Source organism: Bradyrhizobium iriomotense (assembly GCF_030160715.1).
Classification (GTDB): Bacteria; Pseudomonadota; Alphaproteobacteria; order Rhizobiales; family Xanthobacteraceae; genus Bradyrhizobium; species Bradyrhizobium iriomotense.
This window is the reverse complement of record NZ_BSOW01000012.1, coordinates 1-56,645: the sequence shown is the minus strand read 5'-3', so window position 1 is coordinate 56,645 and position 56,645 is coordinate 1. Positions and strand designations below refer to the sequence as shown.

The following is a 56,645-nucleotide window of genomic DNA, read 5'->3' as shown; positions in this document are numbered from 1 at the left end:
GCGACGCGAGATATTCGATGCGCTCGTCCGCTTTGTTCTTCTCGTCGGCACGATCGAAATTCTCCATGGCAAAAGCGACATTGTCGGCGAGCCGTTGCAGCAATTCGACGAATTCGGGAGTGAACGTATCCTTCTCCGCCGACATGTAGATCATGACACCGACAGCCTGGTCATGGGCGACAAGCGGAAGGACGGCGCCCGACCTCGCCTCGTAATTGCCTATATAGCGATGAAAGACCGCGACCCGGTTGTCGTTGAGATAGTCGTTGCTGATGCTGGGCTGCCGGGTGCGGAAGGCGGTCCCGCTCATGCCGCGGCCTTCGGGGCGTGCCGGGTCGACGGAGAGCCGGACCTGACGCGTGGTCTCCGCCGCAGGCCCCGCGGCAGCCACGATCTCGAGCTGGTCGCTGTGGGAGCTGGCGAGCGCGATGCTCGTCGCGGTGAACCTGCCACCATTCGACGCCGCCTGGCAGGCCAGATCGAACAATTCGGCGCGCGACCTCGCCCGCATGATCGCCTCGTTGGTTGCGCTCAGCGCCGCGAACATGCGCGTCAGACGTTCCTTCTGCACCTCGGTGCGGGCCTTCTCTTCGGCTCGATCGAAATTGTCGAGTGCGAAAGAGACGTTCTCTGCGAGGCGTTCGAGCAGCTCGACCAAATCGGGTGTGAACGTGTCTTCTTCGGGAGCCAGGAACAGCAGGACGCCGATCGGTGCCCGACCGGCTTGCAGAAGCGGGAAGCTGGCAGCCGCACGAGTGCCGTCGTCGACCGCCTTGCTGCGCCAATGCTCAGAACGCGGATCGTTCAGATAGTCGTTCATCACACAGGGCTTGCGATTCCGTACGGACGTGCCGATCAGACCGCGGCCTTCGGGATGATCGGCGGAGACGACGCAGGTTCGGCCGAGCATCCGCTCGTGCTTGCGTCCCTTGGCCGCAACGACGCGGACGAATTCGCCGTTCGGATCCATCATCGCGATGGTGGTCGACGCGAACATGCCGCCGAGAACGGCGGCCTGGCAGGCCACCTCGAACAGCTCCTCGCGCGTCTTGACGCGCATGATGGCTTCATTCGTCGCGCACAGCGCCTCGAACATGCCGTTCAGCCTGTCGCGCTGCTTGTCGGCCCTCGCCTTCTCTTCCGCGCGGTCGAAGTTTTCCAGCGCAAAGGCCACGTTCGCCTGCAACCGCTGGAGTAGCTCGACGAACTCGGGAGTGAATGTGTCGCGCTGCACGGCATTGAAAAGGAAGACCCCTTCGACCCGGCTGCCGTTGAACAACGGCAAGGCAGCAGAAGAATGTATGCCGGCGCGACGTGCACTTTCGTGCCATGGCTTGACGCGCTCGTCCGCCAGCAGGTCGTTGCTGATATGGGTCTGGCGGGTTCGGAAGGCCGTTCCGGTCAGCCCCCGCCCCTCCGGCACCTTGTCGGAGGTGGCGAAGGTATAGCGGCGCAAGTCATTTGCATGCGGCCCACAGCTCGACGCGACACGGAGCAGGTCGGCCTCATGATCGGCCACGAAGATCGTGGTCGAGGCGAATTTGGCGCCATGCACGGTCGCCTCGCAAACCAGATCGAACAGCTCGGCGCGCGAGCGCGCGCGCAGGATCGCCTCATTGGTCGCGCTGAGCGCAGCGTACATCCGCGCCAGGCGATCCTCCTCTTCGGAGATCCGTGCTTTCTCAGCCGCGCGGTCGAAGTTCTCGATCGCAAAGGACACGTTCTCCGCCATGCGCAGCAGCAGAGAGACGATCTCCTCGTCCTTCGCCCAGGACCGGCTGATGAAGAACAGCAGCACGCCGACACTCTCGCCGTGCTTGATCAGAGGCGCAGCCACGCAAGCCGCGACGCCGGTGTTGACGTTGACCTGCTCCCAGGGCGTTCCCTTGGTGCGGCGGGCAAGGTCGTCCTCGACGACCGGTTTCTGCGTCCGGAACACCTGGCCGGAAATGCCGCGGCCGAACGGATTGTCCGGATCGATCGAGTAGCGCGCCTGGGCCATCAATTCCAGGTTCTGCCCGGTGGACGCGACCGGTTTCAACCAGTGCGACGTCGGCTCGCGGAGCAGGACGATGGTCGCAATCGACTTGGCGCTGTGCACGGAGGCGTCGCAGACGAGCTGGTACAGCTCGAGCTCGGTCTTGGCGCGCAGGATGGCTTCGTTGGTCGCGCTGATGGCGCTAAACATGCGGTTCAGCCGCCGCATCGCCTTTTCGCTGCCGACGCGCGCCGTTTCGCGCTCGAGATTCTCGAGCGCATAGGAGATGTTGGACGACATACGCGTAAACAGCGAGACCATCTGCTCGTCGAGCGATCCGGGCTCGGTGCGCGTAACGAACAGCACGCCGACGCTCTTGCCGTTGCAGATCAGCGGCAGCGCGGCGGCCGCACCGACGCCGGCCTTGATGACGCCTTCGCGCCAGGCCAGCGAACGCGGATCGTTCAGGAAATCGTTGCTGATGCACAGCCGCTGCGTGCGGAACGCCTCGCCGCCGACGCCGGATCCTTCCGGCGTGCCTTCCTCGACGGTGATGTTGATCGACCGCAGCCGGACGACGTCCTCGCCGCAGCCGGCCGCAAAGCGAAGCCGCAGGCCATCCGACTCGACCAGGAACACCGAGACCGCCAAAAAGTCCCCGCTCGAAAACCCGGCGTCGCAGACCTTCTGGTACAGCTCGTCCGGCGATTTCGCATACAGGATCGCTTCGTTGATGGCGCTCAACGCTGCAAATGTGCGCGCGAGGGTCGTCTGCAAGGTCTCAACTCCCGGGCATTGCTGCCGTTTTTTCCCGGAACTTTATCGGCGACGACCGCCTAAGTGGTCGTTATTACCGCTTGCAAACCCGCAATCAAAGTGAACGAGCTGCGAACGAGGGGCGCAAAACTATTCGCAAAACTACGGTGGACGCGGCCTTTCGCGCCAGGCGGAGGCATCCGCGCACGGCTCCTTTACGAATTTGCAGCCCTGACTTGGTTTACGGGAGATTGATATCGCGCCTTCGCTTTGAGACGATGGCTCTCAACAAGCAACGCCCGCCAAGGGCGGCGATCGAGGGAACGCCATGACACGGCAGATGGTCCTGGTCGGCTTTCTTCAGGCACAGAACTGCACCAATTTGCCGAGCTCGTGGCGGCATCCGGACTCGCGCGACGATTCCATGTCGGCGGACTATTACCAGGAGATCGCGCGGATTCTCGAAGCCGGCAAGCTCCACATGGCCTTCTTCGACGACCGCCTGGCGATGCCGGACCGCTACGGCAACGATCACGCCCACACTGTCGAATACGGCATTCGCTGTGTGAAGATGGATCCGCTGATCGTGCTGACGACCATGGGCATGGTCACCGACCGGCTCGGACTGGGCGCGACCTGCTCGACCACCTATTACGAGCCGTTCGACGTCGCGCGCCGCTTTGCGACGCTCGACCTGATGTCGGGTGGGCGCGCGGGCTGGAACGTCGTCACCTCGCTCAATGACGGCGAGGCGCTCAACATGGGCAGGGACTCCCACCCCGAGCACGACTCCCGCTATGACCGCGCCGACGAATTCATGGAGGTCGTGCTGGGCCATTGGGACAGCTGGGAGGACGGCGCGCTGATCATGGACAAGGCGAGCGGCCGCTTTGCCGATCCCGCCAAGGTGAAGCGGCTCGATCACAAGGGGCCGTTCTTCAATTCGCGCGGACCGTTCACCGTGCCGCGCTCGGACCAGGGCCATCCCGTGATCATCCAGGCCGGCGCCTCCGGCCGCGGGCAGCGTTTCGCCGGACGATGGGGCGAGGTGATCTTCACTGCCGGGCGCAATCTTGCTGGCGCGAAGGAAGGCTACGCCGCCGTACGCAACGAGGCCGCCAAGGCCGGACGCGATCCCGAGGCGATGTTCCTCTGCAACCTGACCACGCCGGTCTGCGCCGCGACCAAGGCGGAAGCCGAAGACAAGATGGCGCTGATCAACAAGCTGCCGCTCCAGATCGACGCGCTGTCGCTGCTCGCGGAAGCCCTCAACTACGATTTCGCCTCGAAGGGGCTCGATGAGCCGCTCACGACCGACGAGCTGAAAAGCATGCAGGGCATCCTCGGCATTCGCGACGGCGTGCTAAAACTGTCCGGCAAGAGTAATCCGACCGCGCGCGATTTCGTCACCTTCTCCGGCCGCGGCGGGGTCCAGGATGCGATGGTCGGCGGTCCGAAGGAGATCGCCGACAGGTTCGAGGAGATGTTCGTCGAGCGCGGCTGTGACGGCTTTGTCATCGCCGCGACTTACGTCCCGGGCTCCTATGCCGACTTCGTCCGTCACGTCGTGCCGGAGCTGCAGCGGCGCGGGCTGTTCCAGAAGGACTATCGCGGCAAGACGCTGCGGGACAACCTCGGGCTGAAGCGGCCGGAAGTCGGCGCGTGGAAGACGCAGCCGCGCGTTGCCGCGGAGTAGGAACGGGGACGCGATATGCGCCGGCTCAAGTTCGCGGCCTCTGGCCAGACGTCATGGGGCGACAGCTATCGGACCCTCATCCTGAGGAGCGCGCATCGCGCGCGTCTCGAAGGATGAAGGCCCGGCTCTCGGCCTCGCCCTTCGAGACGGCCGCTGCGCGGCCTCCTCAGGTGAGGGGATAGATTGAACGTGTCACCGATTCAAAACGGCAGCGCCACGCCGGTCTTGATCTCCTTCAGGATCACGTTGCTGCGGACGTAGCGGATGCCGGGAATCCGGAACATGAACTCGTCGAGGAATTTGTTGTAGGCGGCCATGTCCTGCACCACGACGCGCAGGTGATAGTCGGCATCGCCCGTGGTCGCAAAGCACTCCAGCACCTCGCGGCGCTTCGTCACCCGCGAGACGAACTCGTCGACGAATTTTGCATCGTGCCGCTCCAGCGACACATGCAGCACCGCGGACATTGCAAACCCCGCGCGCTCGCGCGCGACCAGCGCCGCGTAGCCCAGGATGATGCCGGCCTCCTCCAGCGCGCGCACCCGACGCCAGCACGCCGAGGTCGACATGCCGACCTCATCGGCAAGCTGCTGGTTGGTGGCGCGGCCATCCTTCTGGAGATGGGCGAGAATCCGCGAGTCCTGCTCTTCGATCATGGCGACACCTCAATTCGGGTTATTTTACCAAATTCACGTGTCTTTTGCAAAAATCTACCGAAATCGACGCCTACGCGGGATGAATAGGTAGGACCTACCAGCCATCAGGGATTAACCTTCGTTTATCCGGCAGGGACGCCGCGCGAGGTCCGCCATGGACGCCATTTCTTCACTCGATCCTTACGAACTCTCCGACCGCTACGACCGCGAGGACGGCCGCGTATTTCTCACGGGCACGCAGGCAATCGTCCGCATCGCGCTCGATCAGGCCCGGCGCGATCGCACCGCGGGGCTCAACACCGCGGGCTTCATCTCCGGCTATCGCGGCTCGCCGCTCGGCGGCGTCGACCTCGAGCTGTGGCGCATCAAGGATCGCCTGAAGAGAGATCGCATCGAGTTTCTGCCCGCGGTGAACGAAGATCTCGCCGCGACCGCCGTGCTCGGCTCGCAGCAGGTCGAGACGCAAGGCGACCGCGAGGTGCAGGGCGTGTTCGGACTCTGGTACGGCAAGGGCCCCGGCGTCGATCGTTCCGGCGACGCGCTGAAGCACGGCAACGCCTATGGCTCCTCGCCGCATGGCGGCGTGCTGGTGGTCGCCGGCGACGACCATGGCTGCGTCTCCTCCTCGATGCCGCACCAGTCCGACGTCGCCTTCATGAGCTGGTTCATGCCGACGCTGCATCCTGCAAGCGTCAGCGAATATCTGGAGTTCGGCGAATATGGCTACGCGCTGAGCCGCTTCTCCGGCATGTGGGTCGGCTTCAAGGCGATCTCCGAGATCGTGGAATCCGGCGCCTCCGTCGCGCTGCGTCCGCCGCGCGACTTCCGCACGCCCGACTTCACACCACCGCCGGGCGGCCTCCACTATCGCTGGCCGGATCTGCCGGGACCGCAGATCGAGGAGCGGCTGGAGGCGAAGAAGCACGCGGTCTATGCCTTCGCCAAGGCCAACCCGATCGACCGGCACATCTACGACATCCCGCACGCGACCTACGGCATCGTCACGACAGGCAAGGCGCATCTCGATCTGATGGAGGCGCTGCGGCTGATGGGGCTCGATGAAGCCGCCTGCCGCAGCATCGGGATCGACATCTACAAGGTCGGCATGGTCTGGCCGCTGGCGCTGCACGACGCGATGGAATTCGTGAAGGGCAAGCGCGAGATCCTGGTCGTCGAGGAAAAGCGCGGCATCATCGAAAGCCAGTTCAAGGAATATTTTTACGACTATCCCGGCGCAAAGCCGGAGCGCATGGTCGGCAAGCATGACGAGCGAGGGGCGCGGCTGATCTCCTGGATCGGCGAATTGTCGCCGCGCGCACTTGCTGGCGTGCTGGCACGGCGTCTCGATCCGATGTTTCCCGGTCTCAACCTCGCCGCGCGTGCGGCCGCGTTGTTGCCGGAGGCACAGCGCATGATCACCGTCAGCGGCGCGACGCGCACGCCCTATTTCTGCTCGGGATGCCCGCACAACACGTCCACGACAGTCCCCGAAGGCTCCAAGGCGCTGGCCGGCATCGGCTGCCATTTCATGGCGAGCTGGATGGACCGCGAGACCTCCTCGCTGATCCAGATGGGCGGCGAAGGCGTGAACTGGGCGGCGTCGTCAAGATTCACCGGCCACAAGCACGTGTTCCAGAATCTCGGCGAAGGCACCTACTACCACTCCGGCTCGATGGCGATCCGGCAGGCGATCGCCGCGAAAGCCAACATCACCTACAAGATCCTGTTCAACGACGCCGTGGCTATGACCGGCGGCCAGCCGGTCGACGGCCCCGTCAGCGTGCACGCGATCGCGCACAGCGTCCGCGCCGAAGGCGTCTCCCGCATCGCGCTGGTGTCGGACCATCCCGCGCAGTTTTCGCCCGCGGATTTGCCCGGCGGCGTGACCATCCATCCGCGCGAGGAGATGGACGCCGTGCAGCGCGAGCTGCGCGAGGTCCTTGGGGTCTCCGTGCTGATCTATCAGCAGACCTGCGCCACCGAAAAACGCCGTCGGCGCAAGCGCGGCCAGATGACCGATCCGAAGCGCTTTGCCTACATCAATGACCTCGTCTGCGAAGGTTGCGGCGATTGCTCGGTCGAGTCCAACTGCCTCAGCGTCGAGCCGAAGGAGACGCCGTTCGGCCGCAAGCGCCAGATCAATCTGTCCGCCTGCAACAAGGACTTTTCTTGCCTCAACGGCTTCTGCCCGAGTTTCGTGACCGTCGAAGGCGCCACGCGGCGCGCGAAAACCGCAAGCAGCATTGACGCGACAGGCCGCGCGGCCACCCTTCCCCTGCCCGCGCCCGTAACACTCGACCGCCCCTACGACCTGCTCGTTACCGGCGTCGGCGGTACCGGCGTGATCACCGTCGGCGCGCTGATCGGCATGGCCGCGCATCTCGAACGCCGCGGCGTCTCGGTGCTGGATTTCACCGGCTTTGCACAGAAATTCGGCCCCGTGCTGAGCTACATCCGTCTCGCCGCAAGCCCCGAGGCCTTGCATCAGGTGCGCGTCGACCAGGGCGCCGCCGATGCGCTGATCGGCTGCGACCTCGTCGTCAGCTCCTCGCCAAAAGCCTCCGGCACCTATCAAAGGGGCACGCGCGCTGCGGTCAATACGGCGGAGATGCCGACCGGCGACGTCGTGCGCTTCCGCGACGCCGATCTCGCCTCGCCCGCCCGCCTGCGCGCGATCCGCCAGGTGATCGGTGAGGGCAACCTCGACACCATCAACGCAAACGCGCTGGCCGAACGCCTGTTCGGCGACGCCGTCTACGCCAACATCATCATGCTCGGCTTTGCCTGGCAGCAGGGCCTGGTGCCGGTCTCGCTACAGGCACTGCTCCGCGCGATCGAGCTCAACGGTGTCTCGGTCGAGCGCAACAAGCAGGCTTTTGCCTGGGGCCGGATCGCCGCGGCCGATCCGGATTTTCTCCCCAAGCCGGAGGGCTCTCCCGTCGCCGAGACGCTCGATCAGGTGATCGACCGTCGTGCCGAATTCCTGACTGGGTATCAGGACGCGGCCTATGCAGCCCGCTATCGGTCGATGATTGCGAAGGTGCGCGCGCCTGAGTCCAGCCGTCGCAGCGCGGCGCTGACCGATGCGGTCGCGCGCTCCCTGTTCAAGCTGATGGCCTACAAGGACGAATACGAGGTGGCGCGCCTGCATATGCAGACCGATTTCCTCGACACGTTGAAGCGCGAGTTCGACGGCGATTTCACGGTCAATTATCATCTGGCGCCACCCTTCCTTCCTTCAAGGCGCGACGCGCGCGGCCGTCCGCGCAAGCGCGCCTTCGGGCAGTGGATCCAGATGCCGCTTTCACTCCTCGCGCGCTTGAAAAGGTTGCGCGGCACGCCGTTCGATCCGTTCGGCTACACGGCCGAGCGGCGCGCGGAGCGCGAGTTGATCACCTGGTACGAAGGATTGATCGAGACGTTGCTCGTACGGCTCGATGCCGACACCTGCTCCGACATCGTCGCCATCGCCAAGGCCCCGATGGACATCCGCGGTTACGGCCCGGTGAAGGATGCCGCGATTGCAAAGGTCAAGGCAGAGGTGGAGACTCTGCTCGCAAACCTGTACGACTCGCCGTCGCAAAAAGTGCGGAGCTACGGTTGACGCGGCGGCACCGAGGCCTCATGGCCCCGCGGGGGCGATCGCCGGCTGCTGGCGATCGGCATAGCGCTGGACAAGATGTTCGGACCGCTTCCGGCACCGGCGCGCTAGAGGCAGCACATATCTAGCTCCTCACCCTGAGGAGCTTGCGAAGCAAGCGTCTCGAACGGCGAGGCCAGCAGCGTGGCTTTCATCCTTCGAGACGCGCGTTCCGCGCTCCTCAGGATGAGGGATTGAGAGCGGGGCTACGCTCTCTCCTCGTCATTCCACATTGCGCAAGTGCGCAATGTGGGCGCGCGTCAGCGCGAGCCCCGGCATGACGAGAAAACCTCACAAGCTGTCAGGATGAGGAATCCGCGAGGTCTCATGAATAAGGATTGATCAGTTTCTGCTGCTCCGCGCTGTGCTGCACGAGCATGTCGATGAAGGTTCTGACCTTCGCCGACAGATGATGGCGATGCGGGTAGACCACGTTCATCGACATCTCGACCGGGCGATATTCCGGCAGCAAGCGCACCAGCCGGCCGGCTTCGAGATCGTCCTGGACCAGGAATCCAGCCATCAGGCAGATGCCTGCGCCCTCCAACGCCATGTTCCGCAGCGCTTCTCCGCTGTTGGTGACGAGCCTGCCGGAAGTGCGCACCGACGCCGGCGTCCCCTTGCGATCGAGGAAGCGCCACTCGTCCCCATAGGGATAGTTCAGGTGGCGGCCGCAATTGTGCCCGGTCAGTTCGGCGAGCTGCTGCACACGGCCGTGCTTTTCAAGATAGTCGTGCGAGCAGCACAACACATGCCGCCACGTGGCAAGGCTGCGGACAATCAAGCTCGAATCCGGCGGCGCGATCATGCGCAAGGCGATGTCGTATCCCTCCTCGATCAGATCGACATCGGCTTCGCCCATGCGCAGGTCGACCTTGATCTCGGGATAGGTGGACAGGAACTTGGCCACGACGGCGGCGACCATGGGCACCATGTGGGTGGCGGCGTGGATCCGCAATGTGCCCCGGGGTATCGACTGCAGCTCGCCCGCGATGTCGTCGGCCTGTTCGAGGTCGGCGAGGATCTGCGTCGAGCGGTCGTAATAGGCCTGGCCGATTTCGGTGAGGCTGACCTTGCGCGTCGTGCGGTTGAGCAGGCGCACGCCGAGCCGGTCCTCCAGCGCCTGGACGTGATTGCTCACCATGGTCGTCGACATGTTGAGGCGGCGGGCGGCGGCGGAGAATCCGCCATTTTCGACCACCCGGACGAAGGCCGTGAGGCTGGTGAAGCGGTCCATGATCGAGGCTCCGATTATCCGCTGCGGCTGGATAATGCTTCCAGTTATTCGGGGATTATCACAATAGGCGGGACAGCGCATCTTATCGTCACAAGACGCGTCCTGTCGCAGGGGACGCCTGGAAATCTCGTGAGGGTGCCATGTCGAACGCCGCTTATGTCACTGAACCCAAGGCTAAAACTGGCCTTCGCCCGTCGCGCCAGGCGATCAAGCGAGTGGCCCTCGGACTGGCCCTGGCGCTCGGCGTCGCCGCCGCGGGCGATTTTGGCTACGACTACCTGACGACCGGGCGCTATCTCGAGTCCACAGATGACGCGTATGTGAAGGCAGACTCCACGATCATCGCGCCAAAGGTCTCCGGCTACATCGCCCAGGTGCTGGTCGGCGATAATGAGAAGGTCAAAGCGGGTCAGGTCCTGGCGCGGATCGACGACCGCGACTTCAGGGCGGCGTTCGACCAGGCCCGCGCCGACGTTGCGGCTGGTGAGGCCTCGGTGCGCAATCTCGATGCGCAACTCGCGCTGCAGCAGCCGATCATCGAACAGAGCACGGCCGACGTCGCCGCGGCGGAGGCCAATCTGAAATTCGCGCAGGAGGAACGCGCGCGTTACGACGACCTCATGAAGACGGGGTCCGGCACGATCCAGCGCGCACAGCAGACCGACGCCGCGCTCCGCGCCAGCGACGCGCAAGTGCAGCACGCGAAATCCGGCCTGATGGCCGCGCAGCGCAAGGTCGACGTGCTCACCACCGAACGCGCCAAGGCCGTGGCACAGCTGGAGCGCGCCCGCGCCGTCGCCGAGCAGGCCTCGCTCAATCTCTCCTACACCCAGATCACCGCGCCGGTGGACGGCACGGTCGGCGCCCGCTCGCTGCGCGTCGGCCAGCTCGTGCAGGCCGGTACGCAATTGATGGCAGTGGTGCCGCTCGATGCGGTCTACGTCGTCGCCAACTTCAAGGAGACGCAGCTCACCCATGTGCGCGCCGGCCAGCCGGTGGAACTGCGTATCGACAGTTTCCGCGACAAGACGCTCCGTGGGCACGTGGATAGCCTGTCGCCAGCGAGCGGGCTCGAATTCGCGCTGCTGCCGCCGGACAACGCCACCGGCAACTTCACCAAGATCGTGCAGCGCGTGCCGGTGAAGATCGTGCTCGACGATCACAGCCTGAGCGGCCTGTTACGCCCGGGCATGTCGGCGGTTCCAACCGTCAACACCAAGCAGGCCGTGCTGGCCGAGCGTGGTACAGGCAAGCGCGTCGCCGACAACGCGGCGCGCGCGAACGGCGGCTAGGCCGCTGCTTCACTCGATTATCAAGCTCTGCCGGACGATCCTTCCAGGGCTTCGTCGATTATCGAAACCATCCGCCTAATGCATCCTGTCTCCGTAAACGAGACGAGGCTTCCATGAGCACGCTCCAACCCGCCCTCACCGCCACGTCCACCCCATCCAGTCCGGCTCCGGCTGTATCAGCCACCCCGGCGGTTTCCGCCAAAACCTGGATCGCCGTGATCGGCGCGACGCTCGGCGCCTTCATGGCGGTGCTGAACATCCAGATCGTCAACGCTTCGCTGGCCGACATCCAGGGCGCGATCGGCGCCGGCATCGACGACGGCGGCTGGATCTCGACCTCCTATCTGATCGCTGAGATCGTCGTGATCCCGCTCTCGGGATGGCTTGCGCAGGTATTCTCGATCCGCATCTACCTGCTGACCAACGCAGTGCTGTTCCTGGTTCTCTCGGCGGCCTGCGCGCTGGCGCAGGATTTGCCGCAGATGATCGTGCTGCGCGCAGTTCAGGGCTTCACCGGCGGCGTGCTGATCCCGATGGCGTTCACGCTCATCATCACGCTGCTACCGCGCGGAAAACAGCCGGTGGGCCTTGCGCTGTTCGCGCTGTCGGCGACTTTTGCCCCCGCAATCGGCCCGACCATCGGCGGCTATCTCACCGAGAATCTTGGCTGGCAGTACATCTTCTACGTCAATCTGGTGCCGGGCGCGATCATGGTCGGCATGCTCTGGTACGCGCTGGAAGCGAAGCCGATGAAGCTCGCGTTGCTGCGCGACGGCGACTGGGCCGGCATCATCACCATGGCGATCGGTCTTTCCGCGCTTCAGACCGTGCTCGAGGAAGGCAACAAGGACGACTGGTTCGGCTCGCCCTTCATCGTCAAGCTCTCCGTCATCGCCGCCGTTGCGCTGACCGCGTTCCTCATCATCGAGCTCACCGTCGAGAAGCCGCTAATGAACCTGCGTCTGCTGGTTCGCCGCAATTTCGGCTTCGGCATGCTTGCGAACTTCCTGCTCGGCGTCGCGCTCTACGGTTCCGTGTTCATCCTGCCGCAATATTTGGCCCGCATTCAGGGCTACAATGCCGAGCAGATCGGCATGGTGCTGGCCTGGACCGGGCTGCCGCAGCTCTTGCTGATTCCGCTGGTGCCGCGCCTGATGCAGCGTTTCGATGCGCGGATCATCATCGGCGTCGGCTTCGTGCTGTTCGCTGGCTCGAACTTCATGAACATCTATATGACCAGCGACTATGCTGCTGATCAGCTCCTGTGGCCGAACGTCGTCCGCGCAATCGGCCAGGCTCTGGTGATGGCGCCGCTGTCGGCGGTCGCCACTGCCGGCATCGAGCCGGAAAACGCGGGCTCGGCCTCCGGCCTGTTCAACATGATGCGCAATCTCGGCGGCGCCGTCGGCATCGCGCTGTTGCAGACCGTGCTCACCAAGCGGGAGCAATATCACTCCAACGTGCTGATGCAGTCGGTCTCGATGTTCGAGCAGGCGACCCGCACGCGGCTGGAGCAGCTGACCCAGTATTTCGTCAATCACGGCGTCGTGGACCGCACCGATGCGGCGCACCGCGCCTATGTCGCGATCGGCCATGTCGTGCAGAAGCAGGCCTTCATCCTCGCCTTCAGCGACACCTTCTATCTGCTCGGTGCGGCCCTGATCGTCGCCCTGATCGCGTCCCTCTTCCTGAAGAAGCCCGGCCATGTTGCGGCGGGCGGAGCCCACTGATCAACCCTAGGAGAACGACCATGAAGCCACGCATGAATTTCTACCAGGCCGCCCCCGAGACCATCAAGGCGTTGACCGCTTTGGAGACCCACATCCAGTCGACGGGCCTCGAGAAATCACTGATCGAGCTCGTCAAGATCCGCGCCTCCCAGATCAACGGCTGCGCCTTCTGCATCAACATGCATACCGAGGACGCGCGCAAGCGCGGCGAGACCGAGCAGCGCATCTACCTGCTCAACGCCTGGCGCGAATCCCCGCTCTACACCGACCGCGAACGCGCGGCACTGGCCTGGACGGAGTCGGTGACGCTGATCTCGGAAACGCATGCGCCCGACGACGTCTACGAGCAGGTCCGCGCACAATTCTCCGAGGAGGAGACGGTCAACCTGACCACGCTGATCGGGGCCATCAATGCCTGGAACAGGATCGCGATCGCGTTCCGTGCAGTTCATCCGGTGAAGGTGAAGGCTTCGGTGGCGTGAGGGGGCGTGACGTAAGGAACGCGACGCCGCTTCCAAACTCTCAACTGTCATGCCCCGCGAAAACGGGGCATCCACTATTCCAGAGGCTTCGAGATTCACAGCGACCGCTGCGGCGTACTGGATCGCCCGGTCAAGCCGGGCGACGACGCCTGAGTGTGTAACTCAGACCCCCGTCGCCTTGGCGAACTCCACATAGATCTCGCGAAGCCGGGTCGCCATCGGGCCGGGCTTGCCGCCGCCGACCTGCTTGCCGTCGATGGCGACCACCGGCTGCACGAACGATGAGGCGCTGGTGATGAAGGCTTCCTTGGCGGCGAGCGCCTCGGCGACCGTGAAGGCGCGCTCCTCGACGCGGAGCTGGCGCTCTTCGGCCAGCGCCATCACGGCCTTGCGGGTGCAGCCGGGCAGGATCGCATTGGAGTTCTGCCGGGTCACGATGACGTCGTCCTGCGTCACGATGAAGGCCGTCGACGAGCCGCCTTCGGTCACAAACCCGTCTTCCAGCATCCAGGCTTCGCCCGCGCCGGCTTCGGCCGCCGCCTGCTTCGCCAAGACCTGCGCAAGCAGCGCCACGCTCTTGATGTCGCGCCGTTCCCAGCGGATGTCGGGCACCGTGATGACGTTGATGCCGGTCTTCGCCGAGACCGCGTTGACGATGTCCTTCTCGGACGTGAACATCACCAGGCTCGACTTGACGTCACCCTTGGGGAAGGGAAAGTCGCGCCCCGTGTCGGCACCGCGCGTCACCTGGAGATAGACGAGGCCGTTGGCGAGCTTGTTGCGCGCGATGAGCTCCTTCTGGATCTCGGTGATACGTCCGACCGTCTCCGGCAGCTTCAGCTTGATCTCGCCGACCGATCGCTCCAGCCGGGCGAGGTGCGAGGCGTTGTCGACCAGCTTGCCATCGAGCACGGCGGAGACCTCGTAGATGCCGTCGGCGAACAGGAAGCCGCGATCGAGCACCGAGACTTTGGCGTCCGAGAGCGGGACGAATGAGCCGTTGACGTAGGCGATCGAGTCCAAGGGAGGTCTCCTGTCGGAAAATGCGGGAATTACCGCTCGTATACGAAATTCGCGGGCGGCAATAAACCCTCAACAGTCATTCCGGGGCATTCGCGCAGCGAATGAGCCGGGAATCAATAGCCACGATCGTGAGTATGGATCCCGGGCTCGCGCTACGCGCGCCCCGGGGTGACGAGGGGGTTAGTGCGACAGGATCTTCGACAGGAACTTCTGCGCGCGATCGCTTCTGGGCTTGCCGAAGAAGTCGTCCTTCGGGGCGTCCTCGACGATCTCGCCGCGGTCCATGAAGATCACGCGGTTGGCAACTTTGCGGGCAAAGCCCATCTCGTGAGTGACGACCATCATGGTCATGCCTTCGCGGGCGAGGTCGACCATGACGTCCAGCACCTCGCTCACCATCTCGGGGTCGAGCGCCGAGGTCGGCTCGTCGAACAGCATGACGATCGGGTCCATCGCGAGCGCGCGCGCGATGGCGACGCGCTGCTGCTGGCCGCCGGAGAGCTGCGCCGGAAACTTCTGCGCCTGCTCCTTCAACCCGACGCGCTCCAGGAGCTGCATGCCCTTGGTCTGCGCCTTGTCATGCTGCCGGCCCAGCACCTTCTCCTGCGCGAGGCAGAGATTGTCGATGATCTTGAGATGCGGGAACAGCTCGAAATGCTGGAACACCATGCCGACGCGCGAGCGCAATTTCGGCAGGTTGGTCTTGGGATCGTGAACCTTGGTCCCATCGACCGTGATCTCGCCGCTCTGAAACGGCTCGAGTGCGTTGACGCATTTGATCAGCGTCGACTTGCCCGAACCGGACGGGCCGCAGACCACGACCACCTCGCCCTTGGTGACGCTGGTGGTGCAGTCGGTCAGCACCTGGAAGGTCGGGCTGTACCATTTGTTGACGTGGCTGATTTCGATCATGACGGACTCTAGCGGATGATGGCGATGCGCGACTGGAGACGGCGAACGCCGAACGACGCGATACAGGAGATGGTGAAGTAGACGACGGCCGCGAACAGGTACATCTCGACCAGACGCCCGTCGCGCTGCGCGACCTTGCTGGCTGCGCCGAGGAAGTCCGGGATCGACAGCACGTAGACCAGCGAGGTGTCCTGGAACAGCACGATGGTCTGCGTCAGCAGTACCGGCAGCATGTTGCGGAAGGCCTGCGGCAGCACGACGTAGCGCATGGTCTGGGCGTAGGTCAGGCCGAGCGCATTGGCGGCTGCCGGCTGCCCGCGCGAGATCGACTGGATGCCGGCGCGCATGATCTCGGAGAAATAGGCCGCCTCGAACATGATGAAGGTGATGAGCGAGGAGGCGAACGCGCCGACCTTGATCGGCCGTGGCGAGCCGGTCAGCCACTGCCCGATATAGGGCACCAGGAAGTAGAACCAGAAGATGACGAGCACCAGCGGCAGCGAGCGCATGAAGTCGACATAGAGCCCGGCGATGCGGCCGAGCAGCTTGTAGCCGGACAGCCGCATCAAGGCGATCGCCGTGCCGAAGATCAGGCCGCCGAGCGCGGCGAGCGCCGTGAGCGTCAGCGTGAACGTCATGCCCTCGTAGAACAGGTAGGGCAGCGAGCGGCGGATGACGTCGAAATCGAAATTGTCGAGCATCGCTATCTCCCCGTGATGTAGCCGGGGATCGCGACCCAGCGCTCGAGGAAGCGCATCGCGGTGACGACGACGGCGTTGACGAGGAGGTAGAGGATGGTCGCGGCGGTGAAGGCCTCGAACACCTGGAACGAGAATTCCTGCATCGAGCGCGCCTGGCCGGTCAATTCGATCAAGCCGATCGTGATCGCGACCGCGGTGTTCTTGATGGTGTTGAGGAACTCGGAGGTCAGCGGCGGCAGGATGATACGGAACGCCATCGGCAACAGCACATAGCGATAGCCCTGCACCGTCGTCAGGCCGAGCGCGGTGGCCGCCATCTTCTGGCCGCGCGGCAGCGAACCAATGCCCGCCTGCAATTGCACCGCGACGCGCGCCGACATGAACAGACCGACGCCGATCGCCGCCGTCCAGAACGGCGCATTCGGCAGTTGCTTCAGCCACAGGCCCGCCGCCTTCGGCAGCAATTCCGGCAGTACGAAGAACCACAGGAAGAGCTGCACCAAGAGCGGCATGTTGCGGAAGAATTCGACCCAGCAGAAGCCGAACCAGTAAGCGGCCTTGGACGGCAGCGTACGCATCACGCCGACGATCGAGCCGAAGATCAGCGCGATGATCCAGGCGAGCAGCGCCGTCTTGATGGTCAGCCACAGTCCCGACAACAGCATGTCGAGATAGGTGCCTGTGCCCATCGGGTTCGGCTCGAAGAATATCTTCCAGTTCCAGTTGTAGTTCACGAGTCCCCCGCGCGAACGAGACAATCACAGATACTGCTAGCGTCTATGCAAATGTCCGGCCATTCCCCTCTCCAGAATGGCCGGAGTGGACCCTCATCCTGAGGAGCGGCGCCTTCGCCGCGCCTCGATGGATGAAGGCCCGTCCGGGGCCTCATGGTTCGAGACGCCGCTTGCGCGGCCCCTCACCATGAGGATCGGCTGCTACTTACTTATAGTCGTCCGGGTTCGGCGAGTCCGTCGGCTTGGCGAACTCGTTCTTCAGTTCGGCCGAGATCGGCGTATTGAGGTTCAGGCCCTTCGGCGGGATCTTGTCCGTGAACCACTTGTTGTAGATCTTCTCGCCCTCGCCGCTGGTGTAGAGCGCGGCCGTCGCCGCATCGACCACCTTCTTGAAGGCGGCGTCGTCCTTGCGCAGCATGATGCCATAGGGCTCGGGCTTGGAGAACGCATCCTTGGAGATCACATAGTCGGCCGGGCTCTTCGAGCCGGCGACGAGGCTTGCGAGCAGGATGTCGTCCATCACGAAGGCAACGGCGCGATCGGTCTCCACCATCAGGAAGGCTTCGGCGTGGTCCTTGGCCGGGATGATGTTGGCGCCGAGGCTCTTCGCGACGTTGGCTTCGGTGAGCTGCTTGATGTTGGTGGTGCCGGCGGTCGAGACCACCGTCTTACCCTTGAGATCATCGATCGACTTGAGGCCGCTCGACTTCTTGAAGACGTAGCGGCTGGCAGTGAGGAAGTGGGTGTTGGTGAAGGCGACCTGCTTCTGGCGTTCGGCATTGTTGGTGGTCGAGCCGCATTCGAGGTCGATGGTGCCATTGGCCATCAGCGGAATGCGGGTCGCCGAGGTCACCGGGTTGAGCTTGACCTCGAGCTTGTCGAGCTTGAGCTCCTTCTTCACGGCGTCGACGATCTTGTAGCAGATGTCCATCGCGAACCCGACGGGCTTCTGGTTGTCGTCGAGATAGGAGAACGGGATCGAGGAGTCGCGGAAGCCGAGCGTGATGGCGCCGGTGTCCTTGATGTTCTTGAGCGTGCCGGTCAGCTCCTCGGCACTGGCCTGGCTCGCGACCAGGCTGGCGGCGAGCACGAGGCCGAAGCTACGGAAGTGTTTCACTTTTCTTCTCCCTTATGGAATGGCGGGCGGATGCAAGCACAATTCAGGCCGGAATAGAATGTGACTTTTGGCTGGCTTGTGGCTCAGGTTAACGGCTGCGGCAGCTCGCCCAGGTCCCAGAACAGACCGGCCATCACGGTCAAGGCCTCTTCGGTGAGCGGCAGCAGGATGTGCTCGTTTGGCGCATGCTGGGAGCAGCCGGGATAGGAATGCGGTACCCAGATCGTCGGCAGGCCAAGAATCTCGGAGAACACGTCATTCGGCAATGAGCCGCCGAAATTCGGCAGGATCGCGGGCGCCTTGCAGGTGGTGGCCTGCACGGAGTCCGCGGCCCATTTGATCCAGGGGCTGTCGAAATCTGTCCGCGAGGCGGCAAAGCTTTGCGCCGCCCGCACCTCGACCATCGGAAAGCCGCGTTCGACGAGATGCGCGCGGACTGCCTCGATGAGGCCCTCGATCCTGGTGCCGACCACGAAACGCAGTTGCAGCACCGCATTGGCATGACCGGGGATCGCGTTCGCGGGCTTCTCGACATTGCCCGACGACATCGCCAGCACTTCGAGCGTGTTCCAGGCGTAGAGCCGTTCGGCCGCCGACAATCCGTCCTCGCCCCAGTTCTCGGCAAGCGCCGGCTCGTCCTCGGTCGGCTCGACCTTGACGTCGGCAAGGAAGCTGCGGATCTGGTTCGTCAGGCGCGGCGGCTTCAGCGCATCGAGTTGAAGGCGGCCGTGACCGTCAACCAGCGTGGAAATCGCGTTCACCAGAATGGTCGCGGGGTTGGCGAGCACGCCGCCCCAATTGCCGGAGTGATGCCCGCCATCGCGCAAGTTAACGTCGAGATGGATACGGATACCGCCGCGGCAGCCGAGGAACAGCGTCGGGCGATCGGCCGACAAGCGCGGCCCGTCGGAGGCCATGAACAGATCAGCCTTCAGCGCCTCGCGGTTGAGATCGCAGACCTTAGCCAGATCGGGCGAGCCGATCTCCTCGCCCATCTCGACGATGAATTTGGCGTTGAAGCCGAGCTTGCCGCCGCGGGCCTCGCGCACGGCGCGAAGCGCGGCCATGTTGATGCTGTGCTGGCCCTTGTTGTCGGCCGTGCCGCGGCCGTAGACGCGAACACCCGACGTCGTCGTGCGCCAGGGATCGCGATTGTCGCGCCACTCGCCTTCCATGCCGTCGACGACATCGCCATGGCCATAGATCAGCACGGTCGGCGCGGAGGCGCTCTCGATATGTTCGGCAATCAGGAATGGCGCCTTGCCGCTCGGCGATTCCACCAGCCGGCTTTCGAAATCGAGCGCGGCAAAGGCGGGCCGCATCTCATGCTCCAGATAGGCCCGCAGCTCGGCGCCGCGCGATGCGTTCTGGCTCTCGGTGCGATAGGCGACGCGGCGGTCGAGCTCTGCGAGGAACGCCCCGGATGAAAAATCCTCGCGGGCGCGGGCGATGGCGTCGGCTCTGGTCATTTCGTTCTTTTTCAAGCCTGGATTTGGAACAAGCGTAGCGGGATACGCCGTCTTGCGGAAGTGGCGGGGGTTGGCAATTGACTCTTGCCAACGGCCGGCCGAATGCAAGACCTTGGCCAGCTGCCCGGCACCGATAGCATCGAGATGAGGCCGGGGATAGTGGCGCCGAGGGACAAGCATGGCAAAAGAAATTCGGCTCAACGCATTTGCGATGAATTGCGTCGCGCACCAATCGCCGGGGCTGTGGACCCATCCGCGCGACCGCACCGCCGAATACAATCGCCTGCCCTACTGGATCTATCTGGCGAAGACGCTGGAGCGTGGCCGCTTCGATGGATTGTTCCTGGCCGACGTGCTCGGCGTCTATGACGTCTATGGCAACAGCCCCGATGCCGCATTGCGTAACGCGGCGCAGACGCCGTCGAACGAGCCGCTGCTGTTGCTTTCGGCGATGGCCGCGGTGACGCAGAATCTCGGCTTCGGGGTTACCTCCAATCTGTCTTTCGAACCGCCCTATCCGTTCGCGCGGCGGATGTCGACGCTCGATCATCTGACCGAAGGGCGGATCGGCTGGAACGTCGTCACCGGCTATCTCGACAGCGCCGCGCGCGGCGCCGGCAAGGATAAGCAGACCGCGCATGACGATCGCTACGACATTGCCGACGAATATATGGAGGTCGTCTACAAGCTCTGGGAAGGAAGCTGGGAGGACCACGCGGTGCTGCGCGACCGCGTGCGCGGCATCTTCACCGATCCCGCAAAAGTTCATCGCGTCACGCACGAGGGCCGGAATTTCCGGCTCAACAACACGATTCATCTCAGCGAGCCATCGCCGCAGCGCACGCCCGTGCTGTATCAGGCCGGTACCTCGCCGCGCGGGCGGCAGTTCGCGGCCCAGCATGCCGAATGCGTATTCATGTCCGGACCGTCGGCGAAGGTGATCGCACCGCGCGTTGCGGCGATCCGCCAGACGGCGGCCGAACTCGGGCGCAACCCGGCCGAGATCCTGATGTTCTCGATGATGACGCTGATCCTCGGGCGGACCGAGGCGGAAGCGAAGGAGAAATACGCCGACTACCGTCGCCACATCAGCCCCGAAGGCGCACTCGCCCTGATGTCCGGCTGGACCGGCGTGGATTTCTCCGGCTACGAGCTCGATCAGCAGGTCCGTCACGTGCAGAACGATGCGGGCCGCAGCGCGATGGACAACGTCACCCGCGCCGATCCCGACCGCGTCTGGACCGTGCGCGACGTCATCGAGCATGTCGGCATCGGCGGCGCCGGGCCGGTCGTGGTGGGAACGCCGGAGATGGTCGCGGACAAGATCGAGGAATGGTTCGAGGCGACCGACGTCGACGGGCTCAACGTGGCCTTTGCAATCTCACCCGGCGATTTCGAGGATATCGCCGACATGCTGGTGCCGGAACTGACCCGGCGCGGCCGCTACAAGGCGAACTATGCCAAGGGCACGCTGCGGGAGAAGCTGTTCGGTGCTGGACGGGCGCGGCTCACCGGACCGCACCCGGCGGCGGGGTATCGGGTGGGGAGGAAGTAGACCGGCTACTTTGCATGGGGTTGTTTTTCAGAATTTTGGTGTCGTCCCGGCGCAGGCCTAGACCCATAACCACAGGGTGCAGTTTGGCGAAGGCTGGTCGTTCGGGATTGACACCATCCGCAATCGATAGACCTCGCGGTATGGGTCCCGGCCTTCGCCGGGACGACGTTGGGTAAGCAACTTGCCCCGAGCGCCGTCTACACCTTCCCGTCCACCATCACCTCGATCAGCTTGGTGCCGGGGCGGTTGAAGGCGGAGGCGAAGGTTGGCTTCAGCTCCTTCGGATCACTCACCTTGATCGCCTCGCAGCCCAGTGACCGCGCAAGCCCTGCAAAATCCACCGGCGGGTCGACGAAATCCATGCCGACATAATTGTCGTCGCCGTGGAAGGCGAGCAGACGCTGCTTGATAATGCGGTAGCCGCCGTTGTTGGCGATGACGATCGTCAGCGGCAGCTTGTGATGGGCGGCGGTCCAGAGCGACTGGATCGAGTACATCGCGCTGCCGTCGCCGGAGAAACACACCACCGGCCGTTTCGGATTGGCAAGGCTGACGCCGACGGAGGCCGGCAGGCCCCAGCCGATGCCGCCGGAGGCGAGGCCGTGGTAGCCGTAGCGGTCGCGATGCGGACGTAGATTCGCGATCTGGCGGGCTGAGGTGAGGCCTTCGTCGACGAGGATCGCGTTGTCCGGCATCGCCTCGACCATTTGCAGCGTCAGCCAGTCGGGTTCTATCGGCGTGCGATCCCTCGCCTTCGTGATTTGCTCGACCAGCGCGGCGCGGCGCGCAGTCCAGTTCTTCGGCGCGAGCTCGGCGAGGCGTTCCTTCGCGCGCCGCTCCAGCGCGGCGCCGCCCATCTCTTTCAGCACCGGGATCAACTCGCGCAGCGTTTCCTTCACGTCGGCCTTGAGCGCGATTTCCGCGCCAAAATTCTTGGCAATCTCCCAATCGACGAGGCCGACCTGCACGATGGGGAGTCCATCCGGCAGCGGGTCGACCTCGCTATAGACCGACATCCGTACGGGATCGCCGCCGAGCGCTACGAGCAGATCGTGAGGCGCAAGCGTATCGCGCGCCACCTTCTGGAGGCGCGCAAGCGTACCGACGAAGCTCGGGCTCTCCGAGAGGAAGTGCGCGCCATAGGCCGTGGAGGATTGAAAGGCGGCCGCGCCGAGCAGTTCCGCAAGCTCAGCGGCCTCCTTCAGCGCGTCGCTCCTGACCACCTCGTCCATCGTGACGATGACGGGACGCTCGGCCTTGAGGAGCCGCGCGGCAAATTCCTTCAACGCCTCATCGGACGGCCTTGTGCGCGCATCGATGCGGGTCGAGCGGCCAAGATCAATACCGGCTTCGCTGTTGAGGATATCGCCCGGGAGCGAGATGAACACCGGCCCGGTCGGCGGCGTTGTCGCGACTTTCGCGGCGCGGCGCACGATTCGCGGCAGGTCTTCCAGACGCGTCACCTCCACCGCCCATTTCACCAGCGGCTCGGCCATCCGCACCAGCGGCCCATAGAGCACCGGCTCCATCAGGCCATGGCCCTGCTCCTGCTGGCCCGCGGTCAGGATCATCGGCGTGCCCGTGAACTGCGCGTTGTAGAGCGAGCCCATCGCGTTGCCGAGGCCGGGCGCGACGTGGACGTTGCAGGCGACGAGTTGTCCGGAAGCGCGGCTGAAACCGTCGGCGATCGCGACCACCAGGCTTTCCTGCATCGCCATCACATAGGTGAGATCAGGATGGTCCTTCAGCGCATGCATGATCGGCAATTCGGTGGTGCCGGGATTGCCGAACAGATGCGTGATGCCTTCGTCCCTCAGCAGCGCGAGAAAGGCGGAGCGGCCGGTGATGCGGTTCTTCATGTTTCCTCCAGGCCTCAGGTCGGGGGCATGATGGCCGAAATCGGCGCGGCCGCGCAAGGAAGTGGGGTCATGGCAGCGTTGCACCGACACGCGCAAGCTGGGAACATGTGCTTCAGCGTGAACCTGGAGGGGACACAATGGCCTATGACGAGACCACCGCCGCACGCGTCCGCAAATTGCTGGCGAGCCAGCGCTACCTTGCGGAAAAGAAGATGATGGGCGGCCTCTGCTTCATGGTGAACAACACCATGTGCTGCACCGTCAGCGGACGCGGCGGGATGCTGATCCGCGTCGGCCCAGAGGCGCATGCGCGCATGCTGCAAGAGCCGCATGCGGGCCCGATGGAGATGCGCGGGCGCATCATGACCGGCTTCGTCCGCGTCGCGCCAGAGGGTTACCAGACCGATGCCGATCTCAAGAAATGGGTGAGGCGCGGGCTCGACTTCGTCGCTGCGATGCCGGCAAAGGCCGCGAGCAAGGCTCCACCGCGGACGGCCGCTTCAGCGAAGCCCAAGGTCATCGCGAAGGCTAAAGCGCCTCCTCGCGGCCGAGCTCAAAAGGGTCCTCGCCGCTAGCGCGCTTCTTCTTTTTCGAGCGCTGCCAGACCACGCCGGGAAAGCCTTTCAGCGGCACCAGCGGCTCGCCGGTATAGGCCCATTCCTGGAGTTCCTCGATCGCGATGTGATAGAGCGGCTGACGGCCGGTGCGCTCGTTGAAAAGCGCACGGGGGATGTTGACCATGTGCGGGCCGCGCGGGCGCTCATAGGCGATCGGCGTGCCGCAATGCGAGCAGAAGCTGCGCGCCGTCTTGGTCGCCTTGTCCTCATAGCGGGTCAGCGCGGTCTTTCCGGCGGTGATGCGGAAACGCTTCTTCCAGCTTCCGACATAGGTCGCATAAGCCGCGCCATGGGCGCGGCGGCTGGATGTTGAGTGGTCGTGCCAGGCCCAGCGCGCCGGCACGTCGATCTCGAAGGCGACCTTGCCGCACAAGCATTGGCCGGTGGCGGTTCCTGCGGCGACTGCGGCTTTGGCCATGACGTTTCCCTGCCTCCATCGTCATTGCGAGCGCAGCGAAGCAATCCAGAATCTTTCCGCAGAGACAGTCTGGATTGCTTCGTCGCTACGCTCCTCGCAATGACGGAAATTGTGTTGGCGATCGCGCAACAAATCAAGCTCGTCATTCCGGGACGCGCCGAAAGGCGCGGGACCGGAATCCATCAGGCGGCATGTTGAGACGGAGGAATGGATTCCGGGTTCGACGCTGCGCGTCGCCCCGGAATGACGGAGGAAATTGCCTACGCCGGCGTCAACTCATCATAAACCGGATAATCCGTGTACCCCTTCTCCTCGCCGCCGTAGAACGTCGCGCGATTGTAGGGCGTGACCGGATAGTCGTGCTGCAGGCGGCGCGGCAGATCGGGGTTGGAGATGAAGATGCGGCCGAACGCGATGAGGTCGGCATGGCCATCGGCGATCGCGGCATTCGCGGTCTCACCGGTGAAGCCGCCGGCGGCGATGAGGACGCCGCCATAGAGCGGGCGGAACAGCACCATAGCCGACGGCACATTCTGCCAGTCGACCTCGGCGCGGCCGGCGCCGCTGGAACGCGGCTCGATGATGTGCAGGTAGGCTAGCCCAAGCTTGTCAAATGCCCTTACCACATGCGTATAGAGCGGCATCGGATCCGGCTCGCCGGAATCATTGGCGATGCCGTAGGGCGACAGCCGCACGCCGACGCGGTTCGCGCCCCAGACGTCGATTGCGGCCTGCGTGACCTCGAGCAGCAGGCGCGAGCGGTTCTCGATCGAGCCGCCATATTCGTCGGTGCGCTGGTTGCTACGCGACTGCAAGAACTGCTCGAGCAGATAGCCGTTGGCGCCGTGGATCTCGACGCCGTCGAAGCCCGCGGCGAGCGCGTTCTTCGCGGCCTGCCGGAACGCCTCGACGATGCCCTTGACATCTTCGGTTTCGAGCGCGCGCGGCGTCTCGTAGTCGGCGATCTTGCCATCGGCGGTCATCGCCTTCATGCCCTCGGCCTTGATCGGGATTGCGGAGGCCGAGACCGGCAGCTCGCCGCCATGGAAGGAGGAATGCGAGACACGGCCGACATGCCACAGCTGGAGGAAGATGATGCCGCCCTTGGCATGCACGGCATCGACGACCTTGCGCCAGCCCGATACTTGCGCATCCGAATAGATGCCGGGCGTGCCGGGATTACCGCGGCCGTGCGAGAGCACCGGCGAGGCTTCGGCGATGATGAGGCCGCCGGGCGTGGCGCGCTGGCCGTAATATTCGGCATTGAGCGGCCGCGGTGCAAAGCTCTCGCGCTCGGCCCGCATGCGCGTCAACGGCGCCATCGCCACGCGATGCGCAAGCTTGTACGGACCGATCTGCAACGGTTGAAACAATGCCGGGAATTTCATGTGGGCCCCAAATGGCAATGGAAGGACGCGGATCATATAACAAGGGGCGGCCGCCGCAAAAGGAGCCGCCCCGCAAAGGGAAAATTCTCCTCCCGCCGGAAGCGGGAGGGGAATGAACATTACGCCGTCTTGATCCAGACGGCCTTCACGTTGAGATATTCCTCGACGTGCTGCTTGCCGGATTCGCGGCCATAGCCGCTCATCTTGTAGCCGCCGAAGGGCACGGCCGGGTCCATCGCCTGGTAGCAATTGACCCACACCGAGCCGGCCCGCAGCGACTTCGCAACATGATGCGCCTTGCTGACGTCACGGGTCCACAGGCCCGAGCCGAGGCCGAACATCGTCGCATTGGCGCGCTTGACGAGCTCATCCATGTCGTTGAAGGCGATCGCGGAGATCACGGGACCGAAGATCTCCTCCTGCGCGATGCGCATGTTGTCCTGCACGCCTGCGAACACGGTCGGCGAGACGAAGTAGCCCTTCGCAAGCGCGCCCTCAGTCACACGGCCGCCGCCGACGAGCGCCTTGGCGCCTTCCTTCTGGCCGACATCGAGATAGCCGGTGACGCGCTCGAGCTGCTGCTCGGAAACGAGCGGGCCGATCTGGGTGTTTGGATCGAGGCCGTTGCCGACTTGCAGCTTCTTGCCGAACTCGGCGACGCGGCCGACGAACTCGTCATAGATCGCCTGCTCGACGAACAGCCGCGTGCCGGCGCTGCAGATCTGCCCGGAATTGGCGAACACCGCCATCGCCGCGCCCGGCACGGCGGCATCGAGGTCAGCGTCGGCGAACACGATGTCCGGCGACTTGCCGCCGAGTTCGAGCGAGACGCGCTTCAGATTGCCGGCCGAGGCGCGGATGATCGACTGACCGGTGACGTGCGAGCCGGTGAAGGCGACCTTGTCGACGTCGTGATGCGAGGCGAGCGCCGCGCCGGCGGTCTCGCCATAGCCCGGGACGACGTTGATGACGCCGGGCGGCACGCCCGCTTCCATCGCAAGCTCGGCGATGCGCAGCGAGGTCAGCGGCGCTTCCTCCGCGGGCTTCAGCACCACGGTGCAGCCGGTCGCGATCGCGGGGCCGATCTTCCAGATCGTCGCGGTGAACGGGCCGTTCCAGGGAATGATGGCGCCGACGACGCCGACCGGCTCCTTCAGCGTGTAGGAGAAGATCTCGCCCGGCAGCGAGTTTTCGATGGTCTCGCCATGGATCGCGGTCGTCTGCCCCGCGTAGTAGCGCAGCATGCCGAGCACGCGCAGCTTGTAGGAGCGGGTGCGGCTAACGGGCGCGCCCATGTCGAGCGTGTCGAGCTGCGCCAATTCGTCGAAATTCTTCTCGATGAGGTCGGCGAGCTTGAGCAGCAGGTTCTGCCGCTCGAACGGCTTGACTTTGCTCCAGGGCCCCTCGAAGGCGCGGCGCGCGGCCGCGACCGCACGATCGATGTCTTCCTTGTCGCCCTCGGCGACGGTTGCGAGTAGCTCGCCCGTCGCGGGGTTGCGGGTCTCGAAGCGCTTGCTAGAGGCCGCATCGACCCATTTGCCGTCGATCAGCATCTGCTTGTAGGACCCGTTGGCGAACGGATGGCGCGTGATCGGAATAGCCTGCGACACAGCCATGGCTGCACTCCCTCTGACGTCGTTGATTGGGTTCGATCTGGGCGGGATCGTTAGGTCGGCGAAAATACAGCGGTGCCGAATGGGCGTAAAGCCGGTGCGGAACGAAGACCTCCCATGCCGACTTGTGCATGGTCGCAGGATTGCCGTGCTATAGGTCGAGCCTGCTCTCACCCCCGCGCACCGTGATCCGGAGTATCCCCATGCCGCACCCTGCCTTGTCAGCCAATAACGTTGCCGTGATAACGGGTGGCGCGTCCGGCATCGGGCTAGCCGCCGCGGAACAATTTGCAAGGCGCGGCATGAAGGTCTGCATCGTCGATGTCGATTCGGTACGGCTGACGCAGGCGGAAACAAAACTGTCATCGATCGCGCCCGGTGGGGCCGATCATGTGATGGCCACGGTGGTCGATGTCAGCCAGCCCGAGAGCGTGATGGAACTGGAAGCAGCCGTACGAAAGCGCTTTGGCGGAACGGACGTGCTAATGAACAATGCCGGCATCCAGCCGGGCAGCACGATGTTCGGCGTATCAGACAATTGGCAGCGCATCATCGCCGTCAACATGTGGGGCATCATCAACGGCGCACGCATCTTTTCACCCGGCATGATCGCGCGCGGCAAGGCCGGCCTCATCATCAACACCGGCTCGAAGCAGGGCATCACCACGCCGCCGGGCGATCCCGCCTACAACGTCTCGAAGGCCGGCGTGAAGGCGTTCACCGAGGCACTCCAGCACGAATTGCGGAACACGAAAGACTGCCGCATCACCGCACATCTCCTGATCCCGGGATTCGTCTTCACCGGGCTCACCGCGCGCGGCCGCACCGAAAAGCCTGCAGGCGCCTGGACGCCGGAGCAGACGGTCGATTTCATGATGACGCGGCTAGAGGCCGGCGACTTCTACATCCTCTGCCCGGACAACGACGTGCCGCGCGAACTCGACGAGAAGCGCATGCTGTGGGCGGCCGGCGACATCGTGGAGAACCGGCCCGCGCTGTCGCGCTGGCATCCGGATTATGCGGAGGCGTTTGCGAGGTTCGTGAAAGGCAGCTAGACGGAACGGCCTACAGCGTCTCTTGCTCGTGCCCACACTGCTTGCAGGTGAACTTGACGCGGGTCTGACCTTTGGGGGCCTGCACCCGGTTCGGCGCGCCGCACTTGCCGCAGACCGCCTCGATGCGGGTCGCGCCCTGCTTGACGACGATGTTCTTCTTTTCCATCGTCTCGCGGATCAGGCGCTCGGCCTCCTCGCGCAAGGATTGTTTCGACAAAGCTCATCTCCGCCATGAATGCGGGCGAGCCTTATCGCACCTGCGTCGAAATCACAATCGGCAAGACTGCACTTTACACCGTTGCACCAGGGTCATCCGTCATGATCAGGATCCGCTGCACCAGCGCGATTGCGGTCTCGGTGGCGGGATCGGCGGAGATCACGGGAACTGCCAGCACCAGGATATCGACCGGATCGGACGAGAGCACGACGAGGTGCGTCGCGCTACCGGCCGCCATCAGCGACACCAGCCGCTCCACGGCCGGATCGGTCGGCGGATGTCCCCAGGGCGCATCCGACCGCCGCAGCACACGATGCGTGGCCAGCCGGTTGCGCAGCAACAGCGGATCGTAGGCCGCAAGATCCTCTTCATGGTAGCGCTGCGCGCTCTCGAACAGGGGATGGTGCAGCAGCTCCGCAATGAGCTGATCGCGCGTGCTTGCCGGTGAGATCGCGACCGAGCTCAGCACGCCCGGCGCGCCTGACTCCAGGTAAGCCCGCAGCGTATCCGTCATCAGTCCGATGGTCAGCACGCCCGATACGGCGATGGCGCAGAAGCGCGCGGCCTGGGCGGCGTCGACATCGGGCGCGACAAAGGCCGCGGCGAGGCCGAGCAGGGCCGAGCTTGCGAGCCGCAACGCGGTCAGGAGCACGCCGTGCCAGCGCGCTTCGCTGCTCGAGCCGGCGATCAGGACGGCGGTGACCACCAGCAACGCACCGAGGGCACCGAGCCTGACCGGCATGTCCGGCATCAACGCGTGGAAATCCGTGACGATGAACGGCAGCACGATGACGGCGCCGATGATCATGCGCTCGATGCTGCGGTTTTCCGATGCCATCAGGGAATGACGGTCGCGCGTAGCGAGCAGCCAGGCGCAGGCCGCGAAGCCGCCGAGCTGAAACAGCGCCAGCGCAATCGCGTACGGCATGTCGAAATGGCCAAGCCAAAACGCGCCGGCGAAACCCAGCACGATGACCCCGGCGATCACGGCGATCTTGAGGGCGCGCGGTGCGTGCCGCCGCAGCATGCCTTCGGTGACGATCAGCGCACCGAACGGAATTGCAGCCGCCGGAATCGCCGAGAGGTCGTCGATCACGGAGCTTCCGGTCAGCCACGCCGTGGCGCGCATGAGGAACAGCACCGCGACGATGCCGAGCGCGACCAGCAGGCGCCGGGTCAGCGGACTGCGCGCATCGCGGCGATGGAGCGCGAGCATGGCGACAGCAAGCCCGATCGCGCCGCAGAGATTGACGATCGCATTGGCGATGACCGCCGAGCTCATCGGCCGTTCTCCTGCCGAGGCCGCAGCGTGCCAAAGGCCCTGGTGTCGTCGAGCCAATAGATCACCGGCAGCACCAGCCGTTGCAGGGCGAGAATCAGGGACGCGACGAGCAACCCGGGCAGCGAACGGTTCGGCACCTGCTCGAACAGATAGGCGCGCGCCGCCGCAAGATCGATCCGGCCGATCTGGAGGAAATCATCGCCGCGGTCGTAGTTGAGCTCGCGGGCGCAGAACTCGGCATATTGCGCGTCGCGATGCTGTGGCGCTTGGGCAAACGTCTTCTTGAGCGCATCGGAGCCGCCGGTATAGGCATCCGTGATCACGAAGCGGTTTTCGTCGAAGCCGGCATCATCGCCGACGCCGAACACGCCGCGATGCTGACCCATGATGTCACGGCCGAGCTGGAGATGGGCAAAGCTTTGCCGCGCCTCGGAGCGCGGCGAGGGATAGACGTCGGAGAAGGTCTCGCAGACCATGCCGACCACCGCCGGCACCTGGGTGACGTTGGATATCCAGCGCGGACGCAGGCCGTCACGCAGAAACAGCACGAGCGTGGTCAGACCGTAGAGCACCCAGGACAGTCCCTGCCCGCGCGCATCGGGATCGACCATCACCAGCCCGAGATGGATGACGTCGACGGGCGCGCCGTCGAGTTCGACCTGCATCACCGACAGCGCGTTGAACGCGATCGGACGTCCGCCGTCCTCCTCGGAGATCAGCGTGACGATGGCGCGGGACAGGCGCTCGCGCTCGCCCGAGAAGATGCCGTAGGTCAGCTCATCGGCCGGCAGCGTCTTGGCCGCGACCTCGCGGAGCTGCGCGATCAGCTTGTCGAGCTCATCTTGCGGCAACGATAGCCCCGGACTCTCGACGATCCGGGTCACATGCCCGGGATGGGTGCGCAAGCTGAGATCGATGCTCGGCTGGGCGAGCGCCTTGAGCCAGAACGCGACATAGCCGCGCAGCCGGCCGACGCTCTGCCGGACTTGCCCCCAGTTTCGTCCATTCCCGAAAGCTGCCATGCCGCCTGCTCGTGATCGGGACGGTTCTTCGCGCGAGGCTGTTAAGGAGCGATGAGCACAACCTCGTGCGGCGGTTGCAGGGTAAAGGAACTGTTGCTGTTGCGACAAGCCGGCGCAGGCAACACGAGGTGGCGGATGCCTCGGCATCCGCCACCCGGATAGAGCTGGATAAGCGTAGCGTTACGCCGCCCGCGGGCCGCGCTCGACCTCCATCAGCAGGCGCTCGGCCTTGGCGTCCTCGATGCGGTTCACCAGGCGATTGCTCTCGTGATTGTCGCGCATCGTCTTGGTCATGGTGATGCAGGACTGCACCAGCATCAGGAAGCCCATGGCGAGGTAGCCCTTGATCGAAAAATCCAGCGGCAGGAAGAAGATGCCGAGGCCGACCATGAAGGCGGACGCGGCGAACGAGACGTAGGTGAAGGTGATCCAGGCGGGGCTGTGGGACGGGGTGGTCGGGTTCATGATGGTCTCCTGTTGCTTGGCGTTGAGGTGAATGATGATCGTTAGGTTCAGTCAGTCGGCGTGCGCTTGGACTTCAACCGCGCCAGCACGTCGTCCGCGGTCGTCTTGAGCCGGGGGCCAAAGCCCTGCTCGGCAAGCTTCTCGGCGGTGGCGAGCGGACCGGTGGCCGCATCCAGCTCGACCAGCGCATCGTCCGCGGCCTGCGCCTCGATCTGCCGTTCGCGCAGGCGCTTCAGCGTATTCTCGGCTTCCGGCAGCGTGGACTCGTAAGGCCGCGCCACCTCGATGCCGCTGCGGCGAAGCGAGCGCACCGCCTCCGATGCACGGGCGAGGCGACGGCCGCGATCGAGCTCGGTGATGCGGGCCTGCGCGCTCGCGACCTGCCGCTTCAGCCGGGCGATCTCGCTCGCGAACAGCGCGCGTGCGGTCATCGCCGCATCACGATCAGCCTCGAGGCCCGCGATCGCTTCGGCGGCCTCTTTCGCGAGGTCCTCGCGGCCGCCATCGAGTGCTGCCGTGGCACGCGTCTCGAGATCGGAGATGCGGGCGCAGGTCGCCTCGAGCCTCCGGCCCTCCTGCTGGTCCTGGGCAATGGCCAGCGCCAGCGTCCGCTTGCTGCGCTCGACGGCGGCGGCCGCGTCGCGCATCTGCTGATCCAGGATCAGAAGCGCCGTCCGGTCTTCCAGCTCCTCGCCAGCAGCGGCCACGCTACCGCGGAAGAGTGTCATTACGGTCTTGAACATTGGCTACTCCCTGTTATGAGCATTGCTCACGGATGCTTTGTAGCATATCTTGAGCATCGCTCAAGAGAAATTTGAGCGTCGCTCAAAAATTTTGGTTAAAAATGTCTAAAGCTTTGGAACGACGAAAGAAACTCAGGGAAGCCCTCATCCTGGCGGCGGAAGGGATGATCGCCGAGAAGGGATTGGCAGGCCTGAAAACCCGGGATCTCGCCCGCGAGATCGGCTGTGCCAATGGCGCGGTCTATAATCTGGTGGCCGATGTGGACGAGCTGATCCTGCGTGTCGGCTCGCGCACCCTGCGCCGGCTCGACGAGGCGCTGACCGGCGCCGAGGGTGCAGGTGCCGCCTCGCCGCAGGAGACGCTGATCCGCATCGCCATCGCCTATTGCGATTTCGCCGCGGAAAATCTCGAGCTCTGGCGCGCGCTGTTCGAGCACCGCATGGAGCGCGGCAAAATCGTGCCCGATTGGGCGATCAGCGAGCAGATGGAGTTGTTCCGCCACATCTACAGGCCTCTTGCCGCGCTGTTTCCTGACCGCAGCCCGGACGAGCTCGGCATTACCGCGCGCAGCCTGTTCTCGGCGGTGCATGGCATGGTGGCGCTGGGGCTGGAGCAGAAGCTTGTCGCAGTTCCGCTGCCGGCGTTGCGCAACGAGATCGCCGCGCTGGTGCGCGCCACGCTGCTGGGATTGGTGGTGCCCGCGCGGTAACCGCGAGTCACCTCCCCCGCTTCCAGGAGAGGACCCGCAGCGCCATCGCGGATGCAGCACAATCATCACCAGCAACTGACTAAAATTTCACCTGTCGAAGCCTCGGCCGCGACTCTAAGCTTTGCGCGACGGCGATCGCCGTTCAGTCTTCTTCCCCGGAGTCCCCCCATGCCCCTCCTCATTCGCGGCGGCACTGTCGTCAATCATGATCATTCACGCCGTGCGGACGTGCTGGTCGACGGAGACACCATCGTCGCGATCGGCGCATCGATCGATACGCCGACCGGCACTGAAATGATGGACGCCGGCGGCTGCTTCGTGATGCCGGGCGGCATCGATCCGCATACCCATCTCGAAATGCCGTTCATGGGCACGGTCACCGCCGATGATTTCGAATCCGGCACCAAGGCGGCGCTGACCGGCGGCACCACCATGGTGGTGGATTTCTGCCTGCCCGATCCCGGCCAGTCGATGCTCGCAGCGTATCAGGAGTGGCGGCACAAATCCGAGAAGGCGGCCAGCGACTACGGTTTCCACATGGCGGTGACGTCATGGTCGAAGCAGATTTTCGACGAGATGGAGACCGTGGTCAAAACCTACGGCATCAACACCTTCAAGCATTTCATGGCCTACAAGGGCGCGCTGATGGTGAACGATGACGAGCTCTACAACTCGTTCGCGCGCTGCGCCCATCTCGGCGCCATGCCCGTGGTGCACGCCGAGAACGGCGACGTCGTCGCGCTGATGCAGGAGGCGCTAATCGCGCGCGGCATCACCGGCCCCGAAGGCCACGCCTATTCGCGGCCGCCGGAGGTCGAAGGTGAAGCCACCAACCGCGCCATCATGATCGCCGACATGACGGGAACGCCTGTTTACATCGTGCACACTAGCTGCCGCGAAGCGCACGAAGCGATCGCACGGGCGCGCGCCGCCGGCAAGCGCGTCTATGGCGAGCCGCTGATCCAGCATCTGCTGCTCGATGCCGGCGAATATGCCAGCAAGGACTGGGACCATTCCGCGCAGCGCGTGATGTCGCCGCCGTTCCGCGACAAGTCGCATCAGGACAGCCTGTGGGCCGGCCTGCAATCCGGCTCGCTCCAGGTGGTCGCGACCGACCACTGCGCCTTCACGACCGAACAGAAGCGGTTCGGCCGCGACGACTTCCGCAAGATCCCGAACGGCACCGGCGGCCTCGAAGACCGGCTTGGCCTGCTATGGACTGCAGGCGTTGCGACCGGGCGGCTGACGAAGGAAGAATTCGTCGCGGTGACCTCGGCCAACATCGCCCGCATCCTCAACATCTACCCGCGCAAGGGCGCGGTCGCCGTCGGCTCGGATGCCGACCTCGTGGTCTGGGATCCCAAGGCGACCAAGACGATCAGCGCGAAGCGGCAGATGAGCCGCATCGACTACAACGTGTTCGAGGGATTTTCCTGCACCGGCGGAGCTGCGGTGACGCTGTCACGCGGCCGGGTCGTCTGGAAGGATGGAAACCTGCGCGCCGAAGCCGGCGACGGCCACTATGTCGAACGGCCGGCCTTCTCGCCGGTGCATGTCGCGAACTCGACGTGGAAGGAGCTGACTGCACCGCGTGCGGTCGCACGCGGCGCAGTGACGCCGTAGGAGATGGCCTCAAGCCGCCTTGACCGCCTGCAACCGGTCCAGCACCGGCAGCAGGTCGGATGGATCGGGCCGGTGCGTGTAGTCCGGATTCACCTCCGCATAGGCGATGACGCCATCACGGCCAATGACGTAACGCGCCGGCATCGGCAGCACCCATGACGGATCGTCGTTGAAGGTCGGCAGGTCGTTCTTGAAGGCCTTGTAGAGCGCAACGAGATCGGCCGGCAACGCGAAGCGGATGCCGAAGGCCTCGGCCACCTCGCTCCTGACGTCGCTCAGGATCGGGAACGAGAGCTTGTTATCGCGCTGCGACTTGCGGCTGTTCGGCGCGGTCTGCGGCGAGATCGCAACCAGGCTCGCGCCGCGCGCGGCGATCTCGGGCAGGACCTCCTGCAACGCCTGAAGCTCGAGGTTACAATACGGGCACCAGACGCCGCGATAAAAGGACAGGACGAGCGGTCCCTTCGCGAGCAGGTCGCGCGACGACACCGACTTGCCGTCCGGATCCCTCGGCGTGAATTCCGGCGCGACATCGCCGGCCTTCTTCGCGCGCTGCGCCTGCCCACTCGCGATCAGTTCGGCGGTGGCGCGGTGCATGGTGGCGAGCGCTTCCTTGGTCGGCTTGAGCGGAAAACGGCCGCCTTCGAAATCGGCTTTGAAGGCATCGAGCTTGTCTTGCAGGGCCATTGGAAACTCCATCGGTTGGGTGTTGGCCCGACTTAATTGGCTCATTCGCTGGAAAAGGGGTATACCGCGAATATGGAGAACATTTATTTGTATCTCGAATGAGTGACCGCTTGCAGGAACTAACCGTCTTCGTCCGCGCGGCGGAGAGCGGCAGCTTTTCGCGAGCCGCGCGCGAGCTCGGACTGTCGCAGCCCTCCGTGTCGCGCATCATCGGCGAGCTGGAGGCACGGCTTGGTGTGAAGCTGCTGTTACGAACCACACGCCGGATCACGGCGACGGATGCCGGCGCGCTGTTCCTGGCACGTGCGCGCGAAATCCTCGCCGAGATCGAGGATGCCGAGGACGCGGCGCGCGGCATCGACTCGCTACGCGGCACCGTGCGCATTGCGATGCCCATCATCTACGGCACGCGGCAGGTCATCCCGCGCCTGCCGAAATTCCTGGAGCTGCATCCCCTGCTCCGCGTCGAGCTGTCAGTCGTCGACGAACGGCAGGACCTGGTCGCAGAAGGTGCTGACATCGCCATCCGCCTCGGCGAGCTCGACGATTCCGCATTCGGCGCACGCAAGCTCGAAACGCTGCCGCGACTGCTTGTGGCTTCTCCGTCATATCTGGCCGCGCGCGGCACGCCAAAGACGCCAGCCGATCTTGCCGCGCATGATTGCATCTTCGGCCCGGGCCTGTTCGGCCGCGCCACCTGGTCTTTCACGCGCAACGGCACCGAGACCTCCGTCGACGTGCGCGGTCGCATCCATACCGATTCCGGTCCCGGCGTGTTCGCCAGCGTGCTGGCCGGGCTCGGCATCGCCATGACGTCACCGGTGATGGCGGGACCCGAGATCAAATCCGGCGCGCTGGTGCCGCTGCTGAGGAGCTACAAGCTCGCGCCGATCGACGTGCACGCCGTTTTTCCGGGTGGTCCGCGTCCCTCGACCAAGGTGCGCGCCCTGGTCGACTATCTCGTGCAAGAGCTGAAACAGGCCGGTTGATCTCGGTTGCGAGCGCGACTCGAGGGGGATGCGACGCCATGAAGCGCAGCTGATGGCATGCGCCTTGCCTCTCGATGCGAGAAATCTCTTTCGCAGAGGCAATGATGAGCGTGCCACCTTTTGATTTGAACCGCCGCAGCGTAATCCTCGGCGGTCTGAGCGTCGCCGGAATGACGGCGATCGCGCCGCGTTTGGCCTGGTCACAGGCACGCTCGGAGACCCTGCTGGTCGTACAGGAGCTCGGACCGAACTCGCTCGACATGCATGGCGTCGGCTCCAACCAGACCGTGAATGGCCTGTCCTGGAACTGCTACGATCGCCTCCTGACCTATGCGTCCAAGACACTGCCCGACGGCACGCCATCTTATGACCGCGAGAAGCTCGCGCCTGAACTCGCGGAGAGCTGGGAGGTCGCCGCCGACGGAATGTCGTGCACCTTCAAGCTGAGGCAGGACGCAAGGTTTCACGATGGGACGCCGGTCGCGGCGAAAGACGTCAAATGGTCGTTCGACCGCGCGGTGAAAGTCGGCGGTTTTCCGACCTTTCAGATGTCGGCGGGATCGCTGGAAAAGCCCGAGCAGTTCGTGGTCGTCGACGACCATACTTTTCGGATCGACTATGTCCGCAAGGACAAGATGCTGCTGTTCAACGTGGCGGTCGTCGTTCCCTTCATCATCAACTCCGAACTCGCCAAAAAGAATGCAACGCCCGAAGACCCCTGGGCGCTGGCCTGGCTCAAGAACAACGAGGCGGGCGGCGGTGCCTACAAGGTCGAGAGCTGGAAGCCCGGCAGCGAGACCGTGTTGACGCGTTTCGACGACTGGAAGAGCGGACCTTTGCCGAAGATCAAGCGCATGATCGCCCGTGACGTGCCTTCGCCCGGCACACGCCGCGCCATGCTCGAGCGCGGCGATGCCGACCTTTCGAGCGGATTTGCGCCTCGCGATTTCGAGCAGATCATCAGGGAAGGCAAGGTCAAGGTGTCGGGCGTTCCGATCCCCAACGCGCTCTGGTACGTCGCGCTGAACACCGCAAAGCCGCCGTTCGATAACGTCAAGCTGCGCCAGGCCATTGCATGGGCAATGCCCTATGAGCAAATCCAGACCAGCGCGTTCTTTGGGCGCGCCGTTCCGATGTACGGCGGACCAGCGGACGTTTCAAAGCCGGTCTGGCCGCAACCCTTTCCTTACGTCACCGATCTCGACAAGGCCAAGGCCCTGATGAAAGAGGCGGGATTTGAGGCTGGCCTGGAAACGACACTGTCGCTCGATGCGGGCACGGCCACGGTCGGCGAGCCGACGGCCATTTTGATCCAGGAGAGTCTCGGCAAGATCGGAATCAAGGTGTCGATCGACAAGATCCCCGGCGCAAGCTGGCGCACGACGTTGAACAAGAAGGAGCTCCCGCTCGCACTCAACCGCTTCAGCGGCTGGCTGGATTACCCCGAGTACTACTTTTACTGGAATCTTCACGGCAACAACTCGATCTTCAACATCTCGTCGTACCAGAACAAGGCCATGGACGCGCTGATCGACAAGGCGCGGTTTACCGCGGATGCGGCGGAGTACGAAAAGACTGTGAAGGATTTCATCGCGCTCTGCATGCGCGACGTTCCAGTCGTTCCGCTCAACCAGCCGATTCACGACGTTGCCATGCAGAAGGGCATCACCGGCTACGAGTTCTGATTTCACCGCGAGCCGGACTATCGCCAGTTCGCGAAGAGCTAGTTCCTGTCGACAACGCGGACGCTTGAAACCGTCCGCGCCTCCGCTGTCGAAAAGCTTCGCTCCAGCCGCGCCTCGCTCGCGCGCAGCATCGCCGCGTCGAGCTTGCCTCGCCGCGATCCCTCCAGCGCACATTGAAAAACCCGATAGAACTGTGCGCCGTCATAGGCGACCAGCAGCCGGTCGACGCCGGCGTTGATCGCCTCGACTACTGCCTTGCAGACGTCGTTCTGGTAGATCGCGCCCATCACGAGGTCGTCAGTCATCACCACACCCTGGTAATTCCACTTGTCGCGGATGATGTCCTGGACGACGCGCTTCGAATGCGAGGCGGCACGATCGGGATCGACGGCGGTGAGCGTGACATGGCCGACCATGAGCGCGCTGTGCGATTGCGCTAGAACTTCGCGGAACGGAAGCCAGTCGGTCACCTCCAATTCCCTCACCGGCGTGTTGAGACTGGCGCTGAAATGATGCGTGTCGGTGCGCACGCGGCCGATGCCGGGAAAATGCTTGAGCGTGGCGCCGACGCCTGACTCTTCCAGCCCGCGGACATAGGCGCTCGCAATCGCACTGACGACGGCGGGATCAGTGGCAATCGCGCGCTGACTGATCAGCGTGTGGAAGTCGAGACGGTTGCGCCGCTGCGGCGGCTTCAGATCGAGCACCGGCGCAAGATTGAGGTTGACGCCGAGACCGGCGAGCTCGCGGCCATGGATACGGCCGTACTCTTCGGCTTTGGCCTGCTGTTCGTCAGGGGCGAGCCCGGAGAGCGTCGCCAGTGCCGGCACTTTTGTCAGCGGTGGGGCAAGATGCCCGACGGTGCCGCCCTCCTGGTCCGCGGCGACGACCAGCGGCGGCAGGTCGGCTGAGCGCCGCCTGTCCTGAAGCGCCGCAATCTCGGCCCGCAGCGCCTCGACCGTTCGTCCACGGATGTTGTGCCGAGTGACGTAGACGCCGCCAATCAGGCCTTGCTCGGCAAGGCGCGCAACCTCGGCAAAGGAGGAATAGCCGACCATGAAGTGCGGCCCGAGCTGACGCACCTCGGCAGCGCTGGCGGCGAGGACATCGTGCTTGCGCAGCTCGAACTTGAGATGTGCCGCCGACATCAGCAGCGGCGGCAGACACCAGAGCGTGACAAGCAGCTTGCCGGCGATGGTGCGCCACCCCCCTCTGCGCAGCAGGACAATAACGATCACAAGGCTTGCAACGACAAGCGCGATGTTTCCGGCTCCGCGCAACACGAGCAGATAGGGATCGTTCTTGTTGGCGGCGGCGAATGCGACGACAGGCGCGGCGAGCCAGAGCAGGATGAGACCGATGCGATTGAGGAATTGCATGATGCGTCACACGCTGGGAGTGGCGATTGCTTCGCACCTATCAAAGCAAATCACGCTGCGCGAGAGACAAAAGCGCGCCTGCACGAAAACTGCAAAAGACTCCTGAAACCGTGCAGACGATGATCCCGTGTTCTGCACAAGCGCCGTTCAGACTTCGTGATGCCACCCATCACGAAAGGTCTTTTTTGACATGACGAGCCTGGCTTCGACGATCGCGGCGGACCTCCAGCCGATCAGGCATTCCTCCATTCCCGCCAAGCTTGGCCTCGCGCTAGTGCTGGCCGCGCTCGCCGACTGGTTGTTCTACGGTCAGCGGATCGGGCTGTCGCTGACGCTGTTTGCGATCGCGATTGCCGTCGGGTCGGTGCTTTTCAATCATGCGACCTTGGATTGGCGGCGCGGCCTGACCGGCGCGGCCATTCTCGTCGCCGGCCTCGTGCCAGCTGTCGAGGAGCTCAACACACTGTCCTTCCTGATCCTCACCATGGCGCTGGCCATTGCGCTTCTGATCGCGACCAATCCTGATACGACCGAGCTCGCTGAGCGCGCCCGCGCGCTGCGCAATTTCTTCCTGCTCGGGCCCTTCAGGTTCTTCCTTGATGCGTTCCAGGTGTTCGACATGTCGGCGTTCACCCGCGGCGTAGCGCTCTGGCTGCTGCCGGCAGCGCTCGGCACCGTCTTCGTCGCACTGTTCGCCGCCGCTAATCCCGTAATCGAGCAGTGGGTGGCCCTGCTCAATCCGAAACTCATCCTCGAATATATCAGCATCCCGCGCGTGCTGTTCTGGGCCTTGATGCTGGCGCTGGTCTGGCCGTTCATCCATGTGCGCTGGCGGCGCAAGACGATTGTCGCCACCACCGTTGCCGATGGCCCCGTGCCGCCGCCGCTTCCGCCCGTCGCCCCGATCATTTCGGCGGAGTTTCTGGGCCCCTCGACGATCCTGCGCTCGCTGATCCTGTTCAACCTGCTATTCGCGGCTCAATCCATTCTCGACGGCATCTATCTCTGGGGTCATGTCGCGCTACCGGCCGACATGACCTATGCCAGCTACGCCCATCGCGGCGCCTATCCGCTAATCGCGACCGCCCTGCTCGCAGCCGCCTTCGTGCTGGTGGCGATGCGTCCGGGGGGACCTGCGGAAAAGTCAAAGGTGATCCGGCCGCTGGTCTATCTCTGGGTCGGTCAGAACGTCCTTCTCGTCGCGTCCTCCATCCTCCGCCTCGATCTCTACGTCGACATCTACATGCTGACCTATTGGCGGATCGCGGCCTTCATCTGGATGGGGCTGGTGGCGCTGGGGCTGATCCTGATTGTGGCCCGCATCGCACTCGACCGCTCCAACCGGTGGCTTGTCGGCGCTAATCTGATCGCGTTAACGATCGTGCTGTACACTGCCTCACTCGTGAACTTCGACGCGTTCATCGCCGACTACAATGTTGCCCACAGCCGGGAAGCATCGGGCAACGGCTTGCTGATCGACATCAACTATCTCCTGACGCTTGGGCCGCAGGCGCTGCCCGCCATCGACAGGGCGATCTTGCTGCGGCCCGGCAACCCGGAGAGCTGCCTTGTGTCGCGCCGCGACCGCCTTGTAGAACAGCAGCGTCAGGATCTGGCCTGGCGGAGCTGGGGCTTTCGAAACTGGCGGCTCCAGCACAGGCTGGAGGCCCAGGCGAAGAATCAGCCGGCGGGCTGACGAGGGAGAACTTCTTGGCGCATCGCATTCTCATCGTCGACGACGAGGGCCACATCCGCGAAGTCATCCGCGTGGTGCTGAGGAAAGCGGGCATGGACGTGATCGAGGCGCGCGACGGCAAGGAGGCGCTCAGCCGCTTTGCCGCCGACAAGCCCGACCTGATCGTGCTCGACATCGGCATGCCGGAATTCGACGGGCTCGACGTCTGCCGCGAGGTGCGCAAATCCTCCGACGTGCCGATCCTGTTCCTGTCCGCGCGAGACGAGGAGATTGATCGCATCCTTAGCCTCGAGATCGGCGGCGACGATTACGTGACAAAACCGTTCAGCCCGCGCGAGCTGGTGGCGCGGGTCAATGTGATCCTGCGCCGCCTGAGCCCACGCAATGGCGAGGCCAAGGCCGGACCGGCCGCACTGTCGCAAGGTGGCCTGCTGATCGATCCCGAGCAGCATGTCGCGACCTTTGCCGGCACGCCGCTGAAGCTGACCGCGATCGAGTTCGGCATCCTGCGCGCATTCCTCACCAGGCCGACCTCGGTCTTCAACCGCGAGCAATTGATGCGGGCGGCCTATCAGCTCAACATCCAGGTCTCCGACCGCACCATCGACAGCCACATCCGCAACATCCGCGCCAAGCTCGCAGCCCAGAGCTGCGACAACGTGATCGAGACCATTCACGGCGTCGGCTTCAAGCTCGGGCGCTGCGAGAAAGAGGCATGAGCTCAGCGCCCGACAAATGGCGGCCCTCACTCGGGCTCGTGATCTTTGCGGTCCTGGCCACGGTCGCCGTGCTGCCGCTGGTCGGGCTGTTCTTCTTCCGCCTTTACGACAACCAGCTCATCCGCCAGACCCAGGCCGAGCTGATCGCGCAAAGCCGCGTGATCGCGACGATCTATGCGCAGGAGGTACAGGCGCGGCTCGACGGCGGGATCGCGCTCGGCCCCGAGGTGGCTCCCGGCGTGCTGCCCGATCCCGGCGACCAGTTCACGCCGATCCGCCCCGCGCTCGACCTCACCGCCAACGATTTGTTGCGACGACGACCTGATGCGCAGACCGCGATACGGCCGGCGGATCAGGCCTATGTCGAGATCGGGGCAAAACTGACGCCGATCATCCGCGAAACCCAGAGGGTGACGCTCGCCGGCTTTCGGATCCTCGATCCCAACGGCGTGGTGATCGCCGGCCGCCAGGAGGTCGGGCAGTCGCTCGCCCATATCGAGGAAGTCACCGAGGCGCTGCACGGGCAATACCGCGCCACCTTACGCAACCGCGTGCCGGACAAGCCGCCGCCGCCGATCTATTCCTTCAGCCGGGGCTTGGGCGTGCACGTGTTCTCCGCAATGCCGGTCGTCGTCAACAACCGCGTCGCCGGCGTGGTCTATGCAACGCGGACGCCCAGCAACATCTTCGACCATCTCTACCAGGAGCGCGGCAAGTTCATCCTGGCGGGGCTCGCCGTCGTCCTCGGCACGATCGCGATCGGCCTCGTGTTCTCCCGGACCATCACGCTGCCGATGCGCGAATTGATCGACCGCGCGGCCCGAATCGGCCGCGGCGACCGCGAGGCATTCCGGCCGCTGAAACATTACGGCACCCGCGAATTCGCCCAGCTCTCGCACAGCTTTCTCGGCATGGCCGAGCAGCTCGCGCGGCGTTCGGACTACATCGCGACGTTTTCGGCGCACCTCACCCACGAGCTGAAATCACCGCTGACCTCGATCAAGGGCGCGGCCGAGCTGTTGCAGGATTCGCTGCAAGGCAAGCCCGACAGCCTGACGCCGGCCGAGCAGAAGACGTTCGTCGCCAATATCCTCTCCGATGCCGAGCGGCTGGAGGCGATGGCGCAGCGGCTGCGCGAGCTGGCGCGGGCCGAAAGCCTGCCGCAGAACGAGCGCACCGAGCTGGCACCTGTCATCGGCGACCTCAAAAGCCGTTTTCCGGCCGGCACCATCACGGCCACGGGCAGCCTCGACCGGCCGATCGGCATGTCCGGCGAGAAGGCGCTGATCGTGCTGTCGCATCTCGCCGATAATGCGATGCGGCATCACGCCAGACATGTCAGGCTGGAAGCGGTCGACGAGCGCACCACGGTACGGCTGACCGTAAGCAACGATGGTGAGCCGATCTCAGCGCCGAACCGCGACAGGATCTTTGATGCCTTCTTCACCACCCGACGGGAGTCGGGCGGTACGGGAATGGGGCTTGCGATTGCGCGCGCGGTGATGGCGAGCCATGGCGGCTCGATCGAGCTGAAGCCGACCGACGACGGCGCGGCCTTCGAGCTGCAGTTTCCGGCGGCTTAAGCCGCCTCAGATCGCGAACACCCAGGCCGCAACGATGGTGCCGATCGTGACCAGGCCCGCGATGGTCCAGCCCGCGGCATATTCCAGCTCGGGATGGCCGGTCGCCCGCATGATCTCGCTCGGATCTGCCGCGTGCTTCCAATGCTCTGTCATGACAGCCTCGCACTTTTTTGTGCTTGTCTCATTAAGTCGCGCGAGGGGCGATTTGGTTCCATCACGGAAATGCGAGGAGATGCATGCGACGCACGGCGGCGTGTAGCAGGACTGCTTTCCTACTGCCGGTGGCGTGCTAGACTAGTCGGTGCATTCTGCGGCAGGAGGGGACGCATGGCCGACAACAAGTCCAAACGGGGCGGGGCCGATCGCACCCTGATCGCGCTCGGTGAGCGCTACGAGATCGCCTACTGGTCGAAGAAGTTCAAGGTGACGCCGGCCAAGCTGAAATATGCCGTCAAGAAGGTCGGCCACTCCGCCAGGAAGGTCGAGGAATACATCAAGCTCCAGAAGCACCGCGCCTCCGACAAATTGCGGATCGCACTCAGCGAGCCCTATGAGGTCCGCTACTGGTCGAAGAAGTTCAAGATCACCCCGGCGAAGCTGAAGGCAGCGGTCGCCGCCGCCGGTCATTCCTCCAAGAAGGTCGCGGCCTATCTCGCCGGCCAGAAGGCCGCGAAGAAGAAGGCGGCCAAGAAAACGAAGAAGGTGAAAAGGAAGACTGCGAAGAAGGCGAGCGCGCGCAGGAAGGCCGCCTGAGATGAAGCTTGGGAAGCTGATCCTTGCAGCGTCGCTCGCGCTCGGCGGCGGCTCGGTCGCGCAGGCCGCGGATACCGGCTCGACGATCTCGGGCTCGACGGCGCTGGCGCTCGCGGGTGTCATCGCGCCGCTGTCGCCGGTGTTGGCCGCGGGCGAGAAGAAGGCGATCGCGATGCTGTTCGCCGCCAATAGCGACATCCCCTACAAAAAGCCGATCGTCGTGACCGCCGACCGGATCGTCTGCCGCACCGGCAATGTCGACATCACCGTGCGCAACTGCGAGGTGACCTTCGGCAAGAAGGTCAAGACCGTGAACGGCTCCACGGCTAACGAGATCTACGCCACCGAGGCGCTCGCCGGCGTGCCGGCGGACGGCGCGGCGGGATCGAACTTCGAGAGCCTGTCCAAGCTGAGCTGCACGATCGATCCGAACGCCATCCGCCAGAAGGACGGCAGCGGCGCAAGCTGCACGTTCCAGCCGGGGAGTTAGGACGCGCCGTCAAATCGCCCCAACGGCAATCAATAAAGCCAATTGACGGGCCAAGCCGGAACGCGAGCCGGCGCTTGAGCGCTCAGCACGGCACATAACAATGAAAAACTATCTCGCATTATTCCTATTGCTGACCATCACGACCGCCTCCGCGCACGGGCTGTTTCCCGCCCGGCCGCAACCGCCGACCGATCTGGTGCGCTTGGGCCTCACCGACACCGATACGTCCGCCGGAGGCACGGCGCGACTATGCGATCAGGTCTCGTTCTCGCGGGGCTTGCGCTATGGCGACAGCGAGCAGAACGTCCTTGACGTCGCGACCAGCGAGACCAAGGCGGCAACACCACAACCGATCCTGCTGTTCGTGGCCGGCGACAGCTTCACCGGCGACAGCGCCACGCCCGACACGGCGCGCGAGTTCCAGGACGAGGCGATGTGCTTTGCCGCGCGCAACGGCATGGTCGGCGTGCGCGTGAACTACCGCCTTGCGCCGGCAGCCCCCTGGCCTTCCGGCGCGCGCGACGTCGCCGCCGCCCTGTCCTGGATCCACCAGAATGTCGATCTCTTCAACGGCGATGCCCGCGAGATCGTCGCGGTCGGCTATGCCGCCGGTGCCTTTCATGTCGCAAGCCTGCTCGCGCATCCGGAATTGCAGGGCACCGACACGGACGTTGCCGGAGTCGTGCTGATCTCCGGTATTTATCGCGCGAGCAAGGACCCGAGCGACAGCGAGAGGGCCTATTTCGGCTCCGACGCCGCCCAATATGACAAGCGCTCCGCCTTCCCCGGCATCCTCAAGGTCGAGGAACCGATCGTGCTGGCCTGGGCCGCGGCCGACCCGGCGGGCCTCGTGACGCAGGGCGAAGCGCTCAAGCAGGCGCTGTGCGGCGCCGGCCACTGCCCACGCACGACCATCCTGCACACCCGCGACGGCATTGCCTCCGTGTTCGGGCTCGACGGCTCCGCCGACAGCCTGGCCGAGCCGACGCTGTTGCTGGTCCGCCAGCTCGAGGCACGCGGATTGCCGTAGCCGGCGGGCTTTCAACGCGTCAGCACGGCTGCCGCTTGGGTGGACAGCGCCAGGGACACAGGAATGACAAACCCTTGACCTAGATCAAGCGCTCTTGATGCCGATTGCGCCGACCTCCACGAAGGGTCCAACTATCTAGGTGTCGAACATGCGTGTGACCGGCAGGATGCTGTTCGCAGTGGCGGTGGCCGTCGCCTCGCTGGGCGCGATGTCGCAGGAGCGCGCCGAGGCCCCGGCGACCGTCTCCGAGATTCGCATCGGCAACATCATGCCCTACTCGGGCCCGCTCTCGGAATTCGGCGCGATCGGCAAGGCGGAAGCCGCCTATTTCGACATGATCAACGAGCGCGGCGGGATCAACGGCCGCAAGGTCCGCTTCATCACGCGCGACGACAATTCCGATCCTGCGACCGCGCTGGAGCTGACGCGCGGACTGGTCGAGAAGGACGACGTGCTGTTGATGTTCGGCTCGTTCGGCACGCCCGGAAATCTCGCCACGCGCTGGTATCTCAACGAGCGGAAGATCCCGCAGCTCTTCGTCGCATCCGGCGACGAGGAGCTGAGCCGGCCCAGGGCGTTTCCCTGGACGATGGGCTGGCAGCCCTCCTACAAGGCAGAGGGGCGCATCTACGCCAACTACATCCAGGCCTATTATCCCAGGCGCAAGATCGTCGTGCTCTGGCAGAACGACCAATTCGGGCGCGACCTGTTCAAGGGCATCGAGGAAGGCTTGGGCGACCTCAACCGCTTCGTCGTCGTCGATATCGCCTTCGACATCGCCGACGAGCATCTCGAAGGGCATGTCTCGATCCTGAAGCGCGCGGGCGCGGACATCTTCGTCTTTCTCGGCGTACCCTCGACCGCATCCCAGGTGATCAAGCTGGCGGCCAGTCTCAACTGGCACCCGGTCTTCATCCTGAACGATGCCTCCGCCTCGATCGCCAACGCGCTGGCCCCGGCTGGCATTGAGAATTCCGCTGGCGTGATCTCGGCGGCCTTCCTGAAGGACCCGAGCGACCCGGCCTGGCGTGACGATCCCGGCATGAAGGACTGGTTCACCTTCATGGACAAGTATCATCACATAGAAAGCACGAACAACAATGCCGCGCTCTATGGCTATGCTGCGGCCGAAGCGTTGGCGCAGGTGTTGAAGCAATGCGGCGACGATCTGTCCCGCGAGAACATCATGCGGCAGGCCGCCTCTCTCAGGGTCGACCAGCCCTCGGTCGCATTGCCCGGCATCAAGATGAACACGTCCCCCGACAACTACCTGCCGATCAAGCAGATGCGGCTCGAGCAGTTCGACGGCCGCTCCTGGCAGTCCTTCGGCGACGTGATCGAAACCGCGTTCACCGAAGGCCGCAAACGCTGACCGGCCTCACGCCGGCTTGAGCGAGGCCAGCGCGTTTTCCAAGAGCGAGCGCACCCGCGCGGCATCGCCCGATTTCACGACCGAAGGGTCGAGATAGAGCTCCAGGCCCGGAACGCGCTCGGTGATGATGCCGCTCGGCGCGACCCCGACGTCATTCAGCGCATCGACCGAATAGGGAATGACCTCGCGGCTGATGCCCTTCATGGTGATCGCCGGCAACGCGTGCGCCGTGACGACATCGCTGACGAGTGCAAAGCTCTCATAGCTCAGCACGATGCCGCCGGGCTCGGCGATCGATTGCAGGCGCGCGGCAAGGTTCGCCTCGGCGCCGATGATCGTGTAGTCCATGCGGTCGCTGCTGCCGAAATTGCCGACGTTGCAATAGCCGGAATTGATGCCCATGCGCGACTTGAAGGGCTGCTCGATGCCGGAGGCTCGCCATTTGGCATTGAGCTCGGCAAGGCGCTGCTGCATGCGCCAGGCCATCCGCAGGCATGCCTGTGCGTCGGCGCGGTCGCCCTTGGTTTCGGGATCACCGAAGAAGATCAGCATGGCATCGCCGATGAACTTGTCGATGGTGCCGCCATATTCATGCGCGATCGCCGACATCTCGGTGAAATATTCGTTGAGGAGCTGGGTGAGAAGCTCCGGCTGGAGACGCTCGGCGGTCGCGGTGAAATTCTGGATGTCGGAGAAGAAGATTGTGAGCTTCTTGCGCTCGGTATGGATGGTGACGTCCTTCTGCCCGCTGAAGATGCTCTTGTAGACCTGCGGCGGGATGTAGCGCGAGATCTTCATCGAGAGCGAGGCGAGGAAGTCGTTGGCGGATTCGAGCTCCTTGTTCATCGACTTGATGCGGTTGGCCTGGCGGCGCTGCATGGAGAGGAAGGAGAGCCCGCTGCCGGCCGCGATGAAGAGATAGGCGAGCAGGAATTTGAACGAGAAGATATTCGCCGCGATCGGCTGCGCGATGATCACCTCCTGGATGCCCCTGACGTCGCCGACCTTCCAGTCCTTCTTCGGGCTCTCGGGATGGCTGTTGTGGCAGCTCACGCAGGCCGGCCCCATCGTCACGGGAGCCACCAGCCGGACCTTGTCGTTGAATAGCGAGGTCTCGGTCTCGACGATCTTCTTCTCGGGGTCCGCGCGCAAGGCATCCAGCGCATCCTTCTCGAACTTGTCGAGCTGGTGCGGCGCGCGGTTCTGGAACGGGAAGTCGGAGACGAAGCGGTAGGTGATGTTCTCCTGCTGCGCGCCGATCACGCGCCCGAGCTCGAGCGACAGCGTCGCCGGGATCGGGATGGCGCCGGGTACGGATTCGTAGTTGTGCACGACCTTGGTGGTGCCGTTGGGATTGGCGAGGATCCGCCCGACCACGTTGGTGGCGTAGTAGCTGCGCACGCTCGTGATCACCGAATTGAGGTCGGCGGCCTGCCGGCGCAACGCCGCCTTGCTGAGCTCGGTCAGGTCGAGCCACACCGCGAGCGGCAGCGCAAGCAAGAGGAAGGCGATCACCACGCCGGTCAGAATGCCGTTCTTGCGCTGCTCTTCGGAGATCGCCTGTTTCACTCTGTGGCTCCGTTGTGTGCGTTCATGTCGCGATATCCGGCGTCCGCGACGCGACATGCGGCGGCACAGAGCCTGCAAACGCAGGCCAGCGCAACCCCATTTTATGGGAGTCGCGGCAGGCGCCTTTTCGTTTCATGACAGATGTTTAAGATCGGTACGGACCTGCATCTGCTCCGCCGGGAGACACCCTATGACCGAGACCATCCGCATCGCGCGCTTTGTGGCGCGCCCCGTCATCGTGCCGATGAACCTGCCGCTGCAAACCTCCACTGGCGCCGTCGCCAGGGCGCCGCTGGTGCTGATCGACTGCGAGACCGACCAGGGCGTGCGCGGCCACGCCTATCTGTTCTCGATCACGCCGGCCGCCTTGAGGCCGCTGACCGCGATGGTCGGCGAGATGGCCGAGATGATCGCCGGCGACGAGCTCTTGCCGTTCGAGATCGAGCGCAAGCTGAGCCAGCGCTTCACCCTGCTCGGGCTCGCCGGCCTGCAACGCCTGGCGCAATCAGGCATCGACATGGTGGCCTGGGACGCGCTCGCCCGCGCCAGGGGCCTGCCGCTCGCGCGCCTGCTCGGCGGCGCACCGAAGCCGGTGCGTGCCTATAATTCGAAGGGGCTCGGAATCATGCCGGCCGGTGCCGCCGTGGACGAGGCGCAAAAACTGCTCGCCGAAGGCTTTCATGCCGCAAAGATCCGCGTCGGCCGCCCCGATGCGCGGGAAGACCTCAACGTCGTGCGCGCGGTACGCAAGGCGGTCGGCGACCAGGTGACGCTGATGTGCGACTACAACCAGGCGCTCACGGTTGCCGAGGCCATCAGCCGCGGCGAGATGCTCGACGACGAGGGCCTGCTCTGGATCGAGGAGCCGATCCGCCATGACGACTATGCCGGCTGCGCCCGCGTTGCGGACGCGCTCCGCACCCCTGTTCAGATCGGCGAGAATTTCGACAGCGCCTTTTCGATGCTATCAGCGCTGTCGGCTGAAGCCTGCGACTTCGTGATGCCCGACGTGCAGCGCATCGGCGGCGTCACCGGCTGGCTCCGCGCCGCCTCCCTTGCGCATGCCGCCGGCATCGAGATGTCGACGCACCTGTTCTCGGAGGTGAGCGCGCACCTGCTCTGCGTCACGCCGACCGCGCACTGGCTGGAATATGTCGACTGGGCCGATGCGGTGCTTGCCACGCGTCTGACGATCAAGGACGGTTTTGCATTGCCGAGCGAGGAGCCCGGCAACGGCATTCAATGGGATGAGGCCGCGGTCGCCAGGTATCTCGTGAGCTAGTCGTTGAACGCGATGCCCTGCACGGCCTCGCCGGGAGGGCCCGGCTCGGTAACGGCAGCACAATTGCTCTGCGGCTTTTGTCCGGCGAGCATGCCGCGGAAGAAGGCGAGCGCGTCGGGAAAGGCCGCGTTCAGGCCGCCATTATGCGTGGCGCCGGGATAGGTCTTCCAGACCACATCGTTCCCGGCCGAGCACAGCGCCGCGACCTCCGCATATTGCCGCGTCGGCACCAGTGTGGAATCGGCAAGCCCGGTGCCGAGCAGGACGGGCACCTTGAGCCGCATGGCCTTCATGTCCGTAATCGGCGTCAGCCGCGCCAGGACCTGGGTCATCGGCTCGACATAGACGTTGTCGGAGGTGATGCCGTCCCGGCTCGCGATCTCGCGCATGTCCGGCGAGCAGCTTTCGCGCGCCGCCGTCAGCACCGGCTTGCCCTTGTCGGAGACGAGATCGTCGGCGGTGGGCGCACCGTCGGGCAACGACCCGCCGAGCAGCATCAGCGACGTATAGATCGGTGAGCCGATCGCGGTGGTCTGCGGCGGCTTGTAGGGACCATCCGGGAAGGTCGAGACGAGGCCCGTCGCGACGGTGCCGAGCAGCGGCACGTCGGGCGCATAGGCCGTCGCAATCGTGGTAGCCCCCATCGCAGCGCCCGAGCCTTGCGACTGGCCAGTCACGAAGACTTTTGACGCGAGCCTGTCGCGATAGGCGGAGAGGGCCGCGCGTACGGCGTCGAGCACCGAGCGGCCTTCCGCCTCCCAGATCAGATAGGGATGCGGGCCGGGCCCGCCGAGCCCTTGATAGTCGGTGGCCACGACTGCAAAGCCGTTCTCGAGCCAGCGCTGGATATAGGTGGCGTCACGCGGCTTGTGCCCGGTCCATGACGGCGCGCAAGCGTCGGACACGCCGAGCGTGCCATGCGCCCAGGCGACCAGCGGCCAGCCTCCCGCCGGCACCTCGCCCTTGGGCAGATAGAGTGTGCCGCTCACCGGGACGATGCCGGCGTGCCAGCGCAAATCGGTCGATGTATAGAGAATGCGCTCGGCGAGGCCGGCGCTCGTGATTTCGGGCTGCGCAAGCATCGGCTCCTCGCGCAGCATCACGCCGGGACTCTCCGGTAAGGTCTGCGACCAGCGATAGAACGGTGACAGATCCTTGTCGCCCACCTTCGGTCCGACCGGCAGCAAGGAGTCCGCGTGTGCCGTCGCGACGGCGACGCCCATGATGGCAATGAGCGCAACGGCCGACTTCGGCATCAGACGTCCGAGCATAGGCTTCTCCATCCCTTGCATTCTTTTCGAGCGGTCGACGGCAGCAGCAGTCCCGCTTCTGCATTGATTATGGAGACGGTCGCGCCGACGTCCACGTCTTTTCGGACATGGACCGATGCCGATCTCACATGGAGAAGGGTTGGGCCGATATCATCGGCTCTGCCAGACGCGACGAAATATAGAGACCTACGAACATACCGTCTTATTCGGAGCTTAGATGCTCCAGTGTCCGATTGCAGGCCTCCTTGGCTTCATCAAAGTTCTTGAATGGTGATCCGCTGACTTTGATCGCGCCCCTTGTTTCATACAGGGGACGCCAGGACGCCATGTAGCCGGGACGTCCATGAAAGCCGGGACCGCTGGTGCTTTCGAAGCTGATCACGAACGAGAAGCCGCCGCTGTTTGCGATCCATAGCTCCATGTCCTCAACGGCCCGGTGGAATTGCAGAGACATTGCCAATCACTCGACTCAGTTACCCCTACGGTCGCACGGTGCTACCGGCGATGCCTGTGCGGTTTGTGCCATTGGCGCGGGGTGGGAAAATCGCGCGGCGCGTCGGCTATTGTCGTCGCCTTCGTAGCGCCCGAATCGCACTGGCAATTGATCAAGGTTCAATGCTCGGAGCGAGCGATGGCCATGGAGCCGACAAAACCGCGTGTGTGGAGCGAAGAGGAGATCAAGCTCTTGATCGAACTCGCGCACCTGAAGATGAGTGCGCCAGCGATCGCGAAGCAGCTTGGACGCCACATAGCCTCGGTGAGACGACGCGCTCACCAGCTGGGATTGTTGCTGCCGGCCGGCCGGCGCGAACCGCAAGAACGCGCCCAAGCGGGGTCAATGAACCCTCCGCGTGTCATGCTGATCAGCAACCGACATTAAGACGACGTCCGGACCACTACTCTTGCAGCTCACATTGTCGCCAATATGCAGAAACGGCGCTGTTACCAGCGCCGTTCTGGTGCACCTCACGCGTGGAATCGGCCCACTTTGACTGGCGCTGGCGGGAGCGACCCGCGCTGGCTCTGCTGGTATGGGAGACCTTGGTCGCGATCCGTTGATGAGGCTATGCCGCACCGAGCAAGAGTCAATCGGAAAAAGACTCCTAATTTTTTTACGTCAGCGGCTTTGACTGAGCAGCATCGGCTGGAGCCGTACGGAACCGTCGCGGTCTTTGATGATCTCTATCGAAATCACCGGGATCCTCCTACGAATCCATCCTCAACGCAGCCAAGCGCTACCACATGTCCGCGCCGGGGATTCCCTTGCGGGCAGCCCTTCGCTCGATCCACATGCAGCGGCGGGCGGCTCGGCCCGAGCGCGCAACGCCTGACGTCCCCTCGCCGGCCAGCAGCAGCGGCGCGATGTTCTCGCGCAGCGCGCGGCAGTGCTGGAGCTCGGCCTGCCAATCGATGATCCGCGCCTCGGCGCCCGACGCGATCAGCGCCGCCATCGCCATCGCAACACATGCTGCTTTCATTGTTCGCTCGCCGACACGCATCGTGGAAAAATGACAAGTGCAGTTTGTGCCAGACCGTCTCACACTGACGGAACACCCCGTGTCATCGAGCGAACACCCTGCGACGACGACGTCAGATGCATTCCATATCACCTTCTACCATACTGTGTACGGGCGAGTCGGGGGAGAGAGTCGTGAGCGGGATTGGGGACGATGCCGAGCTGGAAGAAGTCGTGGAACGAGGAAGACATCAAGAAACTTAAGTCGCTCGCAGGCACGATGCCCGTGACGATGATTGCAAAGGAGCTCGGCCGCACGACCGGCACGGTGCTCGCAAAGGCCGTGGAGCAGAACATCCCCATCAGGCACCGGACGGACGAGGTGACGTCGGCCCGCTAGTCCGCGACCCGCGTTCGCCGGTAGCGAAAGTCGCAATGAGACGCGCCCTGCATGATGGTCTGCGTGCGCGTCAGGCTGATGTCTGGGCCGAACCCTTCCGCAGTCGCAAAATCCGCCGTGCAGACGAGGAGGAAGCCGAGTTCGGGCGCGCCCAGCGCCTTGTAGAATTCCGCGTAGGCGCAGCGCCTCACGTCGAAGGCGAACGCATCGTGTGACTGCTCGATCACCTCGAGTTCGAGCGCATCATCGCGGGCGTAGGTCCCGAAGGCGGAGGAGACGGCCTTGCCGAGATCCGGCTCGTTCTTCGCCCGCCAGAACTGCTCGCCATAGCGGCGGTAGAGATCGCCGAGCGTTTTGCGCACCAGCGCGTTCGCACGTGCTTCGCCCAGTTCCGCCTGGAGCGCCTTGACGAGAGGGATCAGGACCTGCGCCTGGATTTTTGCCTGCTCAATGACGGAAACGCTCATGGCGGCCTCGCGTCCGAGATGAAGGAGTAGCGAGCGTAGCCGGATCGTGGCTTGCCGAGCCGTAGCTCGCGGACAAAAGCCCGCCTGCGCCCTTTGGGCTTCGGCGCGGCATCCTTCTCTCGCTTCGCGAGCGAAGGATGGTGGGCACGACAGGGATCGAACCTGTGACCCCTACCATGTCAAGGTACTGCGAGACACCAATTCTCGTGTGAAATCAAAACGAAAAGGCCGGTAGAAGTGCGAATCCGAGCGTGAACAGAGCTGGAACGAAGCGGAATTGCTGTTGACGTGCTGTTGACCGGTCGGATTGACCCGCTGCGGCCTGTCGCTACAGTTCGCCGGCTTCGCCGCCCCTTCTTTTTTTTCGGCTGGGATAAAGCGAATGCCCCTGTGGCGGAACTGGTAGACGCGCTCGACCCAAAATCGAGTTGCGCAAGGAGTGCTGGTTCGATTCCGGCCAGGGGCACCAACTAGGCTGTTCAAGCCCGTTCCAAAGCGTCCGCAACCGTCCGCGCAGTGCTCGAAACCCCCTGAAAAATAGGCACTTCCGAGTACATCGGTGTTCGTCTCCGTTTGTTCTCATCCGATCCCAGCCGTCGATTTGTTGGTATCGTGTTGGTATCGGGAGAACAAACGTTCACGGCGATTTTCGCTATTCCGAACGAAGGAATTGAGCAGATGGCCCGCAAGAACGATGGCGCGTGCGCCAACCCAAAGCAGATCAGGACCGACGTCGACTGCCGCGCCGCCCGACCGAAATTCGACGGGCGCGCGTGGAGCCCGGCCAAGATTTCCGACGTGACCGGCGGCGGCCTTTATCTCTTCGTCACGCCGGACGTGAGCAGGCCCGGCAACGCTGCTTCCAAACTCTGGCGGATGGGCTACCGCTTCCACAGCCGTCAGAAAACCTACTCCATCGGCCCTTACGGCAACGGCATGGATGGCACGTTCTCGCTCGCCGACGCGCGGCGCGAGCGCGACAAGGCCAAAGACCTGCTCAAGGAAGGCAAAGACCCGAGCACCGAGAAGCAGCTCGACAAGCACAGGCAGGCGGCCGCCCGGTCTTTCGAGCAATGGGCCGACGAGTGGCTCGCGAAGAAGAAGGTGGAGAAAGTCAAACGCGGCAGGATCGTCGCGGTGCGCGACCCCAAGACCATCGAGGTGCTTGAGCTTCGCGTCGGCTACGTCAAGGATCGCTTCGGCAAGCTGTGCAGACAGGACATCAAGCGTCCGGACGTGCTCGCTTTCATGCGTTCATACGAAGCCGACGGAAAGCTGGAAACCCGCGACCGCGTGCGCAGCATCGGTGAGCAAATCTGCGACTATGCCGATGTCGAAGGCGACGGCTACAATCCATTCCGCAACCTGAATGGGCAGATGATTGCCAACATTTCGACGCCGCGTCCTGGCGTTACCGAACCACGTGACGTGACGCGCGTCTTCAAGCTCATCAGCGCACCGTGGACGAGAGCGAGGTTTGGTGACGTTGTTGGCCTTGCCTTGCGCTTCGATGCTCTGACCATTCCCCGCCCCGGCATGATCAATGAAATGGAGTGGAGCGAGGTCGATTGGGACGCCGAACGCTGGACTGTTCCAGCCACAAAGATGAAGACTGGTTGGGACCATGTCGTGCCTTTGTCACGGCAGGCACTCGCAATCCTGCGTAGCGCTCAGAAGCTGACCGGCCATCGCCGGTACGCGTTTTCCTGCGCGAAGGACGCACCGCTATCAAACAACACGCTCAACAAGCGCTTGCGGCTGCTTGGCATTGACACCAAGACTGATCATTGTGCCCACGGATTCCGGACCACCTTCTCGACCCTGTCTCACCACGAAGAGAGCAAAGGCGCCAAGGCATGGGATGGCGATGTCGTCGAGCTGCAGCTCGCGCATCTCGATAACTCTACTGTGGAAGGTCTCTACAAGAAGCACGGACCGCTCGTGCTGATCGGCTCGCGCACGAAGCTGATGCAGCATTGGGCTGATCGGGTCGACCACTGGCTTGATCCCAAGAAGGTGAGGCCGATCAAGGGAGGCACGCAGGGTTGATCACGCTGCTTAAGATACTCTCGGCGGATTCAGTCCGTTGGCGGCAGTGGCTGGCGAGACTCTGAAGAGACCCCAATTTCGAACGTGAACCGGGATGCTCAGGCCTACTATGTCAGCGAACAGGGCAAGTCAGTTTGGGTAGTGGTCAGTGGAGTTGCCCTGGTTAGACCGGACGCTCGGCTGGTTTGAGAGTGCAATGTACTCCCGCGGTGCGCGGTAACCCAGCCGGGAATGCGGGTGTGCTGAGTTGTACAACAACGATTGAGAACGCCCACAGGACCGTTTTTCGCGAGGTTCTTTATCGGCACCATCCTTGGTTTGGGCGCCAAGTTTGCGTTCATGGGACCGTCGACAAGGCTGATGATGTCGTTTTTCGCTGCACCCTGGACGGGTCGCAAGCAGATCGTTGGCTTGAAGTTCCAGCATGGATGTTCGACCGGACGGCAAGCCCTGACGCCGAGCTTTTGACAGCTCATCCGTTTGTTAGCATCGATGCACTTGCCGCGCTTTCTGCGCTTCTCGATCTGGCGTTGAAGGATCGAACGCCATCAGCTGTCCTGGTTTCTGGCGCATCCAAAGGCTCTCACGACCAGAATCGGGGAGCGACTCATGTCACGCCAGACGGCAATGCCAGGGACAGGGAGCGGATACCGACACAATCAAAAACCGCGATTGCGGCAGCAGATGGATCTGTTCGGGAGCGGCCTGTTGAACAGCGCCATCGGCGCGCCGGCATGGTCGGAGCTGCCGGCGGAGGCACGGGCGGCCCTGACGAGTCTGATGACGCAGTTGATCCTCGAGCACGCTGCGGCGACGGTAACGCCGCGCGCGAAGGAGGTCGGTCATGATCTCTGACAAAGTCAGGCCTCATCATCTCGCGCGCAAGGCGATTCTTTACGTGCGTCAATCCTCAGCGCATCAGGTGTTGCACAATCGCGAGAGCAGCGCGTTGCAGTACGCCATGCAGGACCGGCTGACGGCGCTCGGGTGGTCAGAGATCGAAGTGATCGATGATGATCTCGGTCGTTCGGCCGCCGGCGGGGTCCAACGGGCCGGCTTCGAGCGGATGGTAGCGGAGGTGTGCCTTGGTAAGGTTGGTGCGGTTTGCGCCCGCGAGGTCTCGCGTTTCGCTCGCAACAGCCGGGATTGGCAGCAACTCATCGAGATGTGCCGTGTGGTCGATACCGTTCTGGTCGATCAGGAGACCATCTATGCGCCGAGGCACGGTAACGATCGCCTGTTGCTCGGGCTCAAGGGCAGCCTCAACGAGTATGAACTGGATCTGTTGCGCCAGCGCTCGCTCTCGGCCCGCTACGAGAAAGCGCGCCGCGGCGAGTTGGTTGTTGCGGCGCCAATCGGCTTCGTGAAGGCCGGCGACCGTTATGAGAAAGATCCGGATCGGCGTGTCCAGGAAGCGATCAAGCTGGTGTTCGACAAGGTCGAGGAACTGGGTAGTGCGCGACAGGCGCTCTGCTGGCTCCACGAGTACAATCTCGATCTGCCGGTGAAGCAGATCAACGGCGATACGGCCTGGCGGCGACCGAGCTACTCCGCCATCCACCGGATCATTGAGAACCCGGTCTACGGCGGCGCCTATGCCTATGGTAAGACGGCTGTCGCGGCGGGATACAGCGCCGATGGCATGAGCGTGAAGATCCGCCGCAAGGCACGGGACGAATGGTTGCGCGGCGGCGATCAGGGTGAGACTCCAGCGACAATCAAGGTGAGACTGCGCCGATGGGGACGGACCGAAGGGAGGGCGTAGCCCGACCGGAGGA

51 protein-coding genes and 1 tRNA gene (1 of these 52 running past the window's edge) are annotated in these 56,645 nt (G+C 64.1%); 26 read left to right on the top strand and 26 right to left on the bottom strand.

Translation table 11 applies throughout. The features are described from left to right. Positions 1-2,755: the 5' portion of a bifunctional diguanylate cyclase/phosphodiesterase gene (locus QQL28_RS18125; protein ID WP_284267425.1), read on the bottom strand. Its footprint begins 1,349 nt before the window's first position; 2,755 of the gene's 4,104 nt are visible here — the first part of the coding sequence; it begins with the start codon at positions 2,753-2,755; its stop codon lies off the left edge, out of view. A gap of 307 nt (positions 2,756-3,062) precedes the next feature. Between QQL28_RS18125 and QQL28_RS18120 the strand changes: the two genes are divergently transcribed. After that, a complete protein-coding gene (locus tag QQL28_RS18120; protein ID WP_284267424.1) occupies positions 3,063-4,430 on the top strand; it encodes an LLM class flavin-dependent oxidoreductase in 1,368 nt (455 codons plus the stop codon). 200 nt (positions 4,431-4,630) lie between these two features. Here the strand turns inward: QQL28_RS18120 and QQL28_RS18115 are convergent, their stop codons facing one another. Further along, complete coding sequence (locus QQL28_RS18115) at positions 4,631-5,086, bottom strand: Lrp/AsnC family transcriptional regulator (RefSeq protein ID WP_284267423.1); 456 nt, start codon at positions 5,084-5,086, stop codon at positions 4,631-4,633. A 154-nt stretch (positions 5,087-5,240) separates the two neighbouring features. On the opposite strand from QQL28_RS18115, the gene QQL28_RS18110 reads away from it, so the two are divergent. Further along, positions 5,241-8,690, top strand: a complete 3,450-nt coding sequence (locus tag QQL28_RS18110) for an indolepyruvate ferredoxin oxidoreductase family protein (protein ID WP_284267422.1) — start codon at positions 5,241-5,243, stop codon at positions 8,688-8,690. A gap of 361 nt (positions 8,691-9,051) precedes the next feature. On the opposite strand, the gene QQL28_RS18105 is transcribed toward QQL28_RS18110, so the two are convergent. Beyond that, positions 9,052-9,963, bottom strand: a complete 912-nt coding sequence (locus QQL28_RS18105) for a LysR family transcriptional regulator (RefSeq protein WP_284267421.1) — start codon at positions 9,961-9,963, stop codon at positions 9,052-9,054. Positions 9,964-10,103: 140 nt separating this feature from the next. Between QQL28_RS18105 and QQL28_RS18100 the strand changes: the two genes are divergently transcribed. The 3 genes from QQL28_RS18100 to QQL28_RS18090 all read left to right on the top strand — a co-directional run bounded on the left by QQL28_RS18100 (position 10,104) and on the right by QQL28_RS18090 (position 13,467). Beyond that, positions 10,104-11,255: an HlyD family secretion protein gene (locus QQL28_RS18100; protein ID WP_284267420.1), complete on the top strand. Its 1,152-nt coding sequence runs from the start codon at positions 10,104-10,106 to the stop codon at positions 11,253-11,255. Between the two features lie 113 nt (positions 11,256-11,368). After that, positions 11,369-12,985: an MDR family MFS transporter gene (locus QQL28_RS18095; RefSeq protein WP_284267419.1), complete on the top strand. Its 1,617-nt coding sequence runs from the start codon at positions 11,369-11,371 to the stop codon at positions 12,983-12,985. A gap of 20 nt (positions 12,986-13,005) precedes the next feature. Next, on the top strand, positions 13,006-13,467 hold the full coding sequence (locus QQL28_RS18090; RefSeq protein ID WP_284267418.1) for a carboxymuconolactone decarboxylase family protein: 462 nt from the start codon (positions 13,006-13,008) through the stop codon (positions 13,465-13,467). A gap of 162 nt (positions 13,468-13,629) precedes the next feature. Here QQL28_RS18090 and QQL28_RS18085 read toward each other — a convergent pair whose 3' ends face one another. The 6 genes from QQL28_RS18085 to QQL28_RS18060 all read right to left on the bottom strand — a co-directional run bounded on the left by QQL28_RS18085 (position 13,630) and on the right by QQL28_RS18060 (position 19,423). Then, positions 13,630-14,490 (bottom strand): D-amino-acid transaminase, encoded by an 861-nt coding sequence (locus QQL28_RS18085; RefSeq protein WP_284267417.1) that lies wholly within the window; start codon positions 14,488-14,490, stop codon positions 13,630-13,632. Positions 14,491-14,670: 180 nt separating this feature from the next. After that, positions 14,671-15,402 (bottom strand): amino acid ABC transporter ATP-binding protein, encoded by a 732-nt coding sequence (locus QQL28_RS18080; RefSeq protein ID WP_284267416.1) that lies wholly within the window; start codon positions 15,400-15,402, stop codon positions 14,671-14,673. A gap of 8 nt (positions 15,403-15,410) precedes the next feature. Then, positions 15,411-16,103 (bottom strand): amino acid ABC transporter permease, encoded by a 693-nt coding sequence (locus QQL28_RS18075; RefSeq protein WP_284267415.1) that lies wholly within the window; start codon positions 16,101-16,103, stop codon positions 15,411-15,413. Positions 16,104-16,105: 2 nt separating this feature from the next. Next, on the bottom strand, positions 16,106-16,837 hold the full coding sequence (locus QQL28_RS18070) for an amino acid ABC transporter permease (RefSeq protein ID WP_284267414.1): 732 nt from the start codon (positions 16,835-16,837) through the stop codon (positions 16,106-16,108). Positions 16,838-17,042: 205 nt separating this feature from the next. Further along, positions 17,043-17,954 (bottom strand): amino acid ABC transporter substrate-binding protein, encoded by a 912-nt coding sequence (locus QQL28_RS18065; RefSeq protein WP_284267413.1) that lies wholly within the window; start codon positions 17,952-17,954, stop codon positions 17,043-17,045. Positions 17,955-18,037: 83 nt separating this feature from the next. Further along, complete coding sequence (locus tag QQL28_RS18060; protein ID WP_284267412.1) at positions 18,038-19,423, bottom strand: M20 family metallopeptidase; 1,386 nt, start codon at positions 19,421-19,423, stop codon at positions 18,038-18,040. A gap of 178 nt (positions 19,424-19,601) precedes the next feature. Here QQL28_RS18060 and QQL28_RS18055 point away from each other — a divergent pair, with 178 nt between their 5' ends. After that, positions 19,602-20,978 (top strand): LLM class flavin-dependent oxidoreductase, encoded by a 1,377-nt coding sequence (locus QQL28_RS18055; protein ID WP_284267411.1) that lies wholly within the window; start codon positions 19,602-19,604, stop codon positions 20,976-20,978. Positions 20,979-21,175: 197 nt separating this feature from the next. Here the strand turns inward: QQL28_RS18055 and QQL28_RS18050 are convergent, their stop codons facing one another. Beyond that, complete coding sequence (locus QQL28_RS18050; RefSeq protein WP_284267410.1) at positions 21,176-22,837, bottom strand: thiamine pyrophosphate-binding protein; 1,662 nt, start codon at positions 22,835-22,837, stop codon at positions 21,176-21,178. A 137-nt stretch (positions 22,838-22,974) separates the two neighbouring features. Between QQL28_RS18050 and QQL28_RS18045 the strand changes: the two genes are divergently transcribed. Further along, the gene (locus QQL28_RS18045; RefSeq protein WP_284267409.1) at positions 22,975-23,412 is read left to right on the top strand and encodes a TfoX/Sxy family protein; all 438 of its coding nucleotides are present in this window, start codon (positions 22,975-22,977) and stop codon (positions 23,410-23,412) included. Here the strand turns inward: QQL28_RS18045 and QQL28_RS18040 are convergent. From QQL28_RS18040 to QQL28_RS18030, 3 genes are all read right to left on the bottom strand, one after another. Beyond that, complete coding sequence (locus tag QQL28_RS18040) at positions 23,366-23,872, bottom strand: GFA family protein (RefSeq protein ID WP_284267408.1); 507 nt, start codon at positions 23,870-23,872, stop codon at positions 23,366-23,368. The two genes, QQL28_RS18045 and QQL28_RS18040, sit on opposite strands and share 47 nt — an antisense overlap. A 260-nt stretch (positions 23,873-24,132) precedes the next feature. Next, positions 24,133-25,260, bottom strand: a complete 1,128-nt coding sequence (locus QQL28_RS18035; protein WP_284267407.1) for an alkene reductase — start codon at positions 25,258-25,260, stop codon at positions 24,133-24,135. 119 nt (positions 25,261-25,379) lie between these two features. After that, entirely contained in the window at positions 25,380-26,876 is a 1,497-nt protein-coding gene (locus tag QQL28_RS18030; protein WP_284267406.1) for an aldehyde dehydrogenase family protein, read from the bottom strand. Between the two features lie 200 nt (positions 26,877-27,076). On the opposite strand from QQL28_RS18030, the gene QQL28_RS18025 reads away from it, so the two are divergent. After that, the gene (locus QQL28_RS18025; RefSeq protein ID WP_284267405.1) at positions 27,077-27,928 is read left to right on the top strand and encodes an SDR family NAD(P)-dependent oxidoreductase; all 852 of its coding nucleotides are present in this window, start codon (positions 27,077-27,079) and stop codon (positions 27,926-27,928) included. A 10-nt stretch (positions 27,929-27,938) separates the two neighbouring features. Here QQL28_RS18025 and QQL28_RS18020 read toward each other — a convergent pair whose 3' ends face one another. The 5 genes from QQL28_RS18020 to QQL28_RS18000 form a co-directional block, all read right to left on the bottom strand. After that, positions 27,939-28,145 (bottom strand): hypothetical protein, encoded by a 207-nt coding sequence (locus QQL28_RS18020; protein ID WP_284267404.1) that lies wholly within the window; start codon positions 28,143-28,145, stop codon positions 27,939-27,941. A gap of 73 nt (positions 28,146-28,218) precedes the next feature. Next, positions 28,219-29,427 (bottom strand): hypothetical protein, encoded by a 1,209-nt coding sequence (locus QQL28_RS18015; RefSeq protein ID WP_284267403.1) that lies wholly within the window; start codon positions 29,425-29,427, stop codon positions 28,219-28,221. Beyond that, the gene (locus QQL28_RS18010; RefSeq protein WP_284267402.1) at positions 29,424-30,449 is read right to left on the bottom strand and encodes a hypothetical protein; all 1,026 of its coding nucleotides are present in this window, start codon (positions 30,447-30,449) and stop codon (positions 29,424-29,426) included. The genes QQL28_RS18015 and QQL28_RS18010 overlap by 4 nt, the downstream gene beginning before the upstream one ends. 180 nt (positions 30,450-30,629) lie before the next feature. Beyond that, positions 30,630-30,914 (bottom strand): YiaA/YiaB family inner membrane protein, encoded by a 285-nt coding sequence (locus tag QQL28_RS18005; RefSeq protein ID WP_284267401.1) that lies wholly within the window; start codon positions 30,912-30,914, stop codon positions 30,630-30,632. 47 nt (positions 30,915-30,961) lie between these two features. Continuing rightward, positions 30,962-31,657, bottom strand: coding sequence for a PspA/IM30 family protein (locus QQL28_RS18000; protein ID WP_284267400.1), 696 nt, complete (start codon positions 31,655-31,657; stop codon positions 30,962-30,964). A gap of 101 nt (positions 31,658-31,758) precedes the next feature. Between QQL28_RS18000 and QQL28_RS17995 the strand changes: the two genes are divergently transcribed. Then, a complete protein-coding gene (locus QQL28_RS17995) occupies positions 31,759-32,367 on the top strand; it encodes a TetR/AcrR family transcriptional regulator (RefSeq protein ID WP_284267399.1) in 609 nt (202 codons plus the stop codon). 168 nt (positions 32,368-32,535) lie between these two features. After that, positions 32,536-33,990 carry a dihydropyrimidinase gene (gene hydA / locus QQL28_RS17990; protein WP_284267398.1) on the top strand — a complete coding sequence of 485 codons (1,455 nt, stop codon included), beginning with the start codon at positions 32,536-32,538 and terminating at the stop codon, positions 33,988-33,990. 9 nt (positions 33,991-33,999) lie between these two features. On the opposite strand, the gene QQL28_RS17985 is transcribed toward hydA, so the two are convergent. Beyond that, positions 34,000-34,677, bottom strand: coding sequence for a peroxiredoxin-like family protein (locus QQL28_RS17985; RefSeq protein WP_284267397.1), 678 nt, complete (start codon positions 34,675-34,677; stop codon positions 34,000-34,002). Between the two features lie 110 nt (positions 34,678-34,787). On the opposite strand from QQL28_RS17985, the gene QQL28_RS17980 reads away from it, so the two are divergent. Continuing rightward, positions 34,788-35,666 (top strand): LysR family transcriptional regulator, encoded by an 879-nt coding sequence (locus tag QQL28_RS17980; RefSeq protein ID WP_284267396.1) that lies wholly within the window; start codon positions 34,788-34,790, stop codon positions 35,664-35,666. 104 nt (positions 35,667-35,770) lie between these two features. Continuing rightward, entirely contained in the window at positions 35,771-37,351 is a 1,581-nt protein-coding gene (locus QQL28_RS17975) for an ABC transporter substrate-binding protein (RefSeq protein WP_284267395.1), read from the top strand. A gap of 38 nt (positions 37,352-37,389) precedes the next feature. Here the strand turns inward: QQL28_RS17975 and QQL28_RS17970 are convergent, their stop codons facing one another. Beyond that, on the bottom strand, positions 37,390-38,730 hold the full coding sequence (locus QQL28_RS17970; RefSeq protein ID WP_284267394.1) for a glycoside hydrolase family 3 N-terminal domain-containing protein: 1,341 nt from the start codon (positions 38,728-38,730) through the stop codon (positions 37,390-37,392). 190 nt (positions 38,731-38,920) lie between these two features. Here QQL28_RS17970 and QQL28_RS17965 point away from each other — a divergent pair, with 190 nt between their 5' ends. Genes QQL28_RS17965 through QQL28_RS17955 form a run of 3 tightly spaced genes read left to right on the top strand, consistent with a single transcriptional unit; the run spans position 38,921 to position 42,728 of the window. Next, on the top strand, positions 38,921-40,426 hold the full coding sequence (locus QQL28_RS17965) for a DUF4153 domain-containing protein (protein WP_284267393.1): 1,506 nt from the start codon (positions 38,921-38,923) through the stop codon (positions 40,424-40,426). 14 nt (positions 40,427-40,440) lie between these two features. Beyond that, positions 40,441-41,145: a response regulator transcription factor gene (locus QQL28_RS17960; protein WP_284267392.1), complete on the top strand. Its 705-nt coding sequence runs from the start codon at positions 40,441-40,443 to the stop codon at positions 41,143-41,145. Next, complete coding sequence (locus QQL28_RS17955) at positions 41,142-42,728, top strand: ATP-binding protein (RefSeq protein WP_284267391.1); 1,587 nt, start codon at positions 41,142-41,144, stop codon at positions 42,726-42,728. Before QQL28_RS17960 ends, QQL28_RS17955 begins: the two co-directional genes overlap by 4 nt. 6 nt (positions 42,729-42,734) lie before the next feature. Here QQL28_RS17955 and QQL28_RS17950 read toward each other — a convergent pair whose 3' ends face one another. Then, on the bottom strand, positions 42,735-42,881 hold the full coding sequence (locus tag QQL28_RS17950; RefSeq protein ID WP_284267390.1) for a hypothetical protein: 147 nt from the start codon (positions 42,879-42,881) through the stop codon (positions 42,735-42,737). A 174-nt stretch (positions 42,882-43,055) separates the two neighbouring features. On the opposite strand from QQL28_RS17950, the gene QQL28_RS17945 reads away from it, so the two are divergent. The 4 genes from QQL28_RS17945 (at position 43,056) to QQL28_RS17930 (ending at position 46,373) form a co-directional block, all read left to right on the top strand. Then, entirely contained in the window at positions 43,056-43,481 is a 426-nt protein-coding gene (locus tag QQL28_RS17945; RefSeq protein ID WP_284267389.1) for a DUF3606 domain-containing protein, read from the top strand. A gap of 1 nt (position 43,482) precedes the next feature. Then, a complete protein-coding gene (locus tag QQL28_RS17940; protein ID WP_284267388.1) occupies positions 43,483-43,971 on the top strand; it encodes a hypothetical protein in 489 nt (162 codons plus the stop codon). Between the two features lie 100 nt (positions 43,972-44,071). Then, positions 44,072-45,001, top strand: coding sequence for an alpha/beta hydrolase (locus QQL28_RS17935; protein WP_284267387.1), 930 nt, complete (start codon positions 44,072-44,074; stop codon positions 44,999-45,001). Positions 45,002-45,149: 148 nt separating this feature from the next. After that, positions 45,150-46,373, top strand: coding sequence for an ABC transporter substrate-binding protein (locus QQL28_RS17930; protein WP_284267386.1), 1,224 nt, complete (start codon positions 45,150-45,152; stop codon positions 46,371-46,373). Between the two features lie 6 nt (positions 46,374-46,379). On the opposite strand, the gene QQL28_RS17925 is transcribed toward QQL28_RS17930, so the two are convergent. Further along, on the bottom strand, positions 46,380-47,942 hold the full coding sequence (locus QQL28_RS17925) for an adenylate/guanylate cyclase domain-containing protein (RefSeq protein WP_284267385.1): 1,563 nt from the start codon (positions 47,940-47,942) through the stop codon (positions 46,380-46,382). Between the two features lie 190 nt (positions 47,943-48,132). Here QQL28_RS17925 and QQL28_RS17920 point away from each other — a divergent pair, with 190 nt between their 5' ends. Then, positions 48,133-49,224: an enolase C-terminal domain-like protein gene (locus QQL28_RS17920; protein ID WP_284267384.1), complete on the top strand. Its 1,092-nt coding sequence runs from the start codon at positions 48,133-48,135 to the stop codon at positions 49,222-49,224. Here the strand turns inward: QQL28_RS17920 and QQL28_RS17915 are convergent. Together QQL28_RS17915 and QQL28_RS17910 are read right to left on the bottom strand one after the other, a co-directional pair. Beyond that, positions 49,221-50,495, bottom strand: a complete 1,275-nt coding sequence (locus tag QQL28_RS17915) for a lipase family protein (RefSeq protein ID WP_284267383.1) — start codon at positions 50,493-50,495, stop codon at positions 49,221-49,223. The two genes, QQL28_RS17920 and QQL28_RS17915, sit on opposite strands and share 4 nt — an antisense overlap. 202 nt (positions 50,496-50,697) lie before the next feature. Next, positions 50,698-50,949 carry a hypothetical protein gene (locus QQL28_RS17910; RefSeq protein WP_284267382.1) on the bottom strand — a complete coding sequence of 84 codons (252 nt, stop codon included), beginning with the start codon at positions 50,947-50,949 and terminating at the stop codon, positions 50,698-50,700. A 177-nt stretch (positions 50,950-51,126) separates the two neighbouring features. On the opposite strand from QQL28_RS17910, the gene QQL28_RS17905 reads away from it, so the two are divergent. Beyond that, the gene (locus QQL28_RS17905) at positions 51,127-51,375 is read left to right on the top strand and encodes a hypothetical protein (protein ID WP_284267381.1); all 249 of its coding nucleotides are present in this window, start codon (positions 51,127-51,129) and stop codon (positions 51,373-51,375) included. A 355-nt stretch (positions 51,376-51,730) separates the two neighbouring features. Here QQL28_RS17905 and QQL28_RS17900 read toward each other — a convergent pair whose 3' ends face one another. Continuing rightward, positions 51,731-51,973 carry a hypothetical protein gene (locus QQL28_RS17900; RefSeq protein WP_284267380.1) on the bottom strand — a complete coding sequence of 81 codons (243 nt, stop codon included), beginning with the start codon at positions 51,971-51,973 and terminating at the stop codon, positions 51,731-51,733. A 192-nt stretch (positions 51,974-52,165) separates the two neighbouring features. Here QQL28_RS17900 and QQL28_RS17895 point away from each other — a divergent pair, with 192 nt between their 5' ends. Further along, positions 52,166-52,351: an SANT/Myb-like DNA-binding domain-containing protein gene (locus QQL28_RS17895; protein ID WP_284267379.1), complete on the top strand. Its 186-nt coding sequence runs from the start codon at positions 52,166-52,168 to the stop codon at positions 52,349-52,351. Here QQL28_RS17895 and QQL28_RS17890 read toward each other — a convergent pair. Continuing rightward, positions 52,348-52,818: an L-2-amino-thiazoline-4-carboxylic acid hydrolase gene (locus QQL28_RS17890; RefSeq protein ID WP_284267378.1), complete on the bottom strand. Its 471-nt coding sequence runs from the start codon at positions 52,816-52,818 to the stop codon at positions 52,348-52,350. The genes QQL28_RS17895 and QQL28_RS17890 overlap by 4 nt on opposite strands. A 384-nt stretch (positions 52,819-53,202) precedes the next feature. On the opposite strand from QQL28_RS17890, the gene QQL28_RS17885 reads away from it, so the two are divergent. The 4 genes from QQL28_RS17885 to QQL28_RS17870 all read left to right on the top strand — a co-directional run bounded on the left by QQL28_RS17885 (position 53,203) and on the right by QQL28_RS17870 (position 56,632). Beyond that, positions 53,203-53,287, top strand: a tRNA-Leu gene (locus QQL28_RS17885). Between the two features lie 104 nt (positions 53,288-53,391). Further along, positions 53,392-54,867, top strand: a complete 1,476-nt coding sequence (locus QQL28_RS17880) for a tyrosine-type recombinase/integrase (protein ID WP_284267377.1) — start codon at positions 53,392-53,394, stop codon at positions 54,865-54,867. A 708-nt stretch (positions 54,868-55,575) separates the two neighbouring features. Beyond that, positions 55,576-55,722 (top strand): hypothetical protein, encoded by a 147-nt coding sequence (locus QQL28_RS17875; RefSeq protein ID WP_284267376.1) that lies wholly within the window; start codon positions 55,576-55,578, stop codon positions 55,720-55,722. Then, positions 55,712-56,632, top strand: a complete 921-nt coding sequence (locus QQL28_RS17870) for a recombinase family protein (protein ID WP_284267375.1) — start codon at positions 55,712-55,714, stop codon at positions 56,630-56,632. The genes QQL28_RS17875 and QQL28_RS17870 overlap by 11 nt, the downstream gene beginning before the upstream one ends. Positions 56,633-56,645: the final 13 nt, after the last annotated feature.

What these genes read in the sequence shown, in the direction of transcription:
- QQL28_RS18120 (WP_284267424.1), top strand. Translation starts at nt 3,063, where the DNA reads ATGACACGGCAGATGGTCCTGGTCGGCTTTCTTCAGGCACAGAACTGC.
- QQL28_RS18115 (WP_284267423.1), bottom strand. Translation starts at nt 5,086, where the DNA reads ATGATCGAAGAGCAGGACTCGCGGATTCTCGCCCATCTCCAGAAGGAT.
- QQL28_RS18110 (WP_284267422.1), top strand. Translation starts at nt 5,241, where the DNA reads ATGGACGCCATTTCTTCACTCGATCCTTACGAACTCTCCGACCGCTAC.
- QQL28_RS18105 (WP_284267421.1), bottom strand. Translation starts at nt 9,963, where the DNA reads ATGGACCGCTTCACCAGCCTCACGGCCTTCGTCCGGGTGGTCGAAAAT.
- QQL28_RS18100 (WP_284267420.1), top strand. Translation starts at nt 10,104, where the DNA reads ATGTCGAACGCCGCTTATGTCACTGAACCCAAGGCTAAAACTGGCCTT.
- QQL28_RS18095 (WP_284267419.1), top strand. Translation starts at nt 11,369, where the DNA reads ATGAGCACGCTCCAACCCGCCCTCACCGCCACGTCCACCCCATCCAGT.
- QQL28_RS18090 (WP_284267418.1), top strand. Translation starts at nt 13,006, where the DNA reads ATGAAGCCACGCATGAATTTCTACCAGGCCGCCCCCGAGACCATCAAG.
- QQL28_RS18080 (WP_284267416.1), bottom strand. Translation starts at nt 15,402, where the DNA reads ATGATCGAAATCAGCCACGTCAACAAATGGTACAGCCCGACCTTCCAG.
- QQL28_RS18075 (WP_284267415.1), bottom strand. Translation starts at nt 16,103, where the DNA reads ATGCTCGACAATTTCGATTTCGACGTCATCCGCCGCTCGCTGCCCTAC.
- QQL28_RS18060 (WP_284267412.1), bottom strand. Translation starts at nt 19,423, where the DNA reads ATGACCAGAGCCGACGCCATCGCCCGCGCCCGCGAGGATTTTTCATCC.
- QQL28_RS18055 (WP_284267411.1), top strand. Translation starts at nt 19,602, where the DNA reads ATGGCAAAAGAAATTCGGCTCAACGCATTTGCGATGAATTGCGTCGCG.
- QQL28_RS18050 (WP_284267410.1), bottom strand. Translation starts at nt 22,837, where the DNA reads ATGAAGAACCGCATCACCGGCCGCTCCGCCTTTCTCGCGCTGCTGAGG.
- QQL28_RS18045 (WP_284267409.1), top strand. Translation starts at nt 22,975, where the DNA reads ATGGCCTATGACGAGACCACCGCCGCACGCGTCCGCAAATTGCTGGCG.
- QQL28_RS18040 (WP_284267408.1), bottom strand. Translation starts at nt 23,872, where the DNA reads ATGGCCAAAGCCGCAGTCGCCGCAGGAACCGCCACCGGCCAATGCTTG.
- QQL28_RS18035 (WP_284267407.1), bottom strand. Translation starts at nt 25,260, where the DNA reads ATGAAATTCCCGGCATTGTTTCAACCGTTGCAGATCGGTCCGTACAAG.
- QQL28_RS18030 (WP_284267406.1), bottom strand. Translation starts at nt 26,876, where the DNA reads ATGGCTGTGTCGCAGGCTATTCCGATCACGCGCCATCCGTTCGCCAAC.
- QQL28_RS18025 (WP_284267405.1), top strand. Translation starts at nt 27,077, where the DNA reads ATGCCGCACCCTGCCTTGTCAGCCAATAACGTTGCCGTGATAACGGGT.
- QQL28_RS18015 (WP_284267403.1), bottom strand. Translation starts at nt 29,427, where the DNA reads ATGAGCTCGGCGGTCATCGCCAATGCGATCGTCAATCTCTGCGGCGCG.
- QQL28_RS18010 (WP_284267402.1), bottom strand. Translation starts at nt 30,449, where the DNA reads ATGGCAGCTTTCGGGAATGGACGAAACTGGGGGCAAGTCCGGCAGAGC.
- QQL28_RS18005 (WP_284267401.1), bottom strand. Translation starts at nt 30,914, where the DNA reads ATGAACCCGACCACCCCGTCCCACAGCCCCGCCTGGATCACCTTCACC.
- QQL28_RS18000 (WP_284267400.1), bottom strand. Translation starts at nt 31,657, where the DNA reads ATGTTCAAGACCGTAATGACACTCTTCCGCGGTAGCGTGGCCGCTGCT.
- QQL28_RS17995 (WP_284267399.1), top strand. Translation starts at nt 31,759, where the DNA reads ATGTCTAAAGCTTTGGAACGACGAAAGAAACTCAGGGAAGCCCTCATC.
- hydA (WP_284267398.1), top strand. Translation starts at nt 32,536, where the DNA reads ATGCCCCTCCTCATTCGCGGCGGCACTGTCGTCAATCATGATCATTCA.
- QQL28_RS17985 (WP_284267397.1), bottom strand. Translation starts at nt 34,677, where the DNA reads ATGGCCCTGCAAGACAAGCTCGATGCCTTCAAAGCCGATTTCGAAGGC.
- QQL28_RS17975 (WP_284267395.1), top strand. Translation starts at nt 35,771, where the DNA reads ATGAGCGTGCCACCTTTTGATTTGAACCGCCGCAGCGTAATCCTCGGC.
- QQL28_RS17970 (WP_284267394.1), bottom strand. Translation starts at nt 38,730, where the DNA reads ATGCAATTCCTCAATCGCATCGGTCTCATCCTGCTCTGGCTCGCCGCG.
- QQL28_RS17965 (WP_284267393.1), top strand. Translation starts at nt 38,921, where the DNA reads ATGACGAGCCTGGCTTCGACGATCGCGGCGGACCTCCAGCCGATCAGG.
- QQL28_RS17955 (WP_284267391.1), top strand. Translation starts at nt 41,142, where the DNA reads ATGAGCTCAGCGCCCGACAAATGGCGGCCCTCACTCGGGCTCGTGATC.
- QQL28_RS17950 (WP_284267390.1), bottom strand. Translation starts at nt 42,881, where the DNA reads ATGACAGAGCATTGGAAGCACGCGGCAGATCCGAGCGAGATCATGCGG.
- QQL28_RS17945 (WP_284267389.1), top strand. Translation starts at nt 43,056, where the DNA reads ATGGCCGACAACAAGTCCAAACGGGGCGGGGCCGATCGCACCCTGATC.
- QQL28_RS17940 (WP_284267388.1), top strand. Translation starts at nt 43,483, where the DNA reads ATGAAGCTTGGGAAGCTGATCCTTGCAGCGTCGCTCGCGCTCGGCGGC.
- QQL28_RS17935 (WP_284267387.1), top strand. Translation starts at nt 44,072, where the DNA reads ATGAAAAACTATCTCGCATTATTCCTATTGCTGACCATCACGACCGCC.
- QQL28_RS17930 (WP_284267386.1), top strand. Translation starts at nt 45,150, where the DNA reads ATGCGTGTGACCGGCAGGATGCTGTTCGCAGTGGCGGTGGCCGTCGCC.
- QQL28_RS17920 (WP_284267384.1), top strand. Translation starts at nt 48,133, where the DNA reads ATGACCGAGACCATCCGCATCGCGCGCTTTGTGGCGCGCCCCGTCATC.
- QQL28_RS17915 (WP_284267383.1), bottom strand. Translation starts at nt 50,495, where the DNA reads ATGCTCGGACGTCTGATGCCGAAGTCGGCCGTTGCGCTCATTGCCATC.
- QQL28_RS17910 (WP_284267382.1), bottom strand. Translation starts at nt 50,949, where the DNA reads ATGTCTCTGCAATTCCACCGGGCCGTTGAGGACATGGAGCTATGGATC.
- QQL28_RS17905 (WP_284267381.1), top strand. Translation starts at nt 51,127, where the DNA reads ATGGCCATGGAGCCGACAAAACCGCGTGTGTGGAGCGAAGAGGAGATC.
- QQL28_RS17900 (WP_284267380.1), bottom strand. Translation starts at nt 51,973, where the DNA reads ATGAAAGCAGCATGTGTTGCGATGGCGATGGCGGCGCTGATCGCGTCG.
- QQL28_RS17895 (WP_284267379.1), top strand. Translation starts at nt 52,166, where the DNA reads ATGCCGAGCTGGAAGAAGTCGTGGAACGAGGAAGACATCAAGAAACTT.
- QQL28_RS17890 (WP_284267378.1), bottom strand. Translation starts at nt 52,818, where the DNA reads ATGAGCGTTTCCGTCATTGAGCAGGCAAAAATCCAGGCGCAGGTCCTG.
- QQL28_RS17870 (WP_284267375.1), top strand. Translation starts at nt 55,712, where the DNA reads ATGATCTCTGACAAAGTCAGGCCTCATCATCTCGCGCGCAAGGCGATT.